Source organism: Flavisphingopyxis soli, assembly GCF_007995095.1.
Classification (GTDB): domain Bacteria; phylum Pseudomonadota; class Alphaproteobacteria; order Sphingomonadales; family Sphingomonadaceae; genus Flavisphingopyxis; species Flavisphingopyxis soli.
Genome location: NZ_VOPY01000002.1, coordinates 278647 through 333892, shown reverse-complemented (window position 1 = coordinate 333892; position 55246 = coordinate 278647). Strand labels below are relative to the sequence as shown.

The window sequence follows — 55246 nt, the reverse complement described above, 5'->3', positions numbered from 1 at the left end:
TCGGCAATCGGCGAATCGAGCAGTTTATCGTACGCCGGCGACAGCGGCAGTCGCCACAATTTGTCGCCGGTATCCTGGCCCGCCGCGAACAGTGCATTGGCGAGGCCGTCGTCGTTCGAGAACAGTCCGCCATGTTCGTGACCGAGCGCAACGATCATCGCGCCGGTCAGCGTCGCAAGATCGACGATCGTGTCAGGCGCGTAGGTCTTCTGCGCCCAGTGGAGCGCGTCGCAGAGGACGAGACGGCCTTCGGCGTCGGTGTTGAGCACTTCGATCGTTTGTCCCGACATCGACGAGACGATGTCGCCGGGTCGCTGTGCATTGGCGTCGGGCATGTTTTCAACCAGCCCGCAAATACCGATGACATGCGCCTTGGCCCTGCGCGAAGCGAGCGAGCGCATTGCGCCGGCAACCGCAGCGGCCCCGCCCATGTCCCATTTCATGTCTTCCATGCCAGGTCCGGGCTTGAGGCTGATGCCACCCGAATCGAAGGTGACGCCCTTGCCAACCAGGCAGACGGGCTTGGCGGCGTCATCGCCAGTGCCGTTCCAGCGCATGACGAGCAGGCGCGGCGGCCGCACCGACCCCTGCGCAACGCCGAGCAGCGCGCCCATGCCGAGCGATTTCATCTGGCTTTCGTCGAGCACGTCGATTTCGACGCCAAGATCGGTCATCGGCCGGCAGCGTTCGACGAAGCTTTCGGGATAGAGGATGTTGGCGGGCTCCGAGACCAGCTCGCGAGCGAGCGCAATGCCTTCATAGAGGCTTTCGAATTCGGCCCATTGGGCGGGCGACTTGCCGTTGCGCGTGACGGCGACGATGTCGGTCAGCGTCGGCTTGTCGCGCTCCTTCATGCGCGTGCGATAGGTATCGATGCGCCAGCCGCGCTGCTGCATGCCCGACAGGAAACGGGCGATGTCGCCGTCGGACAGCTGCGAGCCGGAAAAATCGACAGCGAGCGAGGTGACGCCCGAGGTCAGCAGGCGCGCGACCAGCGCGCCGCCGGCAGCCTCTAGATCGGCCGGTTCGCCCTTGGCGATGCCAACGAGGATCAGCCGTTGCGAACCATCGCCTTCGCCGACCGAGGTTTCGAACGTCGCGTTGCGCCGACCGTCAAAGCGCGCCGCGCGCGCCGCCGAGCGCACCAGACCGCTCCATTTCTCGGGCAGGCGTCCAGCCGCGGCGTCGAGTCCGTCGCGGGCGATCGGATAGGCGACGGCATCGACCGAAGATGGTGCGGAAGCGGCGAAGGAGAATTTCATTTGGGTAACCTCAAGACGGCGTTGTTGATTGAATGGCTCGACGCAGATAGGGCGAAGCTACGCGGGTTGCAAAGGGTAAGGCCGAGCCTGCGGCCCATTCACGGAGTTCGATGTGCCAGTCCGGACAGTCTCGCTTCTTTCGGCTGCCAGCGTGCTGGCCTTGAGCCAGCCAGCGCTGGGCCAGGACCTGTCGCGCCCCGACGAGGCCGAGCTTCCGGCCACCCAAGCTACCGCCGATCCTTCGCCGCCCGCGCCCGATGCGGCGCAGGAGGAAACCATCAGCTTCAACGCCGGGCAGCTCGATTATGACAGCGGCGCCGACCGCGTGACCGCAACGGATGAGGTCTATCTGGCGCGCGAAGGCTACCGGCTGCGCGCCGACAGCGTCAGCTGGGATCGCAAGAGCGGCGAAATCGTCGCCGATGGCAATGTCGCGATCACCAGCCCGGCGGGCGATACCGCTTATGGCGACCGCATCACCCTGACCGACAGCCTGCGCGACGGCATGGTCGAGAACCTGCTCGTCGTGTTCGAACAGGGCGGCCGGATCGCGGCGAACAGCGGGCAACGCTTTGCCAATGGCGACATGGTGTTCAACCGCGCCGCCTATACCGGTTGCCCCGTAACCGATGCCGATGGCTGCCCCAAGCAGCCGAGCTGGCAAATCAAGGCGACCCGGGTGCGCTATGACAAGGCGCACGACCGGTTGCGCTATGATGGCGCGCGCGTCGAGCTGTTCGGCCTGCCGCTGATCCCGTTACCGTTCCTGTCGAACAGCATCGGCAATGAGGGCAAGAGCGGATTGCTGGTCCCGTCCATCGGCATCGACCGGGTCAACGGCGCCGAACTGAGCGTGCCCTATTATTTCCGCCTCGCTCCCAATCGCGATGCGACCGTCACACCCTATCTCTATACCAACGCCAATCCGATGCTCGGTGTCGAATATCGCGCGCTCAACGCTCTCGGCGCCTACCGCGCCCGCGGCTACGTGACCTATGGCCAGCGCATCCCGTTGACCGGTCTGACGCCCAGCACCCAGCGCGACCTTCGCGGCTATGCCGAGGCCAGCGGTCGGTTCCAGATCGATCCGCAATGGAGCGTGTCGGCGTCGCTGCGCGCGGCGAGCGATCGCACATTCCTGCGGCGCTACGACATCAGCCGCGATGACCGGCTGCGCTCGACGATCAATGTCGAGCGGGTCGCCGCATCGAGCTATTTCTCGCTTGCGGGCTGGGCTGTCCAGACGTTGCGACTTGGCGATTCACAAGGGCGACAGCCGATCGCTCTGCCGATCGTCGATTATCGCAAGCGGCTTGCCGACCCGCTGTTGGGCGGCCTGATCGAACTCCAGGCCAACAGCCTTTCGATTCTGCGGACCGACGGGCAGGATACCCAGCGCGCCTTTGCCAGCGCGCAGTGGAACCTGCGCCGACTGACGACGATGGGGCAACTCGTCACCATCACCGGACTGGCGCGTGGCGACGTTTATCATAGCGACCAGAACCTGCTCACTCCGGTGATCGATTACCGCGGCCAACCGGGCTGGCAGACGCGCGGCATCGCCACCGCCGCACTCGATGTTCAATGGCCCTTCGTCGGATCACTCTATGGCGGCGTCCAGCGCATCACCCCACGCGTTCAGATTGTTGCGACCCCGCCGGTGAGGAACATCGAGATTCCCAACGAGGATTCGCGGGCTTTCGACCTGGAAGATACCAATATCTTCAGCCTCAACCGTTTCCCCGGCTATGATCGCTACGAAGAGAATGCGCGGGTAACCTACGGCGTCGAATGGGCCTTTGATCGCCCGTCGCTTTCGATCAACGCGATGATTGCACAAAGCTATCGGCTCGATAACAGCCCGGTGCTGTTTCCCGACGGAACCGGCCTGTCGGACCGGTTTTCCGATGTCGTTGGGCGACTGCGCGCCGCTTATGGCGACAAGTTGCGGCTGACCTACCGCTTTCGCCTCGACAAGGACAACCTGGCGGTGCGTCGCAACGAGGTCGACTTGACCATCGGATCGCGCAGGACATACGCAACGGTCGGCTATCTTCGCCTTAACCGCGACATCAGCCAGTTCGCCGAGGATCTGGCGGACCGCGAGGAACTGCGCGCAGGGGCCCGGGTCGCCTTCGCCCGCTACTGGTCGGTGTTCGGCTCGGCGATCGTCGACCTGACCGGTCCACGTGACGACCCGGCATCGCTGTCCGACGGCTATGCGCCGGTCCGCCACCGCATCGGCATCGCCTATGAGGACGACTGCGTCACATTTGGCCTCACCTGGCGCCGCGATTACGAGAATATCGGCGATGCCCAGCGGGGTAACAGCTTCCTGCTCAGACTGGCATTCCGCAATCTCGGCGTGTAGGACACTGCTGCGCGGCCAGTGGCGCTCATGGGGGGTTCAGCCTGAGCGTTGATAATAGGCGATCATCTGCGGGAGTTTTCTCTCCGCTTGGAAATGGAAATGTTTATGCGTTCGATGAATTTCGTGGTGGCGAAGGTTGTGCTCGGCACCTCCTGCTGTGCTCTAGCCGCTGCTGCACTGGCCCAAACCACGATCGACGAGCGCGCAACCGGCGCCGCCGCGGCGGATGCTTCGGCGGCGAGCGATCCTAACGTTTATCGCCCGACCGCACGGGTCAATGGCGAAATCATTACCCAGACCGACATCGACCAGCGCACCGCGCTGTTCGCGTTCGTCAACAACGCAAAGCTCTCACCCGAGGAGAGCGAACAGCTCAAGGTTCAGGTGTTCAGCGCGCTGGTCGATGAAAAGCTCAAGATTCAGGAAGCCAAGGCCAACGACATCGTCGTTAGCGACGAAGAAGTGCTTGCCCGATTTAACCAGGTCGCGGCGCAGTACGGCCAGACTCCGCAAGCCTTCGCCAAGGCGCTCGCCGCCAACGGTTCGTCATCGGTGTCACTTGCCTCGCAATTGCGCGCCGAAATGGCGTGGGATCGCTTGCTCGGCCGCAAAGTCGAACCGTTTACCAGCGTCAGTACCGAAGAAGTCCAGGCGATCATCGACCGGATGAAACTCGCCAAGGGGACGGCCGAATACCGGCTCGCCGAAATATACCTCTCGGCCAGCCCCGAAACCGCGCAGGCGACTTTCGACAACGCCGAACGTATCGTCGAGAAAATCAAGCAGGGAGGCTCGTTCGGCGAATTCGCCCGCCAGTTTTCCGAAGCGTCGACCGCGGTCGTCGGCGGCGATCTCGGCTATGTCCGCCTCGATCAGCTTCCGGCATCGCTCGCCGAAACCGCGGCACAGCTGCAGCCCGGTCAACTGGCCGGTCCGATCGAAGTGCCCGGGGGCTTCTCCATCGTCTATCTGGTCGATGTAAAACGCATCCTGATGGCCGATGCACGCGACGCCGTTCTCAGCCTGAAACAGATGACGATGGCATTCCCCCCTGGCACGACACCCGAAACAGGCAACGCCATGGCGGCCAAATTCGTGACTGCAACGCAGCAGCTCAATGGCTGCGGTAGCGTCGATGCGGCTGCGGCGCAGCTCGACGCCAAGGTGGTCAGTCGCGAAGATGTCGCGATGCGCGACCTTCCCGCGCAACTGCAGACGACGCTGTCGACACTAGCCGTTGGCCGCGCCACACAGCCGTTCGGATCGCAGAAAGAGGGAATCAGCGTTCTCGTCCTGTGCGGTCGCGAGACCCCGTCAGACGTTGCCGCACCGAGCGCCAGTGTGGTTGAGCAACAGCTGCTCAATGACAAGATCGACAAGCGCGCTAAACGCTATTTGCGCGACCTGAGGCTCGATGCGCTGATCCAGTATAGCTGAAGGCACGGGAACCCGATGATGCAGACGAAAGCATTCGTCATATCGCTGGGAGACCCCGCCGGTATTGGTCCCGAGATTACGGTCAAGGCATGGCTCGCGCGCGAACGCGAGTCGCTGCCGCCGTTCTTTGCCGTTGGCGATATCGGCTCGCTCGCGGCGGTCTGGGACGGACCGGTCGTCCGGATCGACAATGCCGACGAGGCGAGCGAGGCCTTCAATGAAGGCTTGCCGATCATTCACCTGCCCGGCTGCGATCCGGTGCAACCTGGCAACCCGACGCTCGACGGCGCGCAATGTGCACTCAACGCGCTTGAAATCGGCGCCGGCCTGACGCGATCGGGCGGCGCGCGCGGCTTTATCACCGCGCCGGTATCGAAGCATCAGCTCTACCAGGTCGGCTATACCCATTCGGGGCAGACCGAGTTCATCGCCGAACGCTGCGGTGTATCGAAAACCAATGCGGTCATGATGCTGGCAGGCGGCGATCTGCGCGTCGTTCCGGTCACCACGCACGTGCCCTTGGCAGCGGTGTCGGACCTGCTCACCGTCGACCTGATTGTTGCGCGTGCGCATGCGACGGTCCGCGGCCTGCGCCGCAGCTTCGGCATCGATCGCCCGCGGCTCGCAGTCGCCGGCTTCAATCCGCACGCTGGGGAAAACGGTGCGTTGGGCAGCGAGGAACAGACCGTCATCGCGCCGGCAATCGAACGCCTGCGCGCCGAAGGCGTCGATGCCAGCGGGCCTTATACGCCCGACGCGATGTTCACGCCGCGTCACCGTGCAACCTATGACGCGGCCTTGTGCATGTATCACGACCAGGCGCTGATCCCGCTCAAGACGCTGTTCTTCGACGAGGGCGTCAACCTGACGCTCGGCCTGCCGATCGTTCGGACCTCGCCCGATCACGGTACCGCGTTCGAGATCGCCGGACACAACCAGGCGCACCCCGGCGCGATGATCGCGGCGATCAAGATGGCAGAACAGATGGCGCTTCACCGCGCCGCGGCCCGCGGATGAACGCCGGCGGCGCTTTGCCGCCGCTGCGCGACGTCATTGCCCGCCACGGGCTCAAGGCGACCAAGGCGCTCGGCCAGAATTTCCTGTGCGACGAACAGCTGCTCGATCGCATCGCCGCGATCCCCGGCGACCTCAAAGGGCGTAACCTCTTCGAAGTTGGACCCGGCCCCGGCGGCCTGACGCGCGCGCTGCTCCGCGCCGGGGCCAATGTCGTCGCGGTCGAACAGGATCGCCGCTGCATCCCCGCGCTGGCCGAACTCGACGAATTTTCGGATGGGCGGCTACGCGTGATCGAAGGCGACGCGCTCAAGATCGGTATTGCCGATGTGTTCGGCGACGCGCCGTGCCACATCGTCGCCAACCTGCCCTACAATATCGGCACCGCTTTGTTCACCCGCTGGCTCGAAAGCGAGATATGGCCGCCGCAATGGACATCGATGGCATTGATGTTCCAGCGCGAGGTCGCATTGCGCATCTGCGCCGCGCCGGGATCGAAAAGCTATGGGCGGCTGTCGGTCCTCGCCCAGTGGCGCAGCACTGCCAAGATCGCGCTGCCAGTCCATCGGTCGGCCTTTACCCCGCCGCCCAAGGTGATGTCGGCGGTCGTCCTGATCGAGCCAAGCGAGGCTCCGGGCGGAATCCACCCCAAAACGATGGCGCGTGTCACCGCGGCGGCATTTGGTCAGCGTCGCAAGATGTTGCGTCAGGCGATGAAGGCCCTGCCCGGCGGCATCGAGGCGCTGGCAGCGGCGGATATTGCCAGCGATCGCCGCGCCGAGACGCTGACGATCGCGGAATTCATCGCCATTGCGCGCGCGGTCGAGGCCGGCTGATCAGTTTTTCTGGGTGTCGCCCGCGGGTTTGACGGCGACCGCTTCGGGACGCGGTCCGGCCGCGATCGCGCGCTCGAGCGTCGCAACTTGCGGACAATTGGTGCGGCACAGCTTCTTGAGCCTGGCCAGCGATTCGCGCGCCCGATCGATCGCGCCCTTTTCAGCGAGCGCGGACCCTTCGCCGGCAATCGCGTCGCGATTATCAGGCGCGAGCGCGAGCGCGTCGCGATAATAGCGGATCGCGCTGCCGTTGAGATTTTCCGCTTCGGCGATCTGGCCCAAGGCAACATAGGCAGCGGCATTACGCGGATCGACCGCCAGCGCGCTGACATAGAGGTCGTTTGCCTCGTCTGTCCTGCCCGCGACGAGCGCGGCATGGCCTGCCTCGGCGAGCGCGATCGAACCAGGCTTGATCGGCTCGGCCGGCGGCGCGCCAAGCGATGCGGTCGAGACCGTCGCGAGGATCAGGGCAGCACCGAAAGCGGCGGGGGTGAAACGCATTATTGTCTCCCAGGTCAAATCAAGCGGACGCGTCATTCGCCTTCAATGCGGCGAAAAAGAATCCGTCGCAACCGTCATGCGCGGGGCTGAGCACTCTGCCCGCCCCCGCCGGACGGCCAGCCGAACCGGCATCGTCGGGCGACCAGCCTGAATGGCGGCTGAGGAAGGCATCGACGCGGTCGGGTCCTTCCTCTTCAACGAGCGAGCAGACCGCATAGACGATCCGTCCGCCGGGCTTGACCAAAGACGCGGCGATATCGAGCAGGCGCGCCTGTTCGTTCGCGAGGGTGCGGATCATCGCGGGCGTAATGCGCCAGCGCGATTCGGGATTGCGCCGCCATGTCCCCGTACCCGAACACGGCGCATCGACCAGGACGAGATCGACGGTGCCGACGAGATCGCCCAGCGCCTCGTGCTCGCGGTTCATGTCGAGCAATCGCATCTCGAGGGTCGCACCTGCGCGCGCTGCGCGATCGGGCAAGGGGGCGAAGCGCGAGCGGATCGCGTCGCAGGCGATCAACCGGCCCTCGCCGTTCATCGCGGCGGCGAGCGCGAGTGTCTTGCCGCCGGCTCCGGCGCACAGGTCGACGACGGTCTCGCCGGGTTTTGCGGCGCATGCTTCGACGATCAGCTGGCTACCGGCGTCCTGGATCTCGACGAGCCCGTCTTGATAGGCGGCGCGGTCATCGACGCGCGTGCCGTGTGGCAGGCGCAGGCCGTCGGCGAGACCCGCGATCGGTTCAGCCTCGCGAAACGCCTCGCGTACCGTGGCGACGTCGCTCTTGAGCCGGTTGACGCGCAGGTCGAGCGGCGCGCGGTCGAGCAGCGCCGCGAGTTCGGCGTCGTCGAGCCATTTGGGCAGTCGCTTGCGTAGCCAGGCGGGAACGAGAGCGGGCTCTGTCGCGATCTCGCTGTCGCCGATCGCTGGCGGGGCATGGCCGCTCGCACCGAAACTTGCCGAAATATCGGCGTCGTCCTTTGCGAGGCCGATCATCGCCGCGCGGCCCGTAGCCGGCGGTTCGCCGAAGGTGCGGATCGCGCGATAGACCAGGTCGCGAACGCCGCGCCGGTCCTTCGACCCGGCATAGCGCCGCGTCTTGAAATAGCGCGCGACGATCGTGTCGGCAGCGGCGCCATTGCCGCGCGCGGCAGTGACGACCTCGTCGAGGATTTCGATCGCCGCCTGTACGCGTGCCTGCGGGGTCATGAGTCTTTTTCGCCTGCCGGCGAAGTCGGCACCGGCCCGCGCCCCCTCCCGACCACCCGATCAGGATATACTATGGGAGGTCGGGAGACGGCGCGGGCCGGTGCCGCGCGAAGGGACTGCTTGCTGGCCCGATTCATCGCAAAAAAGATCATCAGCGCGTCGGATAGTTCGGTGCTTCGCGCGTGATCGACACGTCGTGGACGTGGCTTTCCTGCAAGCCCGCATTGGTGATCCGCACAAAGCGCGCGCGCTCCTTGAGGTCACCGAGTGTGCGCGAACCGGTATAACCCATCGCCGCCTTCACGCCGCCGGCAAGTTGATGGACGACGTCGCGCGCGGTGCCCTTGTACGGCACCTGGCCCTCGATCCCTTCGGGAACGAGCTTGAGCTGGTCGGTAATGTCTTGCTGGAAATAGCGATCGGCCGATCCGCGCGCCATCGCGCCGACCGATCCCATGCCGCGATAGCTCTTGTAGCTGCGCCCCTGGTAGATGAACGTCTCGCCCGGGGCCTCTGCGGTCCCGGCGAGCAACGAACCGACCATCACCGCCGACGCGCCGGCGGCAAGCGCCTTGGCAATGTCTCCCGAGGTCCTGAGGCCACCATCGGCGATGATCGGCACGCCAGCCTCATTGGCCACCGATGCGGCATCAAGGATCGCGGTGAGCTGCGGCACGCCGACACCCGCGACAACGCGCGTCGTGCAGATCGAACCCGGTCCGATACCGACCTTGACTGCGTCGGCGCCGGCATCGATCAGCGCACGCGTCGCATCGGCGGTGGCAACGTTGCCAGCGATGATCTGAACCGCGTTCGACAGCGAGCGGATTCGCGCAACGGCTTCGCCGACGCTGCGGTTATGGCCGTGCGCGGTATCGACAACAATGACATCGCAGCCCGCATCGATCAGCATCTCGGCGCGGGCATAGCCCTTGTCGCCGACGGTCGTGGCGGCGGCGACGCGCAGGCGCCCTGCCTCGTCCTTGGTCGCATTGGGATAGCTGACCGCCTTGTCCATGTCCTTGACGGTGATCAGGCCGACACAGCGGAAATCGTCGTCGACGACGAGCAGTTTCTCGATCCGCCGGTTGTGGATGATGCGGCGAACCTCGTCCTGGCCCGCGCCCGGCTTGACCGTCGCGAGATTTTCGCTGGTCATCAGTTCGTGGACCGGCTGGCGCGGATTTTCGGCGAAGCGCACGTCGCGGTGGGTGAGGATGCCGACGAGTTTGCCCGAGGCTTCGACCACCGGGATGCCCGAAATCTTGTTCGCGGCCATCAGCGCCTGCGCCTGCGACAGCGGCGCGTCGGGCGCAATCGTGATCGGATTGACGACCATGCCCGATTCGAAGCGTTTGACGAGCGCGACAGCCGCCGCCTGATCGGCTTCGCTCAGGTTGCGGTGAAGCACGCCGATACCGCCAAGTTGAGCCATGACGATCGCCATGTCGGCCTCGGTCACCGTATCCATTGCCGCCGACAGGATCGGCAGATTGAGCCGGATGTCGCGCGTCAATTGGGTCGACAGGTCCGCCTCGCTCGGCAGCATGTCCGATTCGCGCGGCTGGAGCAGCACGTCGTCGAAGGTCAGGCCAAGGGGAATGTCGATATGCGCCACGGTTTCGTCCTGTTCTAGCTAGCTGTCGCCCGGTGGGCGGTCTGGTGGCGGCCCATGTAACCAGTAAGGGCCTCCGGCGCTAGGGGAGCGCTGCGATGGCTAGTCCTTCGGCTTTGCCCGATAGGTCTCGGTATCGGCAAAATAGGCGCCCAGTGCGACATGCAGGTCGGCATCCTCGGCCGCGCCGCCGAGCGGCGTCGCGTCGGTCAGCTCGTCACCGGGCCCGTGATAATCGCCCGACAGAAAGAATTCGAGCAGTTTCATGTCCGAAAACGATCCACCGACCATCAGCGCCGGAACGCCCTTTTGCGCGAGTGCCCAGCCGTCCTGCCGCCGGATGAACGCATTGGCTTCGTCGCTACGTTCGATCGAACGACCGAGTGTGTGCGCGACATGTTCGATCGCGGGGTCGAGGTCGGTCTTGCCCCGTCCGATGATCGCCACCTTCGCGTCGCGCGGCGCGATCGCGATCGTATCGATGTTGAGCGCAACGGCGATCCGGTCGAGCGGCACCGGCGGGTTCTCGCTTAGCGCATAGGCACCGAGCAGGCCCTTTTCTTCCCCCGTCGTCGCGACGAAATAGATGTCGCGATCGAATGGCCCCATCTGCGCGAGCCGCTTGGCGACTGCGATCAGCACCGCAATGCCGCTCGCATTGTCGACTGCGCCATTGCAGATCCGGTCGGGCGCACCCTCGGGGCGACAGGTCCCGAGATGGTCCCAATGACCGGTGAACATGACCGCGCCCGATGCGGGATCTCTGCCCGGCAGCTTCGCGATAACATTGTAGCTCGTGTAATCGCGCACCGTGTTGCGCGTCGCGATCGTCCCTTTGGTCGGGACGAAGCCGCCGCGAGCATCGCGCCCGACGGCCTGATCGATCGCGTTCAGCGCGTCGCCGGTGACAAAGCCGGTAATCGCGTCCTTGCCCTCTTCGGCCTGACTGGCGAGCGTGGTGCGCGAGCGGCCAACCCAGCTTGTCGCGCGATCGAATGCCGCCTGGTCGCCGACGGCGATCAGCACGGCGGCGGGCTTGCGCTCCGCTAGCCTGGTCACTTCGGCCATCGTTGTGCGCAAATCGTCGCCGGCTGCCAGAATAACAAGCTTGTCGGCCAGATCGGTTGCGGGTTCGTCATCCGATCCCAGCTCGACGATACCGTCGAACACGACTTCGCGAGACGGTGCGGCGCTGTAGAAGCTGATCCCGTCATCCTTGGCCAATAATGCCTTGCCGCCGATCAGGCGGGGCTTGTCGTCGGGCGATGCCAGCGAAAAGGCACTCGCGCCCGGGCCTGTCTCGACGAGATCGACCGGTGCCAGCCATCCCGCCGCGGCATCGGCGGCGCCCACGAGGCCAGCTTTCGAGAATTCCTTGGCGATATAGGCAATCGTCTTGGTTTCGCCCGGAGTGCCGGGCTCGCGTCCGCCGAAATCATCGCTCGCCATCACCGCGATCGATTCGCGCAGCTCGGCCTCGCTGACCGGGCTTGGCGTGACCGGGTCCTTTGCCGCAACGGCATGAGGTTGGACGAGGGCGAAAAGGGCGCAAAATGCTGGCCCGATCAGGTATCTGTTCATCACTCGCTAGTGGCGCAAGCGCGGCGCGCATTCAAGTCGGCGCGCGCGATCGTCCGGCGCGCCGCTGCGACGTGCATATCCTCGATCATCCGGCCTTCGAACCGCTGTGCGCCCTGGCCATCGAGCGCGACGATCCGGCGGGCTTCCTCGACCGCGGCGGGGTCTGGCGCCCACGCCGCGTTGCACGCTGCAATCTGCGCCGGGTGGATCAGGGTCTTGCCGTCGAAGCCGAGGCGATGGCCCGCGCGGGCTTCGGCAGCGAACGAAGGTTCGTCATCGATCGCGTTGCACACGCCGTCGAAACACCAGACGCCGCTCGCCCGCGCGACGAGCACGATCGCCTGCAGCGACAGCGACAGGGCCTCGCGGTCGATGCCGCTGGGCAAATGCAGTTCGTGCGCGAGGTCGTTGAGCCCGGCGATCAGGCCGACGACGCGCGAATCGCCCGCAATCGCCCGCGCATCGAGCACGCCAAGCGGCGTCTCGATCATCGCCAGCAGCGGCACGGGAGCGTTTTCGGGCAGATCGGCGGGTCGGTCGACCTTGGGAATGACGATGTAATCGGGAGGAGACGCGGCGAGCGCGCGTAGGTCGTCAGCCATTCCCACGCCGCGATTGACCCGCACTGCGATCGCGATAGCGCCAAATCCCTCGACCAGCGCCTGCGCCACCGCTGCGCGCGCGGCCTCCTTGTCGGCAGCGGGCACCGCGTCCTCCAGGTCGAGGACGATCATGTCGGCGGCCGAACCGCGTGCCTTTGCGATCGCGCGCGGCTTGTGCGCGGGAACGTAGAGCACCGACGCGGGCGCGAGTGCGGACAAAGCGTCGATTATCAATTCGATTCTCCTTGGAAGCCCGTCGTCGAGGCCGCATAATAGCGACAATCCATCCTATAGGGGACTGTCATGATCGAGATTCTCGCCGCCGCCTTTGCGGTATTCGCCATCATATATTTGATGATGAGTATCAAGATCGTCCGTCAGGGCTATCAATACACAATCGAATATTTCGGCCGTTTCACCACCGTCGCGCGCCCGGGCTTCAACTTCTTCCCGGCGTTCTTCTACGGCGTCGGGCGCAAGGTCAACATGATGGAGCAGGTCCTCGATATCCCCGGGCAGGAGATTATCACCAAGGACAATGCGATGATCTCGACCGACGGGGTCGTCTTCTTCCAGGTGCTTGATGCGGCCAAGGCGGCCTATGAGGTTTCGGACCTGTACAATGCGATCATGAACCTGACGACGACCAACCTGCGCACCGTCATGGGGTCGATGGACCTCGACGAGACGCTGTCAAAGCGCGACGAGATTAACGCCCGGCTGTTGTCGGTGATCGACGACGCGACGACGCCTTGGGGCGTCAAGATCACGCGGATCGAGATCAAGGACATCCGTCCGCCGCAGGATATCGTCAACGCGATGGCGCGGCAGATGAAGGCTGAGCGCGAGAAGCGCGCCAACATCCTCGACGCCGAAGGCGCGCGCGCGTCTGAAATCCTCCGCTCCGAAGGCGAGAAACAGGGTCAGATCCTGCAGGCCGAGGGACGCAAGGAAGCCGCCTTTCGCGACGCCGAAGCGCGCGAACGCGAGGCCGAAGCCGAAGCCAAGGCGACCAAGGTCGTCTCCGATGCCATCGCCGGCGGCAATTCGGCGGCGATCAACTATTTCATCGCGCAGGATTATGTGAAGGCGATCAGCCTGTTCGCCACCTCGCCCAACGCCAAGACGATCCTCTTCCCGGTCGAAGCGACGCAGCTGATCGGAACGCTCGGCGGGATCGGCGAGCTTGCGCGCGATGCCTTCGGAGACAAGTCGGCGAGCGAGGATCGCTCGTCGGGTACGCAGATCCCGATCACGCGTGAACGTCAGCCGGTCGCACGGGACAAGGGCTGATGGGCGACTGGCTTGCCGCTATCGATGCCTATGGCTGGTGGCTGATCGCCGCGATCGCACTCGCGATTCTCGAGATGCTCGCGCCGGGCGTATTCTTCATCTGGATCGCGATCGCCGCTGTAGTCACAGCGCTTGCCTCGTTCGTCCTGCCGATCGACGTGCCGCAGCAATTGATCGTCTTCGCGGTTGCTTCGCTGGTCAGCGGCTATGCCGGGCGCAGCTGGTATCTCGCCAATCCGGTCGAAACCGAGGACGACATGCTCAACGACCGCGTCGCGCGATTGATCGGCGATGAGGTCATCGTCGTCGCGCCGATCATCGACGGGCGCGGCCGCGTCAAGGTCGCCGACGGCGTCTGGCCCGCGCGCGGGCCCGACAGCGCAATCGGCGCGCGCGTCCGCATCGTCGGTGCCGATGGCGGCTGCCTGATCGTCGAAGCATTGCAGGCTTCGACGTCTAGCCTCGCTACGCCATCCTGAAGGATTCCCCCCGCGGTCTTTCCGGAGCGGATATTTCCCGGGGCAGAGACGTTGGTCCTTCGAAACGCCTTGCGACAACGGGTTGCGAGGCCAATTTCGAAATTCGAAGGAACGGTTCATGGGTATTTTCAGCAGCATCAAGGATGCCATTTTCGGTCACAAGGCGGCCGAGCCAAAGACCGACACTGGTGGAGTCTTCACCGGCACGGCACCCGCGGCAACCGATAGTTCTGCCGCCACGCAGACGGTCGACGTCGAACAGGTGCTTGCCGCCAAGGCTGCCGACACCAAGCAGGATCTCAACTGGCGCAGCTCGATCGTCGATCTGATGAAACTCGTCGGGATCGATTCGAGCCTCGACAACCGCAAGGCGCTGGCCCGCGAACTGGGCTATACCGGCGCGCTCGACGGCAGCGCCGAAATGAACATCTGGCTGCACAAGGCGACGATGCGCGAGCTCGAAAAGAACGGCGGGCGCGTGCCGGCCGACATGCTCGACTAATCGAAGGCGATTAACAGCAGAGAAGAACGAGCGGCGAGGCCCGGCGCCACGAAAGTCCGCCGGGCCTTGCCTCTAATAGCCATAGCCAAAAGTCGGGCATGTCCAGGCAGTTCTCCAGCCCGGACCGCCGAGCGTCAGTTGGTCGCTTCGCTCAGTTGCGGGGCGGCCTGGCGGACGCCCTCGTCGACATGCGCTTCGAAGTCGGCGAAATTGTCGACGAACAGTTGCACGAGCTTTTGCGCGGTGCGGTCATATTCCTCCGCATCGTCCCAGGTCGAGCGCGGATCGAGGATCGCTGCATCGACACCCTTCACGGCAACCGGCACGTCGAAGCCGAAATTCGGGTCCTTGCGGAATTCGGCATTGCTCAGCGAGCCGTCGAGTGCGGCGTTGAGCAATGCGCGGGTCGCCTTGATCGGCATGCGATGGCCGACGCCGTATTTGCCCCCGGTCCAGCCAGTATTGACCAGCCAGCAGGTGACGCCGCCCTTGGCGATACGCTCCTTGAGGAGGTTGCCATAGACGCTGGGGTGACGCGGCATGAACGGGGCGCCGAAGCACGTAGAGAAAGTCGCTTCGGGCTCGGTCACGCCGATCTCGGTGCCCGCGACCTTTGCGGTGTAGCCCGACAGGAAGTGATACATCGCCTGATCTGGCGTCAGCCGCGCGATCGGCGGCAGCACGCCGAACGCGTCGGCGGTCAGCATGATGACAGTCTTCGGCACCGGCCCCATGTTCTCGGCCGAGGTATTGGGGATGAACTCGAGCGGATAGGCCCCGCGCGTATTTTCGGCGAGGCTGGCGTCGTCGAGGTCGAGCTCGCCGTTTTCGTCCATCACGACGTTCTCGAGCACGGTGCCGTGCATCCGCGTCGTCGCGTAAATCTCTGGCTCGGCGTCGGCCGACAGGCGGATCATCTTGGCGTAGCAACCGCCCTCGAAATTGAACACAGCGGTGTCCGACCAGCCATGCTCGTCATCGCCGATCAGCGTGCGCGAAGCGTCGGCGCTGAGCGTCGTCTTGCCCGTACCCGACAGGCCGAAGAACACCGCAGTATCGCCTTCAGGACCGATGTTGGCCGAACAGTGCATCGGCATCACGCCCTGCGGTGGCAGCAGGTAATTGAGAATGCCGAACACCGACTTCTTCATTTCGCCGGCATATTTCGTTCCGCCGATCAGGATCAGCTTTTCAGTGAGGTTGACCGCGATCACCGTCTCGCCGCGCGTGCCGTGGCGCGCCGGATCGGCACGAAAGCTCGGCAGGTCGATGATGGTGAATTCGGGATCGAAGCCGTCGAGCTCTGCGGCGGTCGGTCGCACCAACAGCGTGCGGATGAACAGGTTATGCCACGCCAACTCGTTTATGACGCGGACATTGACGCGATATTCGGCCTGCGACCCGCCGAACAGGTCGGCGACATAGGCCTTGTCGAGCTTTGTCACCGCGGCGAAAAAGTCTTCCTTGAGTGCGGCGAAATGGGCCGGGGTCATCGCGACGTTGGTCTTGCCCCACCAGATCGTGTCTTCGGTTTCGGCGTCGCGGACGGTGAACTTGTCCTTTGCAGACCGGCCGGTGTGTTGCCCGGTTTCAACGACGAGCGCGCCGTGTTTGGCGATCTTCCCCTCGTTATTGGCGACCGCCTCTTCGATCAGCGCGTCTGTACCGAGGTTGCGGCGCGTATCGGCGGGAAAAGTGATGGCGATCATAATGGGCGTGCCCTTTTGCAAGATTTCGGACTCGGGGGCGACCGCTCCGGCGCTCGCTCTCATCTTGGCCGCTGGTTAGTGGTTTGGCCCGAAAACGTCAAAGGCACGCAGCCAATATTTTGCGGCGCTTGCCCCCGATCCCTCGAATCGGGTAGTTCGGCGCACCCGGAACGATTGTCCGGCGCGCAATTCCGAGGCCCGGCACCACCGCATGACGCCCCCTTCGACTCCTTCCCGAATCGCGCTGGTCGACGACGATCGCAATATCCTCACATCGCTCAAGCTCCATCTCGAGGCCGAGGGTTTCGTCACCCGGCTTTACGGCGATGGCGAGACAGCCCTGCCCGCCCTGATTGCCGACCCGCCCGACATCGCCATCTTCGACATCAAGATGCCGCGCATGGACGGTCTCGAACTGCTCCGCCGCCTGCGTGAGCGCAGCACGATGCCGGTGATCTTCCTGACCTCGAAGGACGACGAAGTCGACGAAGCGCTCGGCCTTGCGATGGGCGCCGATGATTATATCGCAAAGCCCTTCAGTCCGCGGCTGCTCATCGCCCGGATCAAGGCGATCCTGCGCCGTGTCGAACTGATTGCTCAGAGCGATGATAATAGCGACAGTCCCACGCCCGCAGCGGTTGCGCGCGGGCGGTTGACGATCGATCCGGCACGCCATGAGGTTAACTGGGACGGTCACCCGATATCGCTTACGGTCACCGAATTCCTCGTCCTCGAAGCGCTCGTCCAGCGCCCCGGCGTGATCCGCAGCCGCAACCAGTTGATCGATGCGGCCTATAGTGACGACATCTATGTCGACGACCGGACGATCGACAGCCACATCAAGCGCCTGCGCCGCAAATTCCGCGAAGTCGACCCGGCATTCGACTCGATCGAGACGCTTTATGGCGCGGGCTACAAGTTCAATGTCTGATCACGAAACCGCCCCCCGCGAGCGCGAACTCGCGCTCCAATGGACGACGCAATTGTCGCTCACCGCGCGCATTCTTGCGGTCAACATCTTCGTCCTCGCGCTTCTCGCCGGTGGCATATTCTACCTCGAAGGCTTCCGTTCGCGACTGGTTGAAACGCGGCTCGAGCAGATCGCCCGCGAAACGCGCTTGATGGCGGCCGGGCTTGACAAGACTCTGCCCGCCGAACGCGATGCGTTGCTCGCCGATTTTGTCGGCGCAAGCGGCAGCCGGCTGCGGATCTACGATGCAAACGGCACGCTGATCGTCGACAGCTTCGCGCTGGCTGCGCCCAGCTATAGCCTTATCGATCCCGCCACCGAACCGCTGCGCAAGGATATCGCCCGCGCGATGGACCGGTTCGTCGATTCATTGACCGGCACCAGGGTTCCTCCCCCCGTTGTCGAACAGCCCGTTTCGATGGCTTCGAACTGGCCCGAGATCGGCCGGAGCCGGACATCGGGCCGCGTCGTGTCGGCCTATCGTCTCGCCCCCGACCGCACGCCGTTCATCAGCGCAGCACGGGCGCTCCCCAATAGCGGCAAGGCATTGCTGGTCACCAACAACGCACGCGACATCACCCGCACGGTGCGCAGCGAACGGCTGTGGCTCGGCCTCTTGTTCGCCGCCACGCTGATCACGTCGGTGCTTCTCTCTCTGTTCCTCGCGCGAACCATCGTCCGGCCGCTACGGCGCCTGATGACCGCGGCAGTCCGGGTGCGCTGGGGCCGCGAGCGCGATGTAACGGTGCCTCGCCTGCCCGGGCGCAACGACGAAATCGGCCTGTTGGCGCGGGCGATCAGCGACATGACCCGCAGCCTGCGCGAACGGATCGACGCCGGCGAACATTTCGCCGCCGATGTTGCGCATGAACTCAAGAATCCGATCTCGTCGTTGCGCAGTTCGATCGAGGCACTCGAAGCGATCGACGATCCGGCCGTGCGCGTCCAACTGCTCGCCATAGCGCGCGACGATTGCCGCCGTCTCGACCGGCTCGTAACCGACATTGCCGAAGCGTCGCGGATGGACGCCGAACTCAGCCGGGCGCATTTCGAGCGCGTCGACATCGGCAGCATGATCGATGCAATGGTGAGCGCGCGCGAGGCACGCCGCACCCCCGATCATCCGCACATTGCCTATGCCAGGCCGCGCAAGCGATCGACCGACATCATGGGCGACGACAATCGCCTCGAACGCGTGTTCGACAATCTGCTCGACAATGCGCTGTCGTTCTCTCCGCCGGGCGGTGTGGTCCGCGTATCGGCAACACGCAGTGGCGACGAGGTCATCGTTCGCGTCGAGGATGACGGCCCGGGCGTCGAAGCGCAATATCGCGACGCCATCTTCCACCGCTTTTACAGCCTGCGCCCGGCAGGCGAGACATTCACACGTCACAGCGGCCTCGGCCTCGCGATCGTCCAGGCCATCGTTGCCGGGCATCAGGGATCGGTCAGCGTTGGCGATCGCGACGACGGCGCATCTGGCGCGCGCTTCGAGGTTCGCCTGCCCGCCGCCGACGCGCCGTCGCCATGACCGATGCGGCCCCCGAGACGATCCATGCGACCTGCGTTGCGATCGACGGTCTAGGCGTGCTGATCGTCGGGCCTTCGGGGTCGGGCAAGTCCGATCTCGCGCTGCGCCTGATCGATCGCGGCGCTATGCTGGTCAGCGACGATCGCTGCATCGTTGCGGCGCGCGACGATGGCACGGTGTCGGTATCGCCGCCCGCGACAATCGCGGGCAAGATCGAGGTCCGGGGTATTGGGATCGTGACGATGGATCACGTCGACGACGCCCCGCTCGCCCTCGTCGTCGCGCTCGAAAACGATCCGCCGCGCATGCCCGATGAAGACGATACGATCGAAATTGCGCGTTGCCGCGTGCCGCGATTGCGTACCGATGCGGGGCAGGCGTCCGCCCCCATCAAAGTCGCATTGGCCTTGCACGGCGCGATGGCTAAGATGGCGTGATGGCGCGCGTCCCCGATACGAAATCCGTCCTTCTCGTCACCGGCCTGTCGGGCGCGGGCAAATCGACCGCGCTCAACGCGCTGGAGGATCTTGGCTGGGAAGTCGTCGACAACCTTCCCCTGTCGCTGCTCAACCGGCTGCTCGGCACGCCGCGCGGCGAGCGCGACGAGCGCGACCGCCCGGTCGCGATCGGCATCGACAGCCGGACGCGCGGCTTCGACGCCAACACGATCGTCCGACGGATCGAGCGCCTCAACGATCAGGAGGATTACGCGGTCTCGACGCTGTTCATCGATTGCGCTGGTACTGAGCTCGAGCGCCGTTATTCGGAAACGCGCCGCCGCCATCCCCTCGCCGAAGATCGCCCGGCGAGCGACGGGATTGCCCGAGAGCGCGAATTGCTCGCGCCGCTGCGCCGCTGGGCCGAGCATATTATCGACACGACCAACCTGACGACCAACGATCTGCAGGCCGATATCCGCTCGCGCTTTGCACGGGGCGATGGTCCGCGAACGGTGCTCAATATCATGAGCTTCGGCTTTGCCCGGGGAATGGTGCGCAATGCCGACCTGGTGTTCGACGTGCGCTATCTGCGCAACCCGCATTGGGACGACGCGTTGCGCAAGGGCACCGGCCAGGATCCGGCGGTGATCGCCTATATCCGCGACGATCCGGCGTACGAGACCAGCCTTTCGCAAATCGAGGCGCTGCTCGAGACGATCCTGCCGCGCTACGAACAGACGGGCAAAAGCTATACGACGGTGGCGTTCGGCTGCACCGGGGGGCGCCACCGGTCGGTCCACGTCGCCGAGCGTGTCGCAGCGCACTTGCGCGAGGCAGGATTTTCGCCCACGGTTTCGCACCGGGACCTGCCGGGAGGACCGCGAAAGGACCTCACGGCAGAGCGTGCCGGCTCTTCTCACCTGACACCTCCGAGCGACCCTTTATGACGAACCTACGCGCATGATTGGACTGGTCTTGGTCACGCACGGCCGGCTGGCGGAGGAATTCGTCACCGCGATGGAGCATGTCGTCGGCCCGCAGCAGGGCATCGCCACGGTATGCATCGGGCCCAACGACAATATGGAAGGGCGGCGACGCGAGATCGCGCATGCCGTGGCGCAGGTCGATGACGGCGACGGCGCGATCATCCTGACCGACCTGTTCGGCGGCACGCCGTCCAATCTTGCCATCTCGCTGCTCCAGGAAGGCCGGGTCGAGGTCATCGCCGGGGTCAACCTGCCGATGCTGATCCGGCTCGAAGGCGCGCGGCGCCTGATGAGCGTTGGCGAAGCGGTCTGCGCCGCCAAGGACGCGGGCCGCAAATATATCTCGGTCGCATCCGAGCTGTTGGGTCACACGCCGTGTCCCGACTGAGCGAGACCGTCGAAATCACCAACAATCGCGGGCTCCACGCCCGTGCCAGCGCCAAGTTCGTGACCTTCGTCGCGCGCCTGCCCGACAGCGTGAATGTCGAGGTCGAAAAGGACGGCACCTGTGTTGGCGGCACGTCGATCATGGGGCTGATGATGCTCGGCGCCGCCAAGGGCGACAGCATCACGATCCATACCGAGAGTGCTGACGACAGCGCCGCTGCCGAGGTCGCGCTGATGAAGCTCGTCGGCCTCGTCAAGGACAGCTTCGGCGAAGACTGACGATGATGTACGACGATAGCTCTCCGGCCGATCGTAACGCGCGCGGTCATCGCCTGATCACCGGCTTTTCCAATCCGCTGGTCAAACGCGTACGATCCTTGCGCGACAAGAAGCACCGCCGCCGCGAAGGCTTGTTCATCGCCGAGGGCCTGCGCATCCTGACCGAGGCGCGCGACGCCGGCGCTCTGCCAGAGATGCTGTTCTACGCCCGTGGCGGTCTCGATCATCCGCTCGCGGTCGAGCTCGAGGCGGCGATCGCCGATGCCGGCGGCGAATTGATCGAGACGACCCCCGACATCCTCACCAAGCTGTCGGGCAAGGACAATGCGCAGACGCTGATCGGCGTTTATCCCGACCGGCTGACCCCGCTCGAAGAGATCGACCGCGACACCGCCGAGATCTGGATTGTCGCGCAGGCGCTGCGCGATCCGGGCAATCTTGGCACCATCCTGCGCACCGGCGATGCGGTCGGCGCGGGCGGGCTGATCCTCGTCGACGACTGTACCGACCCGTTCGGCGTCGAAGCGGTCCGTGCGAGCATGGGCGCGATCTTCACCCAGCAGATCGTCCAGGCGCGCTGGCCCGACTTCATCGCCTGGCTGCGCACCGGCCCGGGCCAATTGCTGGGCACCAGCCTGCAAACCGACCATGATTACCAGGCGGTGCGCTACGAACCGCCGACCTTCCTGCTCGTCGGCAACGAAGCGCAAGGGCTGCCGGCGGACTATCAGGCGGCCTGCGACGTGCTCGTGAAAATGCCGATGCTCGGCAAGGCCGACAGCCTGAACGCCGCCGTCGCCACCGCGGTGATGGCCTATGAAATCGTCAACCAGCGACGCGACGACTGATCGCAGTTACCAAGGGGCTCCAATTCATGATCCGCACTTTTGCCGTTTCCGCACTGGCCACTCTTGCCCTGGCGGGTTGCACGACGGTGCAGAACGGGAGTGAGGCCGCTCCTGCTGCCGACGGCGACACCTATCTCGCGCTCGGAACCGAGCCGGGCTGGACGCTCGAGATCACCCCGACGCGGCTCAATTACGTCGGTTCCTATGGCGAAACGCGCGTTGCCGAGGCCAATCCCGGTGCGCGCACGACCTTCAACGGCCATCGCTATGAGGGCCAGCGGCTGACGGTCGATATCACCCACGGCGCGTGCAGTGACGGGATGAGCGACCAGCGCTACGCCGACCATGTCACGGTCGAACTCGACGGCGCGACCTTATCCGGCTGCGGCGGCGCAACGCTGCCTCCTGCCGACCTTGCCGGAACGCGCTGGCAGATGCGGTCGATCAACGGCGCGAGCGTCGATCGATCGATTGCGACGAGCCTTGCGTTCGACGGGACGAGAATGAGCGGCAGCGCGGGCTGCAATCGTTTCTCGGCGAGCTATTCGTCCGACGGCACGCGACTGTCGGCGGGGCCGATCGCGGCGACCAAGATGGCGTGCACCGGACCCGCGAAAGCGCAGGAACAGGCAGCTTTTGCGATCCTCGGGGCGCCGGTCACGATCCGCTTCGCCGCCGACGGCGCGATGATCCTGATGGGCACCGGCGGCCACAATATCGTCCTCGACCGCGTTACCTGATCGAACCAACGCAAGGCGGCGCGATCAGTCGCCGGCGATGAACGCGGTCATTTTCCACCCGGTCTTGCGCGGCTGGAACACCGCGCGATAGTCGATCGGGCTGCGCAGCTGGTCGGTTTTGACAAAACCCTTGGTACCATCGGCGGCGGTCACTTCGGTCCAGCGCGGCTGTTCATCGACGGCCTTTTGCGAGTCGGACGCGGTGACCAAAGCCCAGTCGAGCAAGGCAATGATGTCGGCGCCCTCCGATGGCCTGGCGCGCAACGGCACCGCCTCGCCGAGCGCGACGCGCGCGCTGAACGGATCGACCCCGCCGAGATCGACGACGAACATGCGCGGCATCGCGTAATAGCCGCCACCCTGGTTCCCGCCGCAACCCAGCGCGATGATCGAGTCGAGCTCGTCCCACAGTTTCGATGTCTTCCACGACGTCCCGCGCCAGTGATCGGCAAACGTCTTCATCCCCCCGCCGCCCCCGAAATCGGTTTCGAGGTCGTAGTCGATCAGCGGTTCGAGCAGCGCGAAATCGCGCTCGGCCACTGCGGTTTCGAAGCGTTGGCGAAATTCGGGAAAGCTCCCGGTCTTGCGACAGGTATCGATCGGGGGCACGCGCGGTTCGGTAATCACCCGCGCCGCGACGACCGGCGGCGGAACGATTTCGGCCGCTTCGTTGCCGATTGGTGCGGCCTCGTTGGCGACCGGATCGGCCTCGTTGGCGATCGGTGCGGCCTCGTTCGGCGCGGCAGCGTTCGCCTGGTTGGTGGCGGTGTCGTCGGTCGCACTGAAGTTGCACCCGCCCGTGGCGAGTGCGGCAAGCAGGACGAGCGGGGTAATCGCATTGACGGACTTCATCGAAAATGGGGACCTTTCATCGCGTACGCCATCGCAGTCCTAGCAGATTCGCGGGCGCTCGATACAGTTCGTCGTGCGCATCATCGAAAGTTGCAGCTCAATCCGGCCCATAGGTCGGAGACACGGCCCTTGTCGATCAGGCCCGAAATGCCGCCGGCGCTGAATTCCTCGCCGAGCGTGCTCTCGAATACCCGCGCATCGCCGAGCGAGGAGCGGACGGTCCCGATACCGAGCGCGCCATCGCTCGTCGTCCAGCGCGGCCCATCGCTTTGGCCGAGCGACCAGCCGAGGAACTTGCCGTCCTGGTAGAGGAGCACCAGCCCGCCGGCGTAGCGTGTAAAGTCGATCGGCCCCGCGCCGCATTCGTCCATCGTCCCGCGATCGACCGCCGCGACGTCGGCGCCGCTGACGAGCGCGGCTTCGGCGACAGCGCGCGCCGCGCCAAATTCTATGGGAGTTCGCTTCCCCCTGACGGCCTGTGCGGCCGAGAGCCCGTTCGCGGTCAGGATCGCAGTCGACTGCCAAGGCGCGAACGTTTCCGTCGCTGCGTCGCCGCGTTCGCCGACGGCCGCATCGGCGACGCGATCGGTCGCATTGGACGGTGCCGCGGAATTTCCGGTCGCCCCCTCGTTCGACGCGACGCTCACCGCCTGGTTGGCGGGTTGATCGCCGGGCGCGGCCTGACATGCGCCGAGCACCAGCATCGTGCACAGGGTCACGCGCGTCGCAGGGTTCAGCATAAAAGTGTGACCTTTGTTTGCACCGCAGCCGCCATTATTTGGCCGCCGCATCGACGCCCGGTTCGGCTATCGCATCGCCATAACGCGGCAGGGCGTCGAGCTCCGAAATTTCTTCAAGCTCGCGCTTGCCGGTATCGACGTTGAGTTCCTTGAAGCGCCGCCCGGTCGACAGGACGTTGCGTTCGAAACTGCCGACGAACTTGTTGTAGTTGCCGACCGCGCTGCTGAGGCCCGACCCCATGCGCTTGAGATGCTCGGCGGCGGTTGCCAGCCGGTCGTACATTTCCTTGCCGAGCTGACCGATCAGTTGCGCCTCGCGCGCGAGGCCTTCCTGTCGCCAGACGCTCGACACCGTACGCGCGATCGCGACGAGGTTGGTCGGGGTGGCGAGCAGCACCTTCTTGTCGAAGGCGAAATCCCACAATTGCGGGTCGTGTTCGAGCGCCGCCGAGAGGAAATGCTCGCCGGGGACGAACATGATGACATAGTCGGGCGCGTCGTCGAACTGGCTCTGGTAGCTCTTGTTACCAAGCGCGTTGACGTGCGCCTTCATCGACGCACAGTGCGCGCTGAGTGCCGCGCGCTTGCCGATATCGTCGTCGGCCTCGAACGCGTCCTGATAGGCGTTCAACGACACCTTGGCATCGATCACCAGCGACTTGCCGCCGGGAATGCGGACGATCGCGTCGGGACGCAGGCGCCCTTCCTCGGTCTCGACGCTCGATTCGGTGACGAAGTCGACATGTTCGCTTAAACCACAGCTTTCGAGCACGTTCTTCAACTGCTGCTCGCCCCAGCGCCCGCGCGCCTTGGGTGCGTTGCGCAGCGAATTGACCAGCCGCGCGGCCTCGGTCGAGACGCGCTCCTGACCCTGCTTCATTTCGCCGATGAGCGATTTCAATGACCCGTAGGCCTCGGTCCGCTCGCTTTCGACCTTCCGAACCTGGTCCTCATAGGATTTGAGCCGCTGGTTGACCGGTTCGAGCAGCTTCGACAGGCGCTCGCCGCCCTTTTCATTGGCCTGTTCGAAGCGCTGGTCGGCGCGCTCGAGAAACGCCTTTTGCGCCTCGCCCAGGATCTTCGAGCCGATCTCGCTGAACTGCGCGCTCAATGCCTCCTTGGCCTCCATCAGCGTCGCGATCTGCTTTTCGTGGTTGCGCGCGTCGGCGGCGAGCGCGGCGAGCTGTTCCTTCGCCTGCCCCGCCTCGGCGCGGCTGGTCTCGGCCGCTGCACGCGCCGCATCGCGCTCTGCCGCCACGCCGTCGAGCTGAAGGCGGAGCAAGTCGGCAGTCTGCTTGCCCGCCGCCGCGGCGCGATTGCCGAGCAGCCAGCCGATGACGGCTCCAAGCGCGAGCGCGATCAGGGCGACGATAATGACAATGCTATCCATGCTCCGGAACATAGCCGGAACGGGCGATCGTAGGAAAGGGCTTTCTGAGGCAGCGATGGAACGCGAACGCCCCTTCGAACGCTGATAGGGCAAAACCAACCCGTCACAGGCCCATCACAGGAGCGCGTCATGTCGATCGAAAAAATGATTTCCGAACACCCGCAGGTTCACGGCGACGAAGACCCGAAGCTCGGCAAGGCTGTTAAGCACGCGATGTATTGCGCGGCGATCTGCAACAGCTGCGCCGATGCCTGTTCGGCCGAGGACGGCGACATGGCGCAATGCATCCGCAGCTGTTCGGACTGTTCGGACATTTGCGAAGCGACCTATCGCGTCGCGTCACGTCGGACCGGTGGCAATGTCTCGGTCATCCGCGCGATGCTCGCGGTCTGCGTCAAGGCGTGCGAAGCGTGCGCCGCCGAATGCGACAAGCACGATACCGACCATTGCCGTCGTTGCGCGAAGATGTGCCGCGAATGCGCCGAGGACTGCAAGAAAGCGATGGAAATGATGCACGACGATGCGGTCGCCAAGGCCTGAAACCCCGCGCTTACCCCGAACAGGAACATGACATGAGCTATTATTTCGCCAAGACCATTACCGACAAATCCTTCGACGACGTCATTGCCGCGGTTACCGCCGCGCTGAAGGACGAAGGCTTCGGCGTGCTGACCGACATCGATCTTCGCGCAACGATGAAACAGAAGCTCGACGTCGATTTTCGCGACTATCGCATCCTCGGCGCGTGCAATCCGGGCCTTGCCCACCAGGCGCTCGAGGCCGAGGACAAGATCGGCACGATGTTGCCATGCAACGTCATCGTCCAGCGCACCGACGCAGGGATCGAGGTCGCCGCAGTCGATCCGAAGGCATCGATGCAGGCGGTCGAGAACGCCGATCTCGAGCCGGTGGCGCAAGCGGTGCACGACAAGATGAAAAAGGTCATCGCCGCGCTCTGACGCAGCGCGAACGCTCGGCGGTTAGCGCCGTCAGGCGGCCTTGCGCAGCTTGGTCAGCTTCTTGAGCACCATGTCGCGCTTGAGCCGGCTGAGATGGTCGATGAAGAGAATCCCTTCGAGATGGTCCATCTCGTGCTGGATCACCGTCGCCATGAAGCCGGTCATACGCTCCTTGTGCGGCGTGCCGTCGAGATCGTGCCAATCGACCGTGACCTCGGCCGGGCGCGACACCTCGGCATATTGTTCGGGAACCGAGAGGCAGCCTTCATTGTAGAGCGTATGCTCTTCCGATTGCTCGGAAAAGACCGGGTTAATGAAGATTTGCGGATCGCGAATGACGCGCTTGCCCTCTTCGTCCTCGGGATCGGGTTCCTGCAGGTCGATGACGAGGATGCGCTGCGGCACGCCGACCTGGATCGCGGCAAGGCCGATACCGATCGCGTCGTACATCGTTTCGAGCATGTCGTCGGTGAGCGTCTTCAAGTCCGCATCGAACACTTCGACGGGCTTGGAAATGGTGCGCAGCCGAGCGTCGGGCACCTCTATGATTTCGCGTATGGCCATGGCCGCGATTTAGGCGGGCTGGCAGGCGTTTTCAACCTTGGCGAGCGTCATGAAACGGGGCGTCGTGCCCGTAGCGCCTGCGCCAGCGTGCCTTCATCGAGATAATCGAGTTCGCCGCCGACCGGCAGCCCGTGCGCGAGGCGGGTGACGCGAACGGGATGCTCTTCGAGCCGTTCGGCGATGAAATGCGCGGTGGTCTGGCCTTCGAGCGTCGCGTTCATCGCCAGCACGACCTCGTCAACGCCGCCGCCGGCAACGCGCGCGACCAGGCTGTCGATCGTCAGATCCTCGGGCCGGACGCCTTCGAGTGCCGACAGGCGCCCGCCGAGCACGTGGTAGCGCCCGGGAAACAACCGCGAGCGGTCGAGCGCCCACAGGTCGGCGACGTCCTCGACGACGCACAAGGCGCGGTCGTCGCGGCGCGGATCGGCGCAGATGCCGCACGGGTTCACCGTATCGACATTGCCGCAGTTGGTGCAGGTGACGAGGCTGTCGCTGACGCTCTCCAGCGCGGCGAGCAGGGGCACGAGCACGGTTTCGCGTTTCTTGACGAGGTGGAGCACCGCGCGCCGCGCCGATCGCGGGCCGAGCCCGGGGAGCCGCGCGAGCGCTTGCGTCAGCGTTTCGATTTCCTTCGAGGCCATGACTGACGACTTAGGGGTTGCGCCAGAAGGCGACAAGCGGTTGAAGCGGCGCCATGCGTATCGCCTTCATGGGAACCCCCGAATTTGCCGTACCGAGCCTCGATGCGCTCGTCGCGGCGGGGCACGACGTCGTCGCGGCCTATAGCCAGCCGCCGCGCCCGGCCAATCGCGGCAAGAAGCTGACCCCCTCGCCGGTCCAAAGGCGCGCCGAGGAACTGGGCATCGCGGTCCGCACGCCGAACTCGCTGCGATCGTCGGCGGCGCAGGCCGAATTCGCCGCGCTCGACCTCGATGTCGCGGTCGTCGCCGCTTATGGCCTGATCCTGCCGCCCGCTATCCTCGAAGCGCCGATCTACGGCTGCCTCAACGTCCACGGCTCGATCCTGCCGCGCTGGCGCGGGGCAGCGCCGGTTCAGCGCGCAATCCTTGCCGCCGATGCCGAGACCGGCGTGACGATCATGCAGATGGACGAAGGCCTCGACACCGGCGCGATCCGCCTGATCGAGCGCACCCCGGTGCTGGCCAAGACCGCGGGCGATCTGACCGCCGAGATCGCCAATATCGGCGCCAATGCGATGGTCCGCGTCCTTGCCGATATCGATGCCTTCCCGCCCGTGCCGCAACCGATCGAGGGCACGACCTATGCCGCCAAGATCACCAAGGACGAGGCGCGGCTCGATTTCGCCTTCCACGCCGCCGAGCTCGTCCGCATGGTCCACGCGTTCAATCCGGCGCCCGGCGCGTGGTTCATCCACGAAGGCGAACGCCTGCGCGTCCATGCCGCCGAAGCCGAGGATTGCGAGGCGAGCACGGCCGCGCCCGGAACGGTGATCGACGAACGGCTCGGCATCGCGACCGGCTGCGGCATATTTCGCCCGACCAGTATCCAGCGCGCCGGGCGTCCGCGCATGCCGATCGACGCCTTCCTGCGCGGGTTCGACCTGCCTTCCGGCACGCGACTAGGCTGATCGATGCCGCGGTTCGCGCTGACCATCGAATATGACGGCCGCCCGTTCTTCGGCTGGCAGCGGCAGACCAACGGCCCGAGCGTCCAGCAGGCAATCGAAGAGGCGATCACGCGCGTCGTCGGCGAAGAGGTCCGCATCCACGCGGCGGGCCGAACCGACGCGGGCGTCCACGCGACCGCGATGCGCGCGCACTGCGATATCGACACGCGCCTCGCGCCGTTCCGCCTTGGCGAGGCGATCAACGCGCACCTGCGCCCTGCCCCCGTCGCGATCATCGCCTGCGAGATCGTCGCCGACGACTGGCACGCGCGCTTTTCGTGCCTCGGGCGGCGCTATCGCTATGACATCATCAATCGTCGTGCGCCGCTGACCTGGCAGCATGGGCTGGCGTGGCGCGTCGTGCCCGCGCTCGACGAAGTCGCGATGCAGGCCGCAGCCGACTGCCTCGTCGGCCATCACGATTTTACCACCTTCCGCTCGGCGCATTGCCAGGCGCAAAGTCCGTTGCGCACGCTCGACCGGCTCGATGTCATCCGCGATGGCGACCGGATCGCGGTGTTCGCCGAAGCGCGTAGCTTCCTCCACCACCAGGTCCGATCAATGGTCGGCTGCCTCGCGCTGGTCGGCCAGAGCAAGTGGACCCCAGACGACATGCGCAATATCCTCGAAGCGCGCGACCGCACCCAGCTCGGCCTCAACGCCCCGCCCGATGGACTGTATTTTGTGGGTGCGGATTACCCCTGAACCCTCTCCCCTGAAGGGGCGAGGGCCAAAGCTAGATTCCGAACAGGCGCACCAGCGCCTTGTCGAGCATGACGAGCTGCCAGATCAGCCGCCCGTGGTCGCTGAGGCCGCTGCGGTGCGCGGCGACGACGCGGGCGATCTCGTGGACGTCGAACCAGTCGCTCCGCGCCAGCGCCGAATTGCTCGCCAGTTGTTCGGCCTCTTCCGCCAGCGGGCCGCGAAACCAGTCGGAGATCGGCGTGACGAAGCCCATTTTCGGGCGATAGAGGATGTCCTTGGGCAGATAGCGTTCGAGCGCCTTTTTCATGATGTATTTGCCCTGCCCGCCACGCACGCGCATTTTGCCCGGCAGCCGCGCGGCAAATTCGACGAGGCGATGGTCGAGCAGCGGCTCGCGCGCCTCGAGGCTGGCGGCCATGCTCATCCGGTCGACCTTGGTCAGGATGTCGCCTGGCAGCCAGATCTTGATGTCGGCATATTGCGCGGCGTCGAGCCCGTCGCGCGCGGGCGCATCGCGCATCGCGCGCCAATAGCGTTCCTCGGCGACATGACCGCCCAGAGCGCGCCGTGCCGCATCGTTGAACAGCGCGCCGCGCGCTGCGGGCCCAGTGACGCCGACCGACCCGGCATAGGCCTCCTCACCCGACATCGACAGGCCCGTCAGCGTCGCCTTGGCGCGGAGCGGGCGCGGCGCCCAGTCGGCCTTGGGCCAGGCACGCGATATCGGGCCGAGATGGCGGCGCAGCGGCGCGGGGATCATCGCGCGGACGCGTTCCTCATGGGCATGGAAAACAAGCCGGCGATAGCCCGCAAACGCCTCGTCGGCACCGTCGCCCGACAGCGCGACGGTGACACGCTCGCGCGCCAGCTCGCTCAGCCGCAGCATCGGCAGCGCGCTGGCGTCGGCGAACGGCTCGTCGAAATGGTCGGCGACACGCGTTACCAGGCTGAAATCGTCGGCAGCGACAACGCGCTGGCGGTGGTTGGTCGCGTAGCGCGTCGCGATTTGCTGCGCATAATCGCTTTCGTCGAGCGACTTGCTGGCAAAGCCGATCGTGCAGGTTTCGACCGCGCGCGGGCTGGCCTCGGCCATCAGCGCGACGACCGCCGATGAATCGACACCGCCCGACAGGAACGCGCCGAGCGGGACGTCGGAGACCATCCGGGATTTCACCGCGGCGCGCATCAGGTCGACCAGCTCCTCCTCGCAATCGGCGAGGCTGGCATCGGTCCGGTTGGAAAAATCGACATCCCAATATTGGCGCGGTGAAGGCAGCGGTCGGCCGCGACGGAGCAGGAGGAAATGCCCCGCCGGAAGCTTCTTCACCCCAGCGACGATGCACGTGTCGTCGGGGACGTAACCGAAGGCGAGATAATCGTCGATCGCGGTGAGATCGGGCCGCGCGCGCAATAGCGGATGCGCCATCAGGCCCTTGAGTTCGGACGCAAAGGCGACGCTGCCGTCGCTCAGTTCGACATAATATAGCGGTTTGACCCCCATGCGGTCGCGCGCGAGGAACAGGCCGGGCAGCGCCGCGTCATAGATCGCAAAGGCGAACATGCCGTCGAGCCGGGCGAGGCAATCGGGGCCCCATTGCCGCCATGCCGCGATGATCACCTCGGTATCGCCCTCGGTGCGGAATTCGTGGCCCAGCGCGCGCAGGTCGTCGCGCAGCGCGCGGTAATTGTAGACCTCGCCATTGTAGCTGATGACGATCGAGCCGTCGGCGCTCGCCATCGGCTGCGGGCTGCCCTCGACGTCGATCACCGACAGGCGAACATGCGCCAGCCCGACGCCGGGCGCGGTCCACACGCCGTCGCCATCGGGGCCGCGATGCGCCATGCGCGTTGCCATCCGCGCGAGCCGCACGGGATCGACCGGCTTGGCCGTCTCGAGATGGAAGATGCCCGCAATGCCGCACATGGGCCCGCCTCTAGCGGGTTTCGAGCGCGGCGTCAGCCAGCGCCGCAAACGGCCCCGCGGCGGCGCGAAAATCGCGGATCGCCTGCGCGGCGTCTTGCTGGGGCGTAGCGACTGCCGAGACGATCACCGCCGCCGAACGCTGGTCGCGGCCGAGCAGGCGTGCCACCAGCGTCGCCAGCTTGACGCGCTTCGGGTCGGCCAGCACCTCGCTGCCGACGCGATAGACGCTGGCGACCTCGCGCACCGCGCCCGGCGCGATCAGTCGCGCGACCGTCACGTCGCCCAGCGCATGCTCCTGACCGCTCCACACCCAGTCGTGATCGCTGTCGAGCGCGCCGCGGCCATAGCCGACGATCTCTCGCCCTTCGGCCTGGCGCGCGAAGGCCGCGACGATCAGGTCGACACGGCGCCCGCGTGGATCGGCATAGGTGAAGCGACGCAGGCTGTCGGAACCGGCAAAATGCGGCTGCCACGGCACCGCGTCGGCGGATGCTACTAATTGCCAGCCGGGCACCGCGGGCGCGGCATAGGCCTCGGCCAACTGGGGCGCACGTCCCGCCGACATTGCGAGCCATGCGGGCGGCAGCGCCGCGATCACGACGAGCGCGAGCGCGGCAGGCCATGCGGCCCCTCCCCCACGTTCCGGCACGGCGGGCACGGCGTCGACGCGCTCGGTCCCGTCGCGGTCGGCGAAACGCGTTCCGATGACCAGGACGATCGCAATGACCACGGCAAAGAAGACCCAGCCATAGATGACGTGATCGAAGCCTGCGGCATGTTCGACACCGTAACGCTCGGCGTACCAGATCGTCGCGAAGGCACGCACGCCATTGGCGAGGATCGGCACGACCAGTGCCAGTGCGATGAACCCGATCCGGCGTCCCCATCGGCGAAACAGCAAGTGCGCCGCGAGCGCGCCGAGCGCGAGCATCGCGATGACGAACTTGACCCCCGAACACGCCTCGGCGACCTGGAACCAGCCGTGCGGCGTGGTGATGAAAACGCCCTCGATATGCGCCGGGATGCCCGCCCAGCCGAGCATCACCATCGCCATCTTGGCGGTCAGCGTCTGCAGCGCGGGGACGAACTCCTCGCCGAACGGCACGAGGAACAGCGCGTAGGCGATTGGAAACAGCAGCGCGCGCGACACCTGCCTGCCAAGCAACGTGACCACCGCGCCCTGCAGCATCAGCACAAGGCCGAGGTGGCGCGCCAGCGAAACCCCGCCCGCCTCGCCAAGCAGCCAGGCGATTGAGCCGGCGGCAACGAGCAGCAGCCCCGCCAGCCAGACCGTCGGCGTCATCGTCCGCAGCACGGGCCAACGCTGCTGCACCAGCCAATAGAGGATCGGGATGATCAGCAAACAGTGGTTGAAGGTCGAGCTCGTCCACCAGATCGAGGCCATATGCGCGGCATCGCGCCAGAAGAGCGCCAGCAGCGCGAGCGTGGCCGCGCCGAGCAGCATCGCGTGGGTACGCCACGCCGGGGCGGTGACGTCGGGTGCCACGCTTTCGGGCATTGAGACGGCGGTCATGCCGCAGGCCGTGGCAATGCTTCGAGCAGGTCAACCAGTGGCGCAAGCGTCGCGTCCCAGGCATAGCGCACCTCGACCCGCGCGCGCGCCGCCTGCCCCAGCGCTGAGGCGCGCGGCGGGTCGGCGATCAGCGCGGCGACCGCGTCGGCCTGCGCGCCCGCGCTATCGGCGACGATGAAATGCATCCCGTCGGTCGCGTCGATCCCTTGCGCGGCGGCGGGCGAGACGACAATCGGCTTTCCCATCGCCATCGCCTCGAGCACCTTGTTTTGCACGCCCCGGGCGATCTGCAACGGCGCGACGACGACATCGGCGGCGGCGAGCCAGCTGCGCACATCGTCGACCGCACCGGTGACGATCACACCGTCGAGCCGATCGAGCGCGCAGACGCGCGGCGCGGGATTGCGCCCGACGATCGCGAAGCGGGCGTCGGGCACCTTGATCCTGAGGCGCGGCAGCACCTGGCGGGCAAAGCGTTCGACCGCCTCGATATTGGGCCGGTAATCCATCTGGCCAGTGAAGACGACGAGCGGGCCGTCAGGCGCGATATCGGGTTCGGCAACCACGGCGGCAGGATCGTAGAAGTCGAGGTCGATGCCGTTGTCGACCGCCGCGACCTTGTCCTCGCCAAGGCCCGAGCGGGCGCGGAACAGATCGGCCTCGACTTCGGAGACGAACAGGCTGCGCGCGGCATAGCGGGCGATCTGCGCTTCGAAGCGGGCGAGCTCGCGATCCTCGCGCGCATAGACCGCGCGCATCGGCGACCAGCGCGTCGAGGCGGCGGCGTAATCGCCGAACTTGGCCGAATCGACGTCGCCGAAATCGACGATCGTCCGTGCGAGCCACGCAACCGGCACATATTGCGCCATCTGCCCCGAAAACACGAAGATGCGGTCGATCGCCCCGCTGTCGAGCAGCGCGGTAACACGCGCGGCGATGCGCGGATGGTCGAAACTGGCGAGCGAATAGGGCCCGCCGCCCGCCAGCGCGCGAAAGCCTGCGATCGGCACCGCCATGTTGCGCCGGACGAGCAGGCGCGAGGCGACATACGCGTCGAGTCCGATCGCAAGCTCCTCGTCCCGCGCGTCATCGGTAAAGGCGATGAGGTGGACGGGCCCCAGCGCTGCGAGCGCTTTGAGCATATGGAACGAGCGCATCTTGTCGCCGCGGTCGGGCGGAAACGGCACGCGGTGCGCGAGGAACAGCGTCGCGCCGCCGCCAGTCGATACGGGTGCGGTTCGCATCACCCCAGTCCCCGCGCGATGAGCGGGCCGATGCGGTTGGCGAGTCGCAAAGGCAGTTTCTTCCACGCGGCGACCTGCAGCCGGTATCTGGCATCGAGCGGATTGATGCTGCGCGGCCCCTGCCCCTCGGCGCTGCGCGCGTAATAGGTCAGCGGGGTCGGTTCGAAGCCCCAGTTCTTCTTGTACGCATAGGCGCCGGTGCCGAGCTTCGAGCGGCCGAAATCGAAGCGCGTGCAGCCGCGCCGCCGCGCGTGGAGCATCAGCTCGTAATAGAGGCGCTCGTTGGCGCGCAGGCTTCGTGCAGCAGCGGTTCCGCCGCCCCAATAGGGCATGACGGTGCCGCGATGATACAGGCTGAGGACGCTGGCTACGGGCTTGCTTTCCTCATAAATGGTAAGGATATCGGCGTCTTCACCGAATGCATTGAGAACCGCCGAGAAGAGCTTTCGGGGAAAAACCGGGGTTCCGAGGTTGCGCACCGATTCGGCATAGACCGCGTAATGCGCAGCGCCCTCTTCGCGATCGCCGCCGCTACCAACCGTAAGCATCCCGTCGAGCGACTTGCGCACTTCGGCGCGTTGTTTGCGGGGGATCGCGAGCAGCTGCGCGGCATCGTCTTCGGCGAGGTCTCCGATGAAACCGGCATAGGTCGCATCGTCGCGCGCCCAGTCGGCCCCCGGAGCAGCGCCACCGCGCAGTTCGACCGAGCCGACGCCGAGGCGGTGAGCGAGTCCCCAGGCGGCATCGGCAAGCGCATCGGCGGTTGGCGCATCGTCGGCAAGGATCCCGCCGCCGACGGCAAAGGCGCTCGAGACCAGCGCGTCGCCGAACAGCTTTGAGCGGACATGCGTCAGCGGCAGATAGCCGACCAGCGCGCCCGATTTGTCGGTCGCGCCGAGCAGGTGATAGCCATGGCCGCAGCCCTGTTCGATCGCGCGGCACCAGCGCGGTTCGTGAAATGGCGTCGTGGCGTCATGCTGCGCGAGATAGCTAGCGAGCGCGGGCCCCTCCGCCACCGGCGCGACGCTGGGGACGCTGGCAGGATCGGCGAGGCTCATGCCGCGCGCGCGCCGATGGCCGCGCGTTCGTCGGCGACCAGCGCATCCATCCGCCCAAAATCGAACTCATCCATCAACCGCCCGAGCTTGCCCGCCATCGCCGACAGGCGTGAATAATGGCGGAGCTTCGACTTGAGCGGGGCCTCGGCGACGAACGGCTGGTCGGGATCGATCTCCCACGGGTGGAAATATATGATCGCCGGATGCCCCGCGGCGTTGACCTGGCGGATCGCCCAGCGCGAAAAACGATAGGGCAGCAGGCGAAAGAACCCCCCACCACCCGCCGCGAGCGTGCGCCCGGCGAAGGTCGCGGTGGTCACCGGCAGCTCGATCAGGTCGCTGCCTGCCACCGGACGCCAGGCGAAGCGCGGCGTGCCCGGCCAGCCATAATGGTCGTGCGCGATCGGCACGACGCTCGACGAGTAACTGTACCCCTGGTCGGCCAGGACCTGGTGCGCCCAGGGAGTCCGCGGATCGATCGAGAAGCTCGGCGCGCGATAGCCGGTGACCGACTCGCCCGAAGCATCTTCGAGAATCTTGCGTGTCTTTTCGAGATCTTGCGCAAAGCCCTTTGCATCCATCGTGAAGACACGTGCGTGATCAAAGCCGTGGCTGGCGATCTCGTGCCCGGCCTCGGCGATGCGGCGGATCAGCGCAGGATAGCGTTCGGCGACCCAGCCGAGGATGAAGAACGTCGCCTTGACGTCAGCCGCGGCGAACAGGGCAAGCACGGCATCGCTATTGGCCTCGACGCGATGTGTGCGGCGGTCCCAGCTGCCGCGATCAATGACGGTTTCAAACGCGCCGACCTGGAACCAGTCCTCGATATCGACCGAAATCGCGTTGCGCATCGCTGCCGCCTCCCTGGCTGGCGTTTCGCCTCCCGACTGCAACGCTGCCGGGCGCTTCGTCAAGCCGCGCGCGTGCGCCGCGTCGGCCGTCCGACATCGCCATCGTCGATCCAGTTGATCATCAGCGTGACCGCGCGGCGCAATTCGGCCTCCTGGTCCGCGATCTGTGCTTCGAGCTCGGCGATCCGTGCTTCGAGCGCTGCAACGCGGCTGTCGCGGGCATGCTGGACGCGGTCACCATCGACCGCGAGCGTCATCGCTGCGGGGGCGAATTCGACCGGACGCGCATCGGCGGCGACGGGCGCGGCAGCAGGCGCAGCGTCTTGTAGCGCGGCGGCAGTCGCGCGGCTTTCCTTGGCGGCGTCGGCATCGGCGCCCATGTCGCTGACGACCTCGCGAACCATCTCGCCGTCGATCCGGCTGGCTTCGTCGATCGCGCCGGCGAGCATCACACGCCCGGCGATGACGTTGAGCCGGCGCGGAATACCGCCGCTGGCCTTGTACAATTCATCCATCGCATCGGCGGTAAAGCGCGGGTTGCCGTCCCAGCCGACCTTGGCGAGCCGGTGGAGAATATAGGGTTCGACCTCGTCGGCCTCCATCGGTTCGAGATGGTGCGTCGCGATGACACGCTGGCGCAGCTGCTCGAGGCTCGGCGATTCCTGGAAGGTATCGCGAAACTCGGGCTGGCCGAGCAGGAAAATCTGCATCAGCGGCTGGTTGCCGAGCTGGAAGTTCGAGAACATGCGCAGTTCCTCGAGCGCGGCAAGCGGCAGGTTCTGCGCTTCGTCGACGACAAGCAGCGTACGCTTGCCCGCGCGTGCCTGAGCATTGAGGAAATCCTCGATATCGCGCAGCAGGTCGGCCTTGTCGGCGCCCTCGCTGTCGATTCCGAACTTGGTCGCGACGAGACGGATGAGGTCATCGGGCCCGACCTGCGTCGAAACGAGTTGCGCCGCGGTCAGGCGACGGTCGTCGATCGTGTCCATCAGGTGCGCGACGAGCGTCGACTTGCCCGCGCCGATCTCGCCGGTGATGACGATCAGGCCTTCGCCCTGGGCGAGGCCATAGCCGAGATAGCTCATCGCCTTGCGGTGCGTCGCGCTCTCGAAATAGAAAGCGGGATCGGGGGTCAGCTGGAATGGCTTTCCCGACAGGCCGTAATATTGGTCGTACATCGCTTCGGTCTCTCCCAAGCCTTATCTAATCAAACGTCTATCAGAAACTATACCGCGCGCCGAGCAGGGCGGATGCGACGAGGTCGTTGATCCCGTTGTCCTGATCCGAGCCGTAGATGCCGAGCGCGGCAACGCCCGACAGGCCGCGGCTGAAGCGGCGGTTATATGCCGCGGTCGCACCATAGCCGAGGACGCCCGCGCGATTGCCCAGTTCGCTGTCGAAATAGCGCAGATAGGCGGCCATATCGAACCCCGAGCGCGCATCGAGCTGGGTGCCCGCCGACAGGCTGGCGAAATAGCTTTCGTCGGTCGCGCCTTCGAGGTCGATCGTTCCGAGCAGGTCGCGGCCCTTGAAGCGGCGCTGGTCGACGCCGACGCTGAAACCGTAATCCCAACCGCCGCGGCGCGTGCTGAGCTGACCCGACAGGCCGCGCGCGACGAAATTGGCGCTCGTCGTGCCCGCCAGCGCGGAGTCGAAACAGCCGCCTCCGCCCTGGTTGTCGGCGCCATAGACGCAGCTGCCGATCGATCCGTCGAGCGGGTTGCGATAGGTGTCGAACTGCGTCGGCAGTCCGGCAAGCGCGTTGGTCAGGCGGCGGCCATAGCTCGAAAACGTCTGATACGCGCCGAACGCCAGGTGGGTGCGCGAATCGATCTGTTGCTGGTACGAACCGGCGAAGAAGAAGCCGCCATAGCGCCGCCCTGCATGCGCCTCGAGCGCGGTGCGGCGGCTTGGCCGCCACAGCACGCCGACGTCATAGATCAGCCCGTCGGTGTCGAAATTGAGCCGTCGCGGCGAACTGGCATCGGTGACGAAGCGACCGTTATTGTCGATCACCGGGTTGCCGAGGCCATCGCGCAGCACTTCGCGCTGGCTCGCCTGGGCCTTTTCGTAACCGACCCCGCCGACCGCCTGCAAAGTGGGCGATACGGGCACGGTCACATCGACACGCGCCCATTTGCGTTCATAGCGCTGGTCGAGCAGGCTGACATCCTCGCGCTCGTAGCCGACACCGAGCGCCGCTCCGACGGGCAGCACGCCCGGCTGGACGCCGATCGTCGCGCTGGCGACCTGGTTGGTCGAATCGTCGTAGAGGTCGCCGCTCAGGCCGCCGACCGTCGCGCTGTTGTTCGAATTCTCGACGCGGTTATAGCCGATGCGATAGGCCGCGCTCAGCGTTGCCTCGCCGACCGGGACCGATACGTTGGGTCCGGCATAGACCGAATAGACGTCGACCGTGTTCGACGTGTCGCCAACATACAGGCCGGGTGCCGATCCGCCGATATCGCGCCGCGCGCGGGTGGCAAGCGCGCCGCCCTCTACGCTGACGCGATTGGGAACGACATCGACGCGCGCACGCGCCAGGCCGCTGACGACATTCTGGTCGCCGACATCCTTTTGCCAGGCGATGCGGTGTTCATAGCGGACATCGGCCTGCGCCTCGGCGCGGCGCGTCGAAACGCGCGCGGCAACGCCAGCGGCGACGCTGGTAAAGGTTACCGTATCGCCATTGCCGTTGAGATCGGCGGTCAGCACCTGTTCGAGTTCGACATAGGGGATGACCTCGACGCGTGGCCCCGAACGGTCGCGGGCCGGCGCGGAATCGTCGGCGGCGGTCGTGTCCGTACGGTCGGAGGATGCATCGGCCGGCTCGTCGCCGAGCATCTGCGCGTGGGCGGCAAGCGGCATCAGCAGCGCGCATAGCGCCACGCCAAATGCCATGCCCGGCCGCAGGAGCTTGCGGTTCGTCCGAAAGGTCATGTCATTCCCCCTGACCATAATAGGTCCCGAAGCGGCGGCCGCCGGGGGAGAACTTCACCCCGTTGAGCAGCAGCTGGATATTCTCGCACGCGGTCATCAGGCCGATCGCGTCCTTGAGCGCGCCTTCCTTGGTCTCGTCGGCGCGCACGACCATCAGCGCCTGGCCAACGTGCGCGGCGAGGACGAGCGCGGGCGATGCCGCGAGCACTGGCGGCGAATCGAAGATGACGATCCGGCGCGGAGCCTGTTCGGTCAGCCGCGCAAGCACCGTCTCGGTCCGCGCCGAGGCAAGATATTCGCTGTCCTTGGTCGTCTGCGTTCCCGCCGACAGGACCGACAGGCCGACGATATCGGTCGGGATGATCGCGGTGGCGACGTCCATCGACGGATCGGCGAGCGCATCCATGAAACCGCGGCTGGCCGACAGGCCGAGTGCGGCGAGGATCGACGGCTTGGCGAAATCGGCATCGACGAGCAGGACCTCGTGATCCTGTTCCATCGCCAGCGACATTGCGAGATTGATCGCGCAGAAGGTCTTGCCCTCGTGCGGGTTGGCCGATGCGATCAGCACGCGGCGAGCCAGCCCCTCCCGTCCGGGGGTCGCCGCGGCGGCGTCCTCGAGCGCCTTGATTTCGCGCATCAGCCGGCGTTTGACGATGCGGAATTCCTCGGCAAGGCCGCTGACCGGGCCACCGGGGACGATCATGCCCGCTTCGGCCAGGGCTTCGCGATCGACGTTCTGGCGCGGTGCGTTGACGACGGGGCGCGACGGCGCCACCTCGCCCGCGCGGCGACCGCGGCGTTCGACGCGCGGTTGCGGGGTCGCCGGTGCCGCGACCGCGTGGGTCGGGTCGGCCGGTGCGGCTGGAGCAGCCGGATCGCGGCGCAACAGCGCGTTGAAATCGAACGCATCGGCAGCGCGTTCGAGCAAGGAAGCGCGCTTCTTGATCGGGGCCGGCTTGTTCATGTCATTCTCCCCGCTCACGCGACCATGCCGCGCTGGACGAACTCGACGATCATCAGGATCGCGAACAGGCCGATCAGCCCCGCCGATCCGCCGGCGAGCCATTTCATCTTGCGCTTGCGTTCCTCGACCAGCGGTGCGGTCAGCGATTCGGTGATCGAGCCGATGACGGGCAGGCCGCTGGCGCGTTCGAGCCGGCTGGCGGTCGGATAGCTCGTCTGGATCTGGCCCTGGGCAAACGCGGCACCCGCCCCGCCGACCAGGCCGACGATCAGGATGCCGGCGAGGAGCAGTGGGCGATTGGGACTGACCGGCGCGCGCGGTTGCGACGGCGGGTCGATCACGGCAATGCTGACGGCATCGGTCTCGACCTCGAGATCACCCCGCAGACGCGCCTGTTCAAGCTGCGCCGCGAGCTGGTCGTATTGATCCTTCATCACCGTATAGTCGCGGTTGATCCGGTCGTATTCGGCGGCAACTTCGGGTTCCTGGATGCGCTGCGACAGCATCGACGTGACATCGCCCTGAAGCTGCGCCTTGCGCGATTCGAGCGCGGTGACAGTCGCCTGGCGCTCGGCGCGCATTGCCTGGAGCGAACCGTAAGCCGGATTGGTAATCTGTCCCGAGGCGCCGGCCGGCCCTTCGCGCGCCGCCTGTGCGCGCAAGGCCTCAACCTGGGCGCGCGTGGCGATGACGTCGGGGTGAGAATCGGTCAGGCCGCGCGCCTTCATGCTGGCAAGGTCGGATTGCGCCGCGGCGAGCTGCTGGCGCGCAACGCTGCCACCGACCGCGCCGATGCCGCCCGCCACCGTCGCCGGCGTGCTGGCCAGCTGGCCATTGAGCGCGGCGAGCGAGCTGCGCGCCGAGACGAGCTGCGATTCGATCTGGTTGATCTCGGCGCGCGCCGATTCCATCCGCTGGCTCGCCGAGCCGATGCCGGGCATCAGGCCGACATTGTTGGTCTCGAACGCGACGCGGCGCTGTTCGGCCTGCTGCAGGTCCTTGCCGCGCGATTCGAGCTGGGCGTTGAGGAAGTCGATGCTCTGGCGCGCATTCAAACGCCCGCCCGCCGAACGCTGGTCGCGCGCAACGGCGATCAGTTCGGTCAGCACCTGCGGCGCGAGCCGGGCATTTTCCGAATCCGATTTGTCCGACAGCGAGACGCTGTCGGTCACCTGGAAGACATTGTCCTGGGTGGCGAGCACGACGATCTTCTTCTGCAGCGCGCTGGCCGCCGACAGGCGCGCCTTGTCCGACGCGCCGGGTGCGACGATCCCGGTCGCGACGACGACCTTTTCAAGCGCGGCAACGCTGGTCAGCGTCTGGCGGACTTCGTCGATCTGGCGGCGCGTATCGACCTGCGTCCCCGATACCTGGTCGGAGACGACCTGGTTGACGTTGACCAGCACCTTGGCGGTCGACTGATAGGTGTTGGGAATCAGCGCGACGACCAGCCAGCCGAGGATGCAGATGATCCACGCGACCGCGAGCGCAAGCCAGCGGCGCAGCCAGATGGCATGCAGTGCAACCCTGATCTCGTCGTAAAGGCTGTCCATAAATTGGGTCTCTGGCTGACGCGCGCAGGCGCTTTAGAAGAAGCTTTCGGGAATGATGATGACGTCGCCCGGCTGGAGCCGGACGTTGGCAGTGCTGTCGCCACGCTTGAGCAGATCGCCGATGCGGATGGCATATTCCTTCTGTTCGCCGGTCGCGCCGTTGTAGCGGATCAGCCGCGCCTTGTTGGCAGCGGCATATTCGCTGAGGCCGCCGACCGCGATCATCGCGTCGAGCAGCGTCATGTTCGCGCGGAACGACAGCGACGCGGGCTTTTCGGTCGCCCCGACGATGCGCACCTGCTGCGAATAGGTGCCCGCGAAATCGTTGACGATGACGCTGACGATCGGATCGTTGATGAATTCGCTCAACCGCAGCTTGATATCCTCGCCGAGCTGCGCGGGCGTCTTGCCGACTGCGGGCAGGTCGGTGATCAGCGGCGTCGTGATGCGGCCATCGGGGCGCACCTGGACCTTGGCGCCGAGCTCGGGATTGCGCCAGACGAAGATCGTCAGCTGGTCGAGCGGGCCGATGATATATTCCTCGCTCGGCCCCTGCTGCTGCTGGACAAACGATGCGGGCGGCAGTTCGGGCGCCGTCGCGACCCCTGATGCGCAACCGCTCACAGCGAGCGCCGTGACACTGCTCGCAGCGATCAAACGGGCGATATTGGCTTTCCGCATAGCAAATTCCTTGTGCCGAAACACGGGCTTCGCGGCGCGCGAAGCCCGTGCGTCGATGACGTCATTACGCTTCTTTTGGCGCAAAAGGGTGAATATAGCGTTAGTGAAGTATCGCCTGCCCCGCGCCGGGACGCGGACAAGTTCAAGCGTTAACAAGCATCTCTATCGGCTCGGGATGGCCGAGGAAGGCGGTCGGGCTGGCCGAGCGCCCATAGGCCCCGGCGAGAAACACCGCAATCAGGTCGCCAGGATCGGCGTGCGGCAGCGCCACCTGGTCGCCGAGCCGGTCGAGCGGAGTGCACAACGGTCCGACCACCGACACCGTTTCGCTCGCATCGGCCAAGAAGCGATTGGCGACCGCAATGGGATAATTGCGCCGGATCACCGTGCCGAAATTGCCCGATGCGGCGAGTTGGTGATGCAGCCCGCCGTCGCAGACGAGGAAGGTCTGGTCGTGGCTGATCTTGCGGTCGACGACGCGTGTCAGATAGACCCCCGCTTCGGCGACAAACCACCGCCCGAGCTCCATCGCGAACTGCGTCTCGTTCAGAATATTCGGCAGTTCCTTCAACTGCTTGGAAAGTGCAGCTCCAATCGATTCTACGTCGAGAGCGGCATCGCCCGAGAAATAGGGAATGCCCAGCCCGCCGCCGATGTTGACGTGACGCGGCGCGCTGCCGATCTCCTCCGCCAACGCTGCGGCAAGCGCGATCGTCTGCGCCTGCGCATCGATGATCGCATCGGCGTCGAGTGACTGCGATCCGGCGAATATGTGAAAGCCGCGCCAGTCGCCGCCACCCTTGATCACGGCCTCGACCAATGCGGGAACGCGGTCGGCATCGACCCCGAACGGCTTGGCCCCGCCGCCCATCTTCATCCCGGACCCCTTGAGGTCGAAACTCGGATTCACGCGGATCGCGATGCGCGGCGCAATGGCGAGGTCGCGCCCGATCGCCAGCGCCCGTGACACCTCGCCCTCGGACTCGGCGTTGAGCGTCACTCCTGCCACGATTGCAGCCTTTAGCTCGCGGTCGCGCTTGCCCGGGCCGGCAAAGCTGATTGCATCGGGCGCCATGCCCGCGGCGAGCGCGCGGTCCATCTCGCCCTGCGAGGCGACGTCGAAACCGTCGACCAGCGGCGCCATCGCGGCAAGCACGGGCGCCCAGGGGTTGGCCTTGATCGCGAAATGCAGCGCCAATGCCTCGGGCATCGCCGCGCGCAGGCGCTTGGCGCGCTGGCGCACGATATCCATGTCGTAAACGAACAGCGGCGTGTCACCCGCTTCGGCCACGAGATCGTCGGCTCGGCGACCGCCGATCTGCAGCATGCCATCGCTATCGGCGGCGAAATAGGGCGGGATCGGGCCGGTTGGCTTCATGACGTCACTTCCTGCGCGATTTCGTTCGCCAGCGCCACCCGGTCGAGCTTGCCATTGGAATTGCGCGGCAGCGCATCGCGCCAGACGATCCGCGCAGGCTGCATGAAATTGGGTAATTCGGCGCGCAGATGCGCGCGTAGCGTCGAATCGTCGCGGTTGCCGCGGACGATCAGGACGATCGCCTCGCCGAGCCGGTCGTCCTTGACGCCGAGCGCGACCGCTTCGGCGACGCCGTCGCACTCGACCGCCGCGTCCTCGATCTCGCTCGGGCTGATGCGGTTGCCCGCCGACTTGATCATCGCATCGTCGCGCCCGACGAAATAGAGCAGGCCATCGGCATCGCGCCGGACGCTGTCGCCCGACCAGACCGCCGAGCCGCCATAGGTCGAATGCGCCGGCGCGAGTTTGAACCGCTGCGCCGTGCGCGCCGGATCGCGCCAATAGCCCTGCGCGACGAGCGGGCCGCAATGGACCAGCTCACCGGGTTCGTCGGCCTCGGTCGGGGAACCATCAGGTCGGACAACGAGGATTTCGGCGAAGGGAATCGCGCGCCCCATCGATTCGGGATGCGCAGCGACGAGCCCGGGGTCGAGATAGGTCGAGCGGAACGCCTCGGTCAGGCCGTACATCGGATAGAGGTCGGCATCGGGAAACAGCGCGCGCAACCGCCGCACCAGCGGCCGCGTCAGCGCGCCGCCCGAATTGGTCAGCCGCCGCAGCGTTTTGCCCGCATCGTCGGCCCAGTCGAGCTCGACGAGCTGGACCCACAAAGGCGGCACGCCGGCGAGCGTCGTGATCGATCGCCTGGCGACCGATTTCATGACGTCACGCGGCGTGAGATAGTCGAGCGGGATGCAGGCACCGCCCGCATACCAGGTCGAAAACAGCTGGTTCTGGCCATAATCGAAGCTCAGCGGCAGGACGCACAGCGTCCGGTCGTCGGCCGAAAGCTTCAGATAATGCGCCACCGATTGTGCGCCGAGCCAGAGGTTGGCGTGGCTCAGCACGACGCCCTTGGGCTTTCCCGTAGAGCCGCTGGTGTAGAGGATCGCGGCGATATCGTCGGGCGAGGCAGGCGATTGCGCAATCCGGTCGTCGGTCGCGGCGACCGCATCGGCAAAATCATCGACATCGACGCGGGCGGCATCGCCATCGGCGGGATCGAGCGTGGCGATGCGCGCGGCATTCGACAGCAACAGGCGTGCGCCGCTGTCTGCAAGGATATGCGCGACCTGCGCGCGCTTGAGCAGCGGATTGACCGGAACGTGGATCAGGCCCGCGCGCGCCGCGGCGAGCGGCATCAAACACGCCTCTGACGTCTTGGCGAGCCAGGTCGCAACACGATCGCCGGGGCCAAGGCCGTGCTCGCGCAGGACCGCCGCCATCGCCGCCACGCGGTCCTCGACTGCTGCAAATTCAAGCGTTTCGCGCGGCGTTTCGAGCGCGATCGCGCTTGCCGCGCCGCGCTGCATCAGGCAGTCAATCGTCTGCGGGGCGATGGTTAGCGTTTCGGTCACAGCTTATCCGCATAATAGGAACGACGAAGGCTCGCACAGCGCGAACGGACGAGAATGTATGTGGGTTAAGGGTGAATATCACGTCAAGCTCGACCGCATCGCCGAAAATTCGGCGCGCGCGCTTGGTCGTGATCGCCAGCCTTCCTTGTTCGACCGGCTGGCCTGGTTCGGCCTGCTCCACCGCCTATGCGCGCCGCACTGGCGCATCCTTGCGGTCCGCACGCGCAGCGAGCATTCGGACTGCTGGCTGGTCCTAGCACATGAGCACGAAGACTCGCTCATCAGCCTGGCGAACTGGTACAGTTTCTCTTTCCATCCGATATTTACCGGCACACCTTCAGACGAAACCAAACTGACGCTGCTGACCGCCGCGGCGCAGCGCCTGCGCGGTCGTGCGTGCCGGATCTTGCTCGAACCGCTGCCCGAAAGCGATCTCGCGCTGGTCGAAACGAGCTTTCGCCGCGCCGGCTGGCGCGTGTTTTCCGAGGTCAAGACGGTCAACCACACGCTCGATACCGACGGCATCGATTTCGCGACCTATTGGGCCGGGCGCCCCGGCGCACTCAAGAGCACGGTCAAGCGCAAGGCCAAGAAGAACATCGTCACGCTCGAACTGTTCGACCGTTTCGATGCCGACGCCTGGGCCGCCTATGAGCAAGTCTATGCGCAAAGCTGGAAACCCGAAGAGGGGCATCCCGAATTTCTCCGCGCGCTCGCCGAACAGGAAGGCGCGGCGGGCGCATTGCGGCTCGGCATCGCCCGGATCGAGGGGCGGCCGGTCGCGGCACAGATGTGGACCACCGACCATGGCGTCGCCAACATCCACAAGCTGGCGCATGTCGAGGACAGCGACAAGGCATCGCCGGGCACGTTGCTCAGCTATGCTATGTTCGAACACGCGTTCGAGCGCGACCATGTCCGCACAATCGATTTCGGCACCGGCGACGACGCCTACAAGCGCGACTGGATGAACGCGTGTCGTCCGCTTTATCGCGTCGAGATGTACAATCTGCGCCGCCCGGCGGCGTGGTTTCCGGCATTGAAAACCGCGCTATCGCGGCTTGTGAAGCGGCGCGGTTCGGATTAACAGGCAGCGCAGAAACAGCGGTCTCGTGGGGAATTTGCATGATTTTCGAAGGCGCCGATACGGTCGAGGCGACGGTGCGCGCGGTGTTGCGCGACGTGCTTGGCATCGACGAGGCCCGCGTGGCGGGGTTCGACGCGCAGACCGAACTGTTCGGGTCGCTGCCCGAACTCGATTCGATGGCGGTGGCGGGCCTGCTCACCGAACTCGAGGACCGGCTCGGCATTACCGTCGACGATGACGAGGTCGATGGCGATATTTTCGAGAATTTCGGCGCCTTGGTGCGCTTTGCTCAGGCCAAGGCGCTCGGCTGACATGCCGCGCGGCCGCCTCGCACGATGAGCGCGCCCGCACTTGCCGAACAGATCGTCCGCGATGGGCCGGCGACAGGCCCCGTTGTACTTTTCGTCCTGCCGCTGTTCGAAGAGGCCAACCGCCTCCGCCGGACGGTCCGCCTCGCAATGCGCGCGCTGGCTGAGCGCGAGGTCGGGTCGATCCTGCCCGACCTGCCCGGCCAGAATGAATCGCTGGTGCCGACACATGAGGCGACGCTGTCGAGCTGGCGCACGGCGCTGGCCGATCATGTTGCCGCCAACGGACGCCCTATATTGATCGCTTCGATCAGGGGCGGCGCGTTGATCGACGATGCCGCCGTCGCCGCGCACTGGCGCTTCGCGCCCGTCCGCGGTGCGAGCCTGCTCAAGACGATGATGCGCACGCGGATCGCGGGCGATCGCGAGGCGGGGCGCGACACCAGCATGGCCGAACTCGAGGCGAAAGCAGCGAACGAAGCCGTGCGCCTTGCGGGCAACATCCTGTCGCCGGCGATGATCGCCGAGCTGCGCGAGGCCGAACCCGTTGCGATCGCGCCATGCCGCAGCGTGCCGCTCGGCACCGGCGAGGACGCCTTGCCCGGCCGTCCCTTGTGGTTGCAGGCCGAGCCGGGTGAGGATGCGGGGCTCGCGGCGGCGATCGCCGACGACATCACCACGTGGATGACGTCATGCGCGAATTTCTGAGCTTCGCCTGCGAGGGCGACACGATCGCCGCGACGATCGACCGGCCCCAGGGCGTACCGCGCGCCGCGTTGCTGATCGTCTCGGGCGGCAACGAGCTGCGCAGCGGGGCACATCGCGGCATGGCGATGCTGGCGCAGCGGCTCGCCGCGCAGGGCATGGCGGTCCTGCGCTTCGACCGGCGCGGGGTCGGCGACAGCACAGGCGACAATCGCGGTTTCGATGCCAGCGGACCCGATATCGCGGCCGCGCTCGTGCAATTGCGCGCCGCCTGTCCGCCCGGCACGCCGATCGCCGCGTTCGGCAATTGCGACGCGGCGAGCGCGCTGGCGCTGCACGGGCCCTTCGCGGGGATCGACGCGCTCGTCCTCGCCAATCCCTGGGTGATCGACGAGGCTGCGCCAGCGAAGGGCGATGGCGACGACACCCCCCTGCCCTCGGCGGCGGCAATCCGGGCGCGCTATCGTGCCAAGCTCAAAGACCCAAGCGAATGGTTGCGCCTGCTGCGCGGCGGAGTCGATCTCGGCAAGCTGGCGCGCGGCCTGTTGCGCGCACGCAGCGGTGACGTGCCTTCGGCGCTCGCTTCGCGGCTCGGCGCAGCGATGACGCGCAGCACGATCCCTACGCAAATCCTGCTCGCCGAGCGCGACCGCACCGCGATCGAGTTCGAGGCGGCATGGACATCGCACGCCTTCGCCGCCGCGCGCGCTAACGCAAAGCTGTCGCTGCACCGTCTCGACAGCGCCTCACACAGTTTTGCGCGCGAGGACGATACGGCGTGGCTCGATCAACGGCTGATCGAGGCCCTGACCCGATCGCCGTAAGGCTTACTCGGCGGCTTCGGCGGCCTCGAAATCAGCCTCGGCAAGAAATTTCTCGGCGTCGAGCGCGGCCATGCAGCCCATGCCGGCGGCCGTGACCGCCTGGCGATAGACCTTGTCCGACACGTCGCCTGCAGCGAACACGCCGGGAATGACGGTCCGGCTGGTGCCCTTTTCGACATCGAGATAGCCGTGGTCGTCCATCGGCAGCTTGCCCTTGAACAATTCGGTCGACGGCGCGTGGCCGATCGCGACGAAGGCGCCGTCGCACGGCTCATGGCTCTTTTCGCCGGTCACGGTGTCAACGAGGTCGACGCCGACCAGCCCCTCTGGATCGCCGCCGCCGACAAAGGCCTCGACGCTCTTGTTCCACAGCACCGATATCTTCGGATTGGCGAACAGGCGTTCCTGCAGGATCTTTTCCGAGCGCAGCGAATCGCGGCGGTGGATCAGCGTGACGTCGTCCGAATGGTTGGTCAGGTAGAGCGCTTCCTCGACCGCGGTGTTGCCGCCGCCGATGACGACGACCTTCTTGCCGCGATAGAAGAACCCGTCGCACGTCGCGCAGGCCGATACGCCCTTGCCGCCAAGTTCGGCCTCGCCCGGTGCGCCAAGCCATTTGGCCTGCGCACCGGTCGCAATGACCAGAGTCTCGCCTTCGTAGATCGCGCCGCCGTCGCCGGTCAGGCGGAACGGGCGCCGCGACAGGTCGACATCGACGATGATGTCATAGACGAATTCGGTGCCGACATGGGTCGCCTGAGCCTGCATCTGCTCCATCAGCCAGGGTCCCTGAACGACTTCGGCGAAACCGGGATAGTTTTCGACATCGGTGGTGATCGTCAGCTGTCCGCCGGGCTGCATGCCCTGGATCACGATCGGCTTCATTCCGGCGCGCGCGGCGTAGATCGCGGCTGACAGGCCGGCGGGCCCCGAACCGAGGATGATCATTCGGCTGCGCTTTGGATCGCTCATGAAGGCTCCATCTCTCGGTCCGCCCCGGTGCGGCGCTAAAACAGGCGTGCCCTGTAAAGCGAAGTGCAGACGAAGTCACCCCGCCTGTCTCTAACGGTTGGACAGGCCTGCATCGCATGTGGCAATCGCACCGGCAAACGACAAACGGAGATCAACCATTGCTCGACCAATTCCCGATCGCGCGGCACTGGGCGCCCGCGCATCCCGATCGTATTCAGCTATATTCGTTGCCGACCCCCAACGGCGTAAAAGTATCGATTGCTCTGGAAGAACTTGGTCTTCCGTACGAGGTGCATCGGATCGATTTCGCGAAAGATGAGCAAAAGAGTGAAGCATTCCGTTCGCTCAATCCCAATGGCAAGATCCCGGCCATGATTGATATCGACGGGCCAAACGGTCAACCTATCGGCCTGTTCGAATCGGGCACTATCCTGCACTATCTCGCCGACAAGACCGGACGCCTGCTCCCTGATGATCGCGCCCGTCGCTGGGAAGCGATCGCCTGGCTCCATTTCCAGGTTGGCGGGATCGGTCCGATGTTCTGTCAGGTCGGCTATTTCAATATCTTCGCGGGTAAGGAGATCGACGATCCAAGACCGCTGGATCGCTATGTCTCCGAGGCACGTCGACTGCTCGGCGTGCTCGATGAGCGACTGGCGGATGGCCCCTGGATTATGGGTGCCGATTATTCGATCGCCGATATCGCGACGCTGGGCTGGATCCGGAACCTGATCACCTTCTACGAAGCGCGCGAGCTGGTCGACTTCGATGCATTCGAATATCTTCCCGGCTGGCTCGATCGCTGGCTGGCGCGTCCGGCAGTGCAGCGCGGACTGAACATTCCCGCGAGGCCCGAAACGTGACCCAGCGCGAAGCTTATGATCGGTTCCGGGCGCTGCATGAACGAGGTCGCGCCTTCATCATGCCCAATGCATGGGATGCGGCCTCGGCCGCGATCTTTGCAGACGCGGGGTTCGAGGCGCTGGGCTCGACCTCGCTCGCCATCGCATTCAGCCTCGGGAGGGTCGACGGCTTGCGCGCCGTCTCACGCGAAGAGGCGATCGCCAATGCCGGTTTGCTGGCGCGAGTGTCCGAACTTCCGGTCAATGGCGACCTGGAAGACGGTTTCGGCGAAGCACCCGAAGATTGCGAATTGACGGTCGAGGCAGCGGTCGCCGGTGGTTTGGCCGGACTGGGCATCGAAGACACGACCGCCGATCCGCTTCGGCCGATCCACGATTTCGACGATGCCGTCGCGCGTGTCGCCGCAGCGGCGAAGCGGGCGAAGGGCCGGATAGTGTTGACCGCTCGCACCGACAACTTTCTGCACGGGCGTCCCGATCTTGACGACACCATTCGCCGCCTGACAGCCTTTGCCGATGTCGGAGCGGACGTGCTGTATGCTCCTGCGCTGCCCGATCAGGATGCGGTGCGAGCGGTAGTACGCGCCGTCGCGCCCAAACCACTCAACGTCCTGCTCGGCCCGTTCGACGGTTTCATACCGCTCGCCGAGCTTGATGCCCTTGGTGCCGTGCGGATAAGCATTGGGGGCGCCGCCTATTTGCGAGCGATGGGCGAGGTGAAAACCACCGCGGCCAAGCTCGCCAACGGTGATCTTTCCGCAGCTTCGGGAGGAATACGGTCTGGAGACATCTCACGGCTATTTCCGACGAATATGGATTGAAACTGCTTCCGGCACAATCAGGAGCTGGCTCGATCAGCGACCGGCTCGCGATTTTTGCGGCCAGGAACCCGAAAGGATTCGAACCCTGTGCGAGCTACGGAATGTCAGTCGGGCAGCTCGGGCCTGACCGACGCGATCGGCGCATCCCACGTCAGGTGCCGGGTTTCGAGTACGACCAGATTGTCGGGCCGGACGATTTCGGCATGCGTTTGATAGCCGAGCAGCTGGTCGGCGGGAAGCTCCTGGTTCATCGTCATCACACGCGTTTCTTCCGCGGTGAAATCTGACAGGCCGCGGGCGCGCTCGATCCCCTCCTCATCGTAGATATGGAGCACATCGCCGCGCGAGAAATCGCCGTCCATCGAGATTACGTCGCGCCGATGGATCGCCTTTCCCTGGCCAAGGTTTTCAGCCGCCTCCCCGGTAATGACGAGGCTCCCCGCCATTTGCAGGCGATCGGCCAGCCACGTCGTCCACAGCGATCCGGGATTGGCGTGCGCGATGCACTTGGTGCATTTGCGCGCGCCCGACAGCACCGACGACAGCGGATATTCGGCCTCGCCATTGGCGATATAGGTCGTGCACCCCGCGTTCTGCGCCATGTTGGCGGCCTGCAGCTTGGTCAGCATGCCGCCGGTGCCCAGCGTGCTGGTGCCGCTCGTCGCCTCGATATACTCGCTGACGTCGTGGACCTCCTCGATCAGCTGCGCGCCCTCTTTATCGGGGTTGCGGTCGTAGAGGCCGTCGACGCCGGTCAGGATGATGAACTGCCCCGCCTCGACCATCTGGGCGATCTTGGCGGCCAGCCGGTCGTTGTCGCCGACGCGGATTTCCTCGGTGGTGATCGTGTCGTTCTCGTTGACGATCGGCATCACCTGCGCCTTGAGCAGCCGGTGGACGGTGTTCTTGGTATTGAGGAAGCGGCGGTGGTCCTCGAAATCGCCAAGCGTCAGGAGGATCTGCGCGATCTCGAAGCCATATTCGTGGGCAATCTGCTTATAGACGTTGAGCAACAGCGGCATACCGCACGCCGCGGCCGCCTGCTTGTCGGTCAGGCCCGCCGTTTCGGGCCGCTCGCCGAGAATGTTGAGGCCCAGCGCGACCGCACCCGACGAACACAGGATCACCTCGTAACCATCGTCGCGCAGCCGGGCGATGTCTTCCATCAGCCGCTGGATGAAGCCGAAACGCGGGGTCAGGCGATCGCTGTTTGCGAGCAGGCTCGAGCCCACTTTCACGACGATACGCTTGGTTTGAATTACGCCAGTCATCACCATTGCCTTGTAAAATGCTGCTGGCTATCTAGTTATGCATTGTGCGATGCACAACCGGCTTGCCGGTCGATCGGAGAATTGTTTCTATCCAGGTCACTGGCAAAACACGCCCCGACGCAGTGAACAGATTGAGAAGAGTTCTAACATCTCGATCTCTGACTAGTGAGTCGAACGCGACGGGATACTGTTTCTCTGATGAAGAAAACTTGTGCGTTTTCTTCATAGCGCAGCGGAGAATAGTGATGGCGATTTCGTGGATCATGGATTCGGCGATGTGTAGCAGCGCACCGGTGGCATCGAGAGACTCGCTGCGCCGAGCGCCCAGGTACTGACCGGGTCCGGATTGCGCGGCACGCGCGAGCACGAATATTCTAACGAACATAATATGATAGGCATTCTCATGAACGACACGACACTCGACCCCGCCGCCCACATCGCCGAACTTGGCAAGCGCGCGCGCAGCGCAGCGCGCCAGTTGATCGGTGCGACGACCGAGGCGAAGAACCTGGCCCTGACCGAAGCGGCCAAGGGGCTGCGCGGTGCCACCGCACGGCTGATCGCAGCGAACGAAAAGGACGTCGCCGGCGTCCGCGGCAAGAAGCCCGATTCGTTCATCGACCGGCTGATGCTCGACGAGCCGCGCATCGCGGCGATGGCCGACGCGCTCGACGAGATCGCCCGCCTGCCCGACCCCGTTGGCCGGCGCCTCGCGACATTCGACCGGCCCAACGGGCTCAAGATCGAACGCGTCGCTGTCCCCATCGGGGTGATCGGCATGATCTATGAATCGCGACCCAATGTCGGCGCCGACGCCAGCGCCTTGTGCCTCAAGTCGGGCAACGCGATCATCCTGCGGGGCGGTTCCGAAAGCCGCCATTCGACGCGCGAAATCGTCGCCTGCATGCAGGCCGGGCTCAAGGCCGCCGGCCTTCCCGAAGATGCGGTCCAGACCGTCGGAACGACGAGCCGCGAGGCGGTCGCCGAGCTGCTCCGCGCGGTCGATTATGTCGATCTCGTCATCCCGCGCGGCGGGCGCGGCCTTGTCGAGCTGGTCCGCGATCAGGCCAAGGTCCCGACGCTGCTCCACCTCGACGGCAACTGCCACAGCTACATCCATGCCGATGCCGACCTTGCCAAGTCGGTCGCGATCATCCGCAATGCCAAGCTGCGCCGCACCGGTGTTTGCGGCGCGACCGAGAGCATTGTCGTCGACCGGGCAGTCGCCGCCAAGGCGATCCCGATGCTGGCCGATGCGATGCCCGACTGCGAATTGCGCGGCGACGCTGAAGCGGTCGCGATCGACGACCGGGTCAAGCCCGCCGAGCCGGCCGATTTCGACACCGAATTTCTCGACGCGATCGCGTCGGTCAAGGTCGTCGACGATCTCGCCGCGGGAATCGAGTACGTGTCGCTCCACTCGTCGGGCCATACCGACGCGATCCTCACCGAAAACGAAGATGCCGCCAATCGCTTCCTGACCGCGATCGACAGCGCCGTCGTCATGCACAATGCCTCGACGCAGTTCTCCGACGGTGGCGAGTTCGGCATGGGCGCCGAAATCGGCATCGCGACGGGCAAGATGCACGCGCGCGGTCCGGTCGGCCTCGAGCAGCTGACGAGCTTCAAATACCTCGTCCACGGCGACGGCCAGACGCGTCCCTGAGGCGAATTCGTCGCGGCACAGCGGCTTCCTGTCGCGCGCTTGCGATGAAGCGCGCGGCATTCACCTGCCAGTCATTCGGTCCGCTCGAAGGCCCTCCGGCTGTCACGCTGGGCAGCTGACAACAGGGTTTCCTTTCGAATGACATTCATGAGTATCTTCCCGTTCTCCGCGGTCGACCTGGCGGTGGACCTGGGAACCGCCAATACGGTCGTGTTCCTGCGCGACCACGGCATCGTCATGGCCGAACCGTCGGTCGTGACGATGGAGACGATCGACGGCGTAAGGCGCGTGCGCGCTGTGGGTGCCGATGCCAAGCTGATGATGGGCAAGACCCCCGCCAACGTCCAGACGATCCGGCCACTGCGCAACGGCGTCATCGCCGATCTCGACGTCGCCGAGCAGATGATCAAATACTTCATCGCCAAGGCGCGCAAGCTCGCCCGGACGCGGATGCGCGGCAGCCCCGAAATCGTCCTGTGCGTGCCGTCGGGATCGACCCAGGTCGAACGCCGCGCAATCCGCGACGCCGCGACCAATGCGGGCGCGCGCAAGGTCTGGCTGATCGACGAACCGATGGCGGCGGCGATCGGCGCGAACCTGCCCGTGACGCACCCGGTCGGGTCGATGGTCGTCGATATCGGCGGCGGATCGACCGAAGTCGGCGTGGTGTCGCTCGCCGGGCTGCACATGAGCCTGTCGGCGCGCGTCGGCGGCGACCGGATGGATGAGGCGATCACCTCGTTCGTCCGCCGCAAGCACAATTTGCTGATCGGCGAAGCGACCGCCGAGCGGATCAAGATCGAGGCAGGATCGGCGCTGGTGACGAGCGACCAGGCGACGTCGCAGGTGCGCGTTGGCGGCCGCGAAGTCGTGCGCGGCGTCCCGCTCGAAATCCGGATCGACCAGCGCGACATCTGCAAGGCGCTCGCCGAGCCGGTGTCGCAGATCGTCGAGACCGTCCGCCAGGCGCTCGAACACACGGCCCCGGAGATCGCCGCCGACATCATGGAAACCGGCATCGTCATGACCGGCGGCGGCTCGCTGTTGCGCAATATCGACGTCGTTCTCGCCGAAAACACCGGCCTGCCCGTCCGCATCGCCAACGATCCGATGAGCTGCGTCGCACTCGGCGCAGGGCGCGCGCTCGAAGACATGAGCTATCGCGGCGTTCTGCACGCGGTTTGAGGCCGGGATTCAGGGCAACGCCATATTGGCGTGAACGAGGCGATCGTCTGGACGGTTCACACCCCTCGCTGGCGCTCGGGAGTTTTACAGAACCATCCCCCGGATGGTTCGCACCCCTCGCTTGCGCTCGGGAGTTACATAAAACCATCCCCCGGATGGTTTTATGTAACTGGTAGCGGAGGAGGGACTCGAACCCCCGACACGCGGATTATGATTCCGCTGCTCTAACCAGCTGAGCTACTCCGCCCCGTAACGCGCCGCCCGATCTGGATGGGGAGGCGCGGTTGGAAGCGCGGCCTATACGGACCGGCTGGCACCCGGTCAATATCGCGATGACATGCTTCGCAAGCCCGGCCCGACGCGCTAGGGCATTGCCATGACCAACGCAGACATGCAGCATTACGACGTCCTTGTCGTCGGCGCCGGCCATGGCGGTTCGCAGGCCG

54 protein-coding genes and 1 tRNA gene (2 of these 55 running past the window's edge) are annotated in these 55246 nt (G+C 65.5%); 28 read left to right on the top strand and 27 right to left on the bottom strand.

Annotation, left to right across the window (positions count from 1 at the left end):
* Positions 1-1262, bottom strand: partial view of a leucyl aminopeptidase gene (locus tag FSZ31_RS08290; protein ID WP_147122898.1) — the 5' portion only. Its footprint begins 208 nt before the window's first position; 1262 of the gene's 1470 nt are visible here — the first part of the coding sequence; its start codon is at positions 1260-1262; its stop codon lies beyond the left edge, outside the window.
* A 112-nt stretch (positions 1263-1374) separates the two neighbouring features.
* On the opposite strand from FSZ31_RS08290, the gene FSZ31_RS08285 reads away from it, so the two are divergent.
* From FSZ31_RS08285 to rsmA, 4 genes are all read left to right on the top strand, one after another.
* Complete coding sequence (locus FSZ31_RS08285; protein ID WP_147122897.1) at positions 1375-3633, top strand: LPS-assembly protein LptD; 2259 nt, start codon at positions 1375-1377, stop codon at positions 3631-3633.
* A gap of 105 nt (positions 3634-3738) precedes the next feature.
* Positions 3739-5070: a peptidylprolyl isomerase gene (locus FSZ31_RS08280; protein WP_236643730.1), complete on the top strand. Its 1332-nt coding sequence runs from the start codon at positions 3739-3741 to the stop codon at positions 5068-5070.
* Positions 5071-5088: 18 nt separating this feature from the next.
* Positions 5089-6087, top strand: coding sequence for a 4-hydroxythreonine-4-phosphate dehydrogenase PdxA (gene pdxA / locus FSZ31_RS08275; protein ID WP_408021654.1), 999 nt, complete (start codon positions 5089-5091; stop codon positions 6085-6087).
* On the top strand, positions 6084-6920 hold the full coding sequence (gene rsmA, locus FSZ31_RS08270; protein WP_147122894.1) for a 16S rRNA (adenine(1518)-N(6)/adenine(1519)-N(6))-dimethyltransferase RsmA: 837 nt from the start codon (positions 6084-6086) through the stop codon (positions 6918-6920). Before pdxA ends, rsmA begins: the two co-directional genes overlap by 4 nt.
* Here rsmA and FSZ31_RS08265 read toward each other — a convergent pair whose 3' ends face one another.
* From FSZ31_RS08265 to FSZ31_RS08245, 5 genes are all read right to left on the bottom strand, one after another.
* Positions 6921-7421 (bottom strand): tetratricopeptide repeat protein, encoded by a 501-nt coding sequence (locus FSZ31_RS08265; protein WP_161595987.1) that lies wholly within the window; start codon positions 7419-7421, stop codon positions 6921-6923.
* 19 nt (positions 7422-7440) lie between these two features.
* Complete coding sequence (locus tag FSZ31_RS08260) at positions 7441-8628, bottom strand: RsmB/NOP family class I SAM-dependent RNA methyltransferase (RefSeq protein WP_147122892.1); 1188 nt, start codon at positions 8626-8628, stop codon at positions 7441-7443.
* Between the two features lie 151 nt (positions 8629-8779).
* Positions 8780-10237: an IMP dehydrogenase gene (guaB, locus tag FSZ31_RS08255; RefSeq protein WP_147123256.1), complete on the bottom strand. Its 1458-nt coding sequence runs from the start codon at positions 10235-10237 to the stop codon at positions 8780-8782.
* 108 nt (positions 10238-10345) lie between these two features.
* A complete protein-coding gene (locus tag FSZ31_RS08250) occupies positions 10346-11824 on the bottom strand; it encodes a M28 family peptidase (protein WP_147122891.1) in 1479 nt (492 codons plus the stop codon).
* Complete coding sequence (locus tag FSZ31_RS08245; RefSeq protein WP_236643729.1) at positions 11824-12660, bottom strand: HpcH/HpaI aldolase/citrate lyase family protein; 837 nt, start codon at positions 12658-12660, stop codon at positions 11824-11826. Before FSZ31_RS08245 ends, FSZ31_RS08250 begins: the two co-directional genes overlap by 1 nt.
* 69 nt (positions 12661-12729) lie before the next feature.
* Here FSZ31_RS08245 and FSZ31_RS08240 point away from each other — a divergent pair, with 69 nt between their 5' ends.
* The 3 genes from FSZ31_RS08240 (at position 12730) to FSZ31_RS08230 (ending at position 14700) form a co-directional block, all read left to right on the top strand.
* Entirely contained in the window at positions 12730-13719 is a 990-nt protein-coding gene (locus FSZ31_RS08240) for an SPFH domain-containing protein (RefSeq protein ID WP_147122890.1), read from the top strand.
* Positions 13719-14198: an NfeD family protein gene (locus FSZ31_RS08235; protein WP_147122889.1), complete on the top strand. Its 480-nt coding sequence runs from the start codon at positions 13719-13721 to the stop codon at positions 14196-14198. The genes FSZ31_RS08240 and FSZ31_RS08235 overlap by 1 nt, the downstream gene beginning before the upstream one ends.
* A 118-nt stretch (positions 14199-14316) precedes the next feature.
* Positions 14317-14700 (top strand): DUF3597 domain-containing protein, encoded by a 384-nt coding sequence (locus tag FSZ31_RS08230; protein WP_147122888.1) that lies wholly within the window; start codon positions 14317-14319, stop codon positions 14698-14700.
* A 134-nt stretch (positions 14701-14834) separates the two neighbouring features.
* On the opposite strand, the gene FSZ31_RS08225 is transcribed toward FSZ31_RS08230, so the two are convergent.
* Positions 14835-16409, bottom strand: a complete 1575-nt coding sequence (locus tag FSZ31_RS08225) for a phosphoenolpyruvate carboxykinase (protein WP_147122887.1) — start codon at positions 16407-16409, stop codon at positions 14835-14837.
* A 211-nt stretch (positions 16410-16620) separates the two neighbouring features.
* Here FSZ31_RS08225 and FSZ31_RS08220 point away from each other — a divergent pair, with 211 nt between their 5' ends.
* From FSZ31_RS08220 to FSZ31_RS08185, 8 genes are read left to right on the top strand one after another with little or no spacing between them, the layout of a single operon-like run.
* A complete protein-coding gene (locus tag FSZ31_RS08220) occupies positions 16621-17340 on the top strand; it encodes a response regulator transcription factor (protein ID WP_147122886.1) in 720 nt (239 codons plus the stop codon).
* On the top strand, positions 17333-18910 hold the full coding sequence (locus FSZ31_RS08215) for a sensor histidine kinase (protein ID WP_236643728.1): 1578 nt from the start codon (positions 17333-17335) through the stop codon (positions 18908-18910). The genes FSZ31_RS08220 and FSZ31_RS08215 overlap by 8 nt, the downstream gene beginning before the upstream one ends.
* Positions 18907-19347 carry an HPr kinase/phosphorylase gene (locus FSZ31_RS08210; protein ID WP_147122884.1) on the top strand — a complete coding sequence of 147 codons (441 nt, stop codon included), beginning with the start codon at positions 18907-18909 and terminating at the stop codon, positions 19345-19347. The genes FSZ31_RS08215 and FSZ31_RS08210 overlap by 4 nt, the downstream gene beginning before the upstream one ends.
* A complete protein-coding gene (gene rapZ, locus FSZ31_RS08205) occupies positions 19347-20297 on the top strand; it encodes an RNase adapter RapZ (protein ID WP_147122883.1) in 951 nt (316 codons plus the stop codon). Before FSZ31_RS08210 ends, rapZ begins: the two co-directional genes overlap by 1 nt.
* A gap of 13 nt (positions 20298-20310) precedes the next feature.
* The gene (locus tag FSZ31_RS08200; RefSeq protein ID WP_147122882.1) at positions 20311-20724 is read left to right on the top strand and encodes a PTS sugar transporter subunit IIA; all 414 of its coding nucleotides are present in this window, start codon (positions 20311-20313) and stop codon (positions 20722-20724) included.
* Positions 20712-21002, top strand: coding sequence for an HPr family phosphocarrier protein (locus FSZ31_RS08195; RefSeq protein WP_147122881.1), 291 nt, complete (start codon positions 20712-20714; stop codon positions 21000-21002). The genes FSZ31_RS08200 and FSZ31_RS08195 overlap by 13 nt, the downstream gene beginning before the upstream one ends.
* 2 nt (positions 21003-21004) lie before the next feature.
* Entirely contained in the window at positions 21005-21850 is an 846-nt protein-coding gene (locus FSZ31_RS08190; RefSeq protein WP_236643727.1) for a TrmH family RNA methyltransferase, read from the top strand.
* Positions 21851-21876: 26 nt separating this feature from the next.
* The gene (locus FSZ31_RS08185) at positions 21877-22590 is read left to right on the top strand and encodes an META domain-containing protein (RefSeq protein WP_147122880.1); all 714 of its coding nucleotides are present in this window, start codon (positions 21877-21879) and stop codon (positions 22588-22590) included.
* 24 nt (positions 22591-22614) lie between these two features.
* On the opposite strand, the gene FSZ31_RS08180 is transcribed toward FSZ31_RS08185, so the two are convergent.
* From FSZ31_RS08180 to FSZ31_RS08170, 3 genes are all read right to left on the bottom strand, one after another.
* Entirely contained in the window at positions 22615-23442 is an 828-nt protein-coding gene (locus FSZ31_RS08180) for a hypothetical protein (protein ID WP_147122879.1), read from the bottom strand.
* Positions 23443-23522: 80 nt separating this feature from the next.
* Positions 23523-24182 carry a hypothetical protein gene (locus FSZ31_RS08175; RefSeq protein ID WP_147122878.1) on the bottom strand — a complete coding sequence of 220 codons (660 nt, stop codon included), beginning with the start codon at positions 24180-24182 and terminating at the stop codon, positions 23523-23525.
* Positions 24183-24216: 34 nt separating this feature from the next.
* Complete coding sequence (locus FSZ31_RS08170; RefSeq protein ID WP_147122877.1) at positions 24217-25572, bottom strand: DNA recombination protein RmuC; 1356 nt, start codon at positions 25570-25572, stop codon at positions 24217-24219.
* A gap of 129 nt (positions 25573-25701) precedes the next feature.
* Between FSZ31_RS08170 and FSZ31_RS08165 the strand changes: the two genes are divergently transcribed.
* Both FSZ31_RS08165 and FSZ31_RS08160 read left to right on the top strand, forming a co-directional pair.
* Positions 25702-26112, top strand: a complete 411-nt coding sequence (locus tag FSZ31_RS08165; RefSeq protein ID WP_147122876.1) for a four-helix bundle copper-binding protein — start codon at positions 25702-25704, stop codon at positions 26110-26112.
* A gap of 32 nt (positions 26113-26144) precedes the next feature.
* Positions 26145-26531, top strand: coding sequence for a DUF302 domain-containing protein (locus FSZ31_RS08160; protein WP_147122875.1), 387 nt, complete (start codon positions 26145-26147; stop codon positions 26529-26531).
* A 30-nt stretch (positions 26532-26561) separates the two neighbouring features.
* Here the strand turns inward: FSZ31_RS08160 and def are convergent, their stop codons facing one another.
* Positions 26562-27095 carry a peptide deformylase gene (gene def / locus FSZ31_RS08155; protein ID WP_147122874.1) on the bottom strand — a complete coding sequence of 178 codons (534 nt, stop codon included), beginning with the start codon at positions 27093-27095 and terminating at the stop codon, positions 26562-26564.
* A 47-nt stretch (positions 27096-27142) separates the two neighbouring features.
* Positions 27143-27739, bottom strand: a complete 597-nt coding sequence (recR, locus tag FSZ31_RS08150; protein ID WP_147122873.1) for a recombination mediator RecR — start codon at positions 27737-27739, stop codon at positions 27143-27145.
* A 53-nt stretch (positions 27740-27792) separates the two neighbouring features.
* On the opposite strand from recR, the gene fmt reads away from it, so the two are divergent.
* Positions 27793-28707 (top strand): methionyl-tRNA formyltransferase, encoded by a 915-nt coding sequence (fmt, locus tag FSZ31_RS08145; RefSeq protein ID WP_147122872.1) that lies wholly within the window; start codon positions 27793-27795, stop codon positions 28705-28707.
* 3 nt (positions 28708-28710) lie between these two features.
* A complete protein-coding gene (truA, locus tag FSZ31_RS08140; RefSeq protein WP_147122871.1) occupies positions 28711-29451 on the top strand; it encodes a tRNA pseudouridine(38-40) synthase TruA in 741 nt (246 codons plus the stop codon).
* A 31-nt stretch (positions 29452-29482) separates the two neighbouring features.
* On the opposite strand, the gene FSZ31_RS08135 is transcribed toward truA, so the two are convergent.
* From FSZ31_RS08135 to FSZ31_RS08080, 12 genes are all read right to left on the bottom strand, one after another.
* The gene (locus FSZ31_RS08135) at positions 29483-31375 is read right to left on the bottom strand and encodes an XrtA/PEP-CTERM system amidotransferase (RefSeq protein ID WP_147122870.1); all 1893 of its coding nucleotides are present in this window, start codon (positions 31373-31375) and stop codon (positions 29483-29485) included.
* Between the two features lie 10 nt (positions 31376-31385).
* Positions 31386-32909 carry an exosortase A gene (xrtA, locus tag FSZ31_RS08130; RefSeq protein ID WP_147122869.1) on the bottom strand — a complete coding sequence of 508 codons (1524 nt, stop codon included), beginning with the start codon at positions 32907-32909 and terminating at the stop codon, positions 31386-31388.
* Complete coding sequence (locus FSZ31_RS08125) at positions 32906-34153, bottom strand: TIGR03087 family PEP-CTERM/XrtA system glycosyltransferase (RefSeq protein ID WP_147122868.1); 1248 nt, start codon at positions 34151-34153, stop codon at positions 32906-32908. Before FSZ31_RS08125 ends, xrtA begins: the two co-directional genes overlap by 4 nt.
* Positions 34153-35211 (bottom strand): FemAB family XrtA/PEP-CTERM system-associated protein, encoded by a 1059-nt coding sequence (locus FSZ31_RS08120; protein WP_147122867.1) that lies wholly within the window; start codon positions 35209-35211, stop codon positions 34153-34155. The genes FSZ31_RS08125 and FSZ31_RS08120 overlap by 1 nt, the downstream gene beginning before the upstream one ends.
* Positions 35208-36062, bottom strand: a complete 855-nt coding sequence (locus FSZ31_RS08115; protein WP_147122866.1) for an XrtA system polysaccharide deacetylase — start codon at positions 36060-36062, stop codon at positions 35208-35210. The genes FSZ31_RS08120 and FSZ31_RS08115 overlap by 4 nt, the downstream gene beginning before the upstream one ends.
* 59 nt (positions 36063-36121) lie before the next feature.
* Complete coding sequence (locus tag FSZ31_RS08110; protein ID WP_147123253.1) at positions 36122-37240, bottom strand: XrtA/PEP-CTERM system-associated ATPase; 1119 nt, start codon at positions 37238-37240, stop codon at positions 36122-36124.
* 40 nt (positions 37241-37280) lie between these two features.
* On the bottom strand, positions 37281-39002 hold the full coding sequence (locus FSZ31_RS08105; RefSeq protein WP_147122865.1) for a hypothetical protein: 1722 nt from the start codon (positions 39000-39002) through the stop codon (positions 37281-37283).
* A 1-nt stretch (position 39003) separates the two neighbouring features.
* Positions 39004-39969, bottom strand: coding sequence for a P-loop NTPase (locus tag FSZ31_RS08100; protein ID WP_147122864.1), 966 nt, complete (start codon positions 39967-39969; stop codon positions 39004-39006).
* A gap of 14 nt (positions 39970-39983) precedes the next feature.
* Complete coding sequence (locus FSZ31_RS08095) at positions 39984-41522, bottom strand: XrtA system polysaccharide chain length determinant (RefSeq protein ID WP_147122863.1); 1539 nt, start codon at positions 41520-41522, stop codon at positions 39984-39986.
* 33 nt (positions 41523-41555) lie between these two features.
* Positions 41556-42203 (bottom strand): XrtA/PEP-CTERM system exopolysaccharide export protein, encoded by a 648-nt coding sequence (locus tag FSZ31_RS08090; protein ID WP_147122862.1) that lies wholly within the window; start codon positions 42201-42203, stop codon positions 41556-41558.
* A gap of 142 nt (positions 42204-42345) precedes the next feature.
* Entirely contained in the window at positions 42346-43581 is a 1236-nt protein-coding gene (locus FSZ31_RS08085) for a pyridoxal-dependent decarboxylase, exosortase A system-associated (RefSeq protein ID WP_147122861.1), read from the bottom strand.
* Positions 43578-45053: an acyl-CoA ligase (AMP-forming), exosortase A system-associated gene (locus FSZ31_RS08080; RefSeq protein WP_147123252.1), complete on the bottom strand. Its 1476-nt coding sequence runs from the start codon at positions 45051-45053 to the stop codon at positions 43578-43580. The genes FSZ31_RS08085 and FSZ31_RS08080 overlap by 4 nt, the downstream gene beginning before the upstream one ends.
* A gap of 103 nt (positions 45054-45156) precedes the next feature.
* Here FSZ31_RS08080 and FSZ31_RS08075 point away from each other — a divergent pair, with 103 nt between their 5' ends.
* Genes FSZ31_RS08075 through FSZ31_RS08060 form a run of 4 tightly spaced genes read left to right on the top strand, consistent with a single transcriptional unit; the run spans position 45157 to position 48022 of the window.
* Positions 45157-46185, top strand: coding sequence for a GNAT family N-acetyltransferase (locus FSZ31_RS08075; RefSeq protein WP_161595986.1), 1029 nt, complete (start codon positions 45157-45159; stop codon positions 46183-46185).
* 38 nt (positions 46186-46223) lie between these two features.
* Positions 46224-46496 carry an acyl carrier protein gene (locus FSZ31_RS08070; RefSeq protein WP_147122859.1) on the top strand — a complete coding sequence of 91 codons (273 nt, stop codon included), beginning with the start codon at positions 46224-46226 and terminating at the stop codon, positions 46494-46496.
* A 24-nt stretch (positions 46497-46520) separates the two neighbouring features.
* On the top strand, positions 46521-47201 hold the full coding sequence (locus FSZ31_RS08065; protein WP_147122858.1) for a hypothetical protein: 681 nt from the start codon (positions 46521-46523) through the stop codon (positions 47199-47201).
* Entirely contained in the window at positions 47186-48022 is an 837-nt protein-coding gene (locus tag FSZ31_RS08060) for a hydrolase 1, exosortase A system-associated (RefSeq protein ID WP_147122857.1), read from the top strand. Before FSZ31_RS08065 ends, FSZ31_RS08060 begins: the two co-directional genes overlap by 16 nt.
* Before the next feature lie 3 nt (positions 48023-48025).
* Here FSZ31_RS08060 and trxB read toward each other — a convergent pair whose 3' ends face one another.
* Positions 48026-48994: a thioredoxin-disulfide reductase gene (gene trxB / locus FSZ31_RS08055; RefSeq protein ID WP_147122856.1), complete on the bottom strand. Its 969-nt coding sequence runs from the start codon at positions 48992-48994 to the stop codon at positions 48026-48028.
* Between the two features lie 116 nt (positions 48995-49110).
* Between trxB and FSZ31_RS08050 the strand changes: the two genes are divergently transcribed.
* Positions 49111-49857 carry a glutathione S-transferase family protein gene (locus tag FSZ31_RS08050; protein WP_147122855.1) on the top strand — a complete coding sequence of 249 codons (747 nt, stop codon included), beginning with the start codon at positions 49111-49113 and terminating at the stop codon, positions 49855-49857.
* Positions 49854-50678 carry an isocitrate lyase/PEP mutase family protein gene (locus tag FSZ31_RS08045; protein WP_147122854.1) on the top strand — a complete coding sequence of 275 codons (825 nt, stop codon included), beginning with the start codon at positions 49854-49856 and terminating at the stop codon, positions 50676-50678. Before FSZ31_RS08050 ends, FSZ31_RS08045 begins: the two co-directional genes overlap by 4 nt.
* A 104-nt stretch (positions 50679-50782) precedes the next feature.
* On the opposite strand, the gene proB is transcribed toward FSZ31_RS08045, so the two are convergent.
* Positions 50783-51949 carry a glutamate 5-kinase gene (proB, locus tag FSZ31_RS08040; protein WP_201739147.1) on the bottom strand — a complete coding sequence of 389 codons (1167 nt, stop codon included), beginning with the start codon at positions 51947-51949 and terminating at the stop codon, positions 50783-50785.
* A gap of 403 nt (positions 51950-52352) precedes the next feature.
* On the opposite strand from proB, the gene FSZ31_RS08035 reads away from it, so the two are divergent.
* Positions 52353-53615 (top strand): glutamate-5-semialdehyde dehydrogenase, encoded by a 1263-nt coding sequence (locus FSZ31_RS08035; protein WP_147123251.1) that lies wholly within the window; start codon positions 52353-52355, stop codon positions 53613-53615.
* A 138-nt stretch (positions 53616-53753) separates the two neighbouring features.
* Complete coding sequence (locus tag FSZ31_RS08030) at positions 53754-54800, top strand: rod shape-determining protein (RefSeq protein WP_147122852.1); 1047 nt, start codon at positions 53754-53756, stop codon at positions 54798-54800.
* A gap of 170 nt (positions 54801-54970) precedes the next feature.
* Here the strand turns inward: FSZ31_RS08030 and FSZ31_RS08025 are convergent.
* Positions 54971-55047, bottom strand: a tRNA-Met gene (locus FSZ31_RS08025).
* 144 nt (positions 55048-55191) lie between these two features.
* Here FSZ31_RS08025 and FSZ31_RS08020 point away from each other — a divergent pair.
* Positions 55192-55246: the beginning of an NAD(P)/FAD-dependent oxidoreductase gene (locus FSZ31_RS08020; RefSeq protein WP_147123250.1), read on the top strand. The gene runs 1169 nt beyond the window's last position; only the first 55 of its 1224 coding nucleotides appear in the window; its start codon is at positions 55192-55194; the stop codon falls past the right edge of the window.

Bases quoted from the DNA above. Each gene is read 5' to 3' on its own strand.
- FSZ31_RS08280 (WP_236643730.1), top strand. From the start codon at position 3,739: ATGCGTTCGATGAATTTCGTGGTGGCGAAGGTTGTGCTCGGCACCTCC.
- pdxA (WP_408021654.1), top strand. From the start codon at position 5,089: ATGCAGACGAAAGCATTCGTCATATCGCTGGGAGACCCCGCCGGTATT.
- rsmA (WP_147122894.1), top strand. From the start codon at position 6,084: ATGAACGCCGGCGGCGCTTTGCCGCCGCTGCGCGACGTCATTGCCCGC.
- FSZ31_RS08265 (WP_161595987.1), bottom strand. From the start codon at position 7,421: ATGCGTTTCACCCCCGCCGCTTTCGGTGCTGCCCTGATCCTCGCGACG.
- FSZ31_RS08260 (WP_147122892.1), bottom strand. From the start codon at position 8,628: ATGACCCCGCAGGCACGCGTACAGGCGGCGATCGAAATCCTCGACGAG.
- FSZ31_RS08250 (WP_147122891.1), bottom strand. From the start codon at position 11,824: ATGAACAGATACCTGATCGGGCCAGCATTTTGCGCCCTTTTCGCCCTC.
- FSZ31_RS08240 (WP_147122890.1), top strand. From the start codon at position 12,730: ATGATCGAGATTCTCGCCGCCGCCTTTGCGGTATTCGCCATCATATAT.
- FSZ31_RS08235 (WP_147122889.1), top strand. From the start codon at position 13,719: ATGGGCGACTGGCTTGCCGCTATCGATGCCTATGGCTGGTGGCTGATC.
- FSZ31_RS08230 (WP_147122888.1), top strand. From the start codon at position 14,317: ATGGGTATTTTCAGCAGCATCAAGGATGCCATTTTCGGTCACAAGGCG.
- FSZ31_RS08225 (WP_147122887.1), bottom strand. From the start codon at position 16,409: ATGATCGCCATCACTTTTCCCGCCGATACGCGCCGCAACCTCGGTACA.
- FSZ31_RS08220 (WP_147122886.1), top strand. From the start codon at position 16,621: ATGACGCCCCCTTCGACTCCTTCCCGAATCGCGCTGGTCGACGACGAT.
- FSZ31_RS08215 (WP_236643728.1), top strand. From the start codon at position 17,333: ATGTCTGATCACGAAACCGCCCCCCGCGAGCGCGAACTCGCGCTCCAA.
- FSZ31_RS08210 (WP_147122884.1), top strand. From the start codon at position 18,907: ATGACCGATGCGGCCCCCGAGACGATCCATGCGACCTGCGTTGCGATC.
- rapZ (WP_147122883.1), top strand. From the start codon at position 19,347: ATGGCGCGCGTCCCCGATACGAAATCCGTCCTTCTCGTCACCGGCCTG.
- FSZ31_RS08200 (WP_147122882.1), top strand. From the start codon at position 20,311: ATGATTGGACTGGTCTTGGTCACGCACGGCCGGCTGGCGGAGGAATTC.
- FSZ31_RS08190 (WP_236643727.1), top strand. From the start codon at position 21,005: ATGATGTACGACGATAGCTCTCCGGCCGATCGTAACGCGCGCGGTCAT.
- FSZ31_RS08185 (WP_147122880.1), top strand. From the start codon at position 21,877: ATGATCCGCACTTTTGCCGTTTCCGCACTGGCCACTCTTGCCCTGGCG.
- FSZ31_RS08180 (WP_147122879.1), bottom strand. From the start codon at position 23,442: ATGAAGTCCGTCAATGCGATTACCCCGCTCGTCCTGCTTGCCGCACTC.
- FSZ31_RS08175 (WP_147122878.1), bottom strand. From the start codon at position 24,182: ATGCTGAACCCTGCGACGCGCGTGACCCTGTGCACGATGCTGGTGCTC.
- FSZ31_RS08170 (WP_147122877.1), bottom strand. From the start codon at position 25,572: ATGGATAGCATTGTCATTATCGTCGCCCTGATCGCGCTCGCGCTTGGA.
- FSZ31_RS08165 (WP_147122876.1), top strand. From the start codon at position 25,702: ATGTCGATCGAAAAAATGATTTCCGAACACCCGCAGGTTCACGGCGAC.
- FSZ31_RS08160 (WP_147122875.1), top strand. From the start codon at position 26,145: ATGAGCTATTATTTCGCCAAGACCATTACCGACAAATCCTTCGACGAC.
- def (WP_147122874.1), bottom strand. From the start codon at position 27,095: ATGGCCATACGCGAAATCATAGAGGTGCCCGACGCTCGGCTGCGCACC.
- recR (WP_147122873.1), bottom strand. From the start codon at position 27,739: ATGGCCTCGAAGGAAATCGAAACGCTGACGCAAGCGCTCGCGCGGCTC.
- fmt (WP_147122872.1), top strand. From the start codon at position 27,793: ATGCGTATCGCCTTCATGGGAACCCCCGAATTTGCCGTACCGAGCCTC.
- truA (WP_147122871.1), top strand. From the start codon at position 28,711: ATGCCGCGGTTCGCGCTGACCATCGAATATGACGGCCGCCCGTTCTTC.
- FSZ31_RS08135 (WP_147122870.1), bottom strand. From the start codon at position 31,375: ATGTGCGGCATTGCGGGCATCTTCCATCTCGAGACGGCCAAGCCGGTC.
- xrtA (WP_147122869.1), bottom strand. From the start codon at position 32,909: ATGACCGCCGTCTCAATGCCCGAAAGCGTGGCACCCGACGTCACCGCC.
- FSZ31_RS08125 (WP_147122868.1), bottom strand. From the start codon at position 34,153: ATGCGAACCGCACCCGTATCGACTGGCGGCGGCGCGACGCTGTTCCTC.
- FSZ31_RS08120 (WP_147122867.1), bottom strand. From the start codon at position 35,211: ATGAGCCTCGCCGATCCTGCCAGCGTCCCCAGCGTCGCGCCGGTGGCG.
- FSZ31_RS08115 (WP_147122866.1), bottom strand. From the start codon at position 36,062: ATGCGCAACGCGATTTCGGTCGATATCGAGGACTGGTTCCAGGTCGGC.
- FSZ31_RS08110 (WP_147123253.1), bottom strand. From the start codon at position 37,240: ATGTACGACCAATATTACGGCCTGTCGGGAAAGCCATTCCAGCTGACC.
- FSZ31_RS08105 (WP_147122865.1), bottom strand. From the start codon at position 39,002: ATGACCTTTCGGACGAACCGCAAGCTCCTGCGGCCGGGCATGGCATTT.
- FSZ31_RS08100 (WP_147122864.1), bottom strand. From the start codon at position 39,969: ATGAACAAGCCGGCCCCGATCAAGAAGCGCGCTTCCTTGCTCGAACGC.
- FSZ31_RS08095 (WP_147122863.1), bottom strand. From the start codon at position 41,522: ATGGACAGCCTTTACGACGAGATCAGGGTTGCACTGCATGCCATCTGG.
- FSZ31_RS08090 (WP_147122862.1), bottom strand. From the start codon at position 42,203: ATGCGGAAAGCCAATATCGCCCGTTTGATCGCTGCGAGCAGTGTCACG.
- FSZ31_RS08085 (WP_147122861.1), bottom strand. From the start codon at position 43,581: ATGAAGCCAACCGGCCCGATCCCGCCCTATTTCGCCGCCGATAGCGAT.
- FSZ31_RS08080 (WP_147123252.1), bottom strand. From the start codon at position 45,053: ATGCAGCGCGGCGCGGCAAGCGCGATCGCGCTCGAAACGCCGCGCGAA.
- FSZ31_RS08075 (WP_161595986.1), top strand. From the start codon at position 45,157: ATGTGGGTTAAGGGTGAATATCACGTCAAGCTCGACCGCATCGCCGAA.
- FSZ31_RS08070 (WP_147122859.1), top strand. From the start codon at position 46,224: ATGATTTTCGAAGGCGCCGATACGGTCGAGGCGACGGTGCGCGCGGTG.
- FSZ31_RS08065 (WP_147122858.1), top strand. From the start codon at position 46,521: ATGAGCGCGCCCGCACTTGCCGAACAGATCGTCCGCGATGGGCCGGCG.
- FSZ31_RS08060 (WP_147122857.1), top strand. From the start codon at position 47,186: ATGCGCGAATTTCTGAGCTTCGCCTGCGAGGGCGACACGATCGCCGCG.
- trxB (WP_147122856.1), bottom strand. From the start codon at position 48,994: ATGAGCGATCCAAAGCGCAGCCGAATGATCATCCTCGGTTCGGGGCCC.
- FSZ31_RS08050 (WP_147122855.1), top strand. From the start codon at position 49,111: ATGTGGCAATCGCACCGGCAAACGACAAACGGAGATCAACCATTGCTC.
- proB (WP_201739147.1), bottom strand. From the start codon at position 51,949: ATGACTGGCGTAATTCAAACCAAGCGTATCGTCGTGAAAGTGGGCTCG.
- FSZ31_RS08035 (WP_147123251.1), top strand. From the start codon at position 52,353: ATGAACGACACGACACTCGACCCCGCCGCCCACATCGCCGAACTTGGC.
- FSZ31_RS08030 (WP_147122852.1), top strand. From the start codon at position 53,754: ATGACATTCATGAGTATCTTCCCGTTCTCCGCGGTCGACCTGGCGGTG.